The organism is Mesorhizobium sp. WSM4983, from assembly GCF_029625765.1.
Taxonomy (GTDB): Bacteria; Pseudomonadota; Alphaproteobacteria; order Rhizobiales; family Rhizobiaceae; genus Mesorhizobium.
In genome coordinates this window covers 511494-565306 of the sequence record NZ_JARTVM010000002.1, presented here as the reverse complement: position 1 = coordinate 565306, position 53813 = coordinate 511494, and the positions used below count along the sequence as shown (strand labels likewise).

The 53813-nt window shown below is 63.2% G+C and carries 60 protein-coding genes and 1 tRNA gene (1 of these 61 only partly in view); 35 read left to right on the top strand and 26 right to left on the bottom strand.

Features of this window, described 5'->3' with window-relative positions; genetic code table 11:
* Together P9254_RS10015 and P9254_RS10010 are read right to left on the bottom strand one after the other, a co-directional pair.
* Window positions 1-223 carry the 5' portion of an MFS transporter gene (locus tag P9254_RS10015; RefSeq protein WP_067002026.1) on the bottom strand. Its footprint begins 1025 nt before the window's first position, so only the first 223 of its 1248 coding nucleotides appear in the window; it begins with the start codon at window positions 221-223; the stop codon falls past the left edge of the window.
* A 102-nt stretch (window positions 224-325) separates the two neighbouring features.
* A complete protein-coding gene (locus tag P9254_RS10010; protein ID WP_067002029.1) occupies window positions 326-520 on the bottom strand; it encodes a DUF1192 domain-containing protein in 195 nt (64 codons plus the stop codon).
* A gap of 109 nt (window positions 521-629) precedes the next feature.
* Between P9254_RS10010 and P9254_RS10005 the strand changes: the two genes are divergently transcribed.
* From P9254_RS10005 to P9254_RS09995, 3 genes are all read left to right on the top strand, one after another.
* Window positions 630-1640 (top strand): NAD(P)H-quinone oxidoreductase, encoded by a 1011-nt coding sequence (locus P9254_RS10005; protein ID WP_278053410.1) that lies wholly within the window; start codon window positions 630-632, stop codon window positions 1638-1640.
* A gap of 296 nt (window positions 1641-1936) precedes the next feature.
* Entirely contained in the window at window positions 1937-2077 is a 141-nt protein-coding gene (locus P9254_RS10000; RefSeq protein ID WP_095778147.1) for a DUF1127 domain-containing protein, read from the top strand.
* Window positions 2078-2332: 255 nt separating this feature from the next.
* Window positions 2333-3034, top strand: coding sequence for a DUF1013 domain-containing protein (locus P9254_RS09995; RefSeq protein WP_067319324.1), 702 nt, complete (start codon window positions 2333-2335; stop codon window positions 3032-3034).
* Between the two features lie 65 nt (window positions 3035-3099).
* On the opposite strand, the gene P9254_RS09990 is transcribed toward P9254_RS09995, so the two are convergent.
* Entirely contained in the window at window positions 3100-3819 is a 720-nt protein-coding gene (locus P9254_RS09990; RefSeq protein ID WP_059189944.1) for a helix-turn-helix transcriptional regulator, read from the bottom strand.
* Between the two features lie 222 nt (window positions 3820-4041).
* A complete protein-coding gene (locus tag P9254_RS09985) occupies window positions 4042-4206 on the bottom strand; it encodes a hypothetical protein (RefSeq protein WP_082953649.1) in 165 nt (54 codons plus the stop codon).
* Between the two features lie 185 nt (window positions 4207-4391).
* Between P9254_RS09985 and P9254_RS09980 the strand changes: the two genes are divergently transcribed.
* Window positions 4392-4571, top strand: a complete 180-nt coding sequence (locus P9254_RS09980) for a hypothetical protein (protein WP_278103880.1) — start codon at window positions 4392-4394, stop codon at window positions 4569-4571.
* A 226-nt stretch (window positions 4572-4797) separates the two neighbouring features.
* On the opposite strand, the gene P9254_RS09975 is transcribed toward P9254_RS09980, so the two are convergent.
* The 5 genes from P9254_RS09975 to tkt form a co-directional block, all read right to left on the bottom strand.
* Window positions 4798-5823, bottom strand: coding sequence for a class I fructose-bisphosphate aldolase (locus P9254_RS09975; RefSeq protein ID WP_095782513.1), 1026 nt, complete (start codon window positions 5821-5823; stop codon window positions 4798-4800).
* A 126-nt stretch (window positions 5824-5949) separates the two neighbouring features.
* On the bottom strand, window positions 5950-7146 hold the full coding sequence (locus P9254_RS09970) for a phosphoglycerate kinase (protein ID WP_278053400.1): 1197 nt from the start codon (window positions 7144-7146) through the stop codon (window positions 5950-5952).
* 104 nt (window positions 7147-7250) lie between these two features.
* On the bottom strand, window positions 7251-9140 hold the full coding sequence (locus tag P9254_RS09965; protein ID WP_278053398.1) for a potassium/proton antiporter: 1890 nt from the start codon (window positions 9138-9140) through the stop codon (window positions 7251-7253).
* Between the two features lie 168 nt (window positions 9141-9308).
* Complete coding sequence (gap, locus tag P9254_RS09960) at window positions 9309-10319, bottom strand: type I glyceraldehyde-3-phosphate dehydrogenase (RefSeq protein ID WP_067002042.1); 1011 nt, start codon at window positions 10317-10319, stop codon at window positions 9309-9311.
* 207 nt (window positions 10320-10526) lie between these two features.
* Window positions 10527-12518, bottom strand: coding sequence for a transketolase (gene tkt, locus P9254_RS09955; protein ID WP_278053397.1), 1992 nt, complete (start codon window positions 12516-12518; stop codon window positions 10527-10529).
* 260 nt (window positions 12519-12778) lie between these two features.
* Here tkt and P9254_RS09950 point away from each other — a divergent pair, with 260 nt between their 5' ends.
* The 3 genes from P9254_RS09950 to P9254_RS09940 all read left to right on the top strand — a co-directional run bounded on the left by P9254_RS09950 (window position 12779) and on the right by P9254_RS09940 (window position 14271).
* A complete protein-coding gene (locus tag P9254_RS09950; RefSeq protein ID WP_040973690.1) occupies window positions 12779-13051 on the top strand; it encodes a DUF4164 domain-containing protein in 273 nt (90 codons plus the stop codon).
* Between the two features lie 4 nt (window positions 13052-13055).
* Window positions 13056-13421, top strand: a complete 366-nt coding sequence (locus P9254_RS09945) for a cell division protein ZapA (protein WP_067002048.1) — start codon at window positions 13056-13058, stop codon at window positions 13419-13421.
* 190 nt (window positions 13422-13611) lie between these two features.
* On the top strand, window positions 13612-14271 hold the full coding sequence (locus P9254_RS09940; protein WP_095778154.1) for a peroxiredoxin: 660 nt from the start codon (window positions 13612-13614) through the stop codon (window positions 14269-14271).
* 280 nt (window positions 14272-14551) lie between these two features.
* Here P9254_RS09940 and rpoH read toward each other — a convergent pair whose 3' ends face one another.
* Entirely contained in the window at window positions 14552-15463 is a 912-nt protein-coding gene (gene rpoH / locus P9254_RS09935) for an RNA polymerase sigma factor RpoH (RefSeq protein WP_067002056.1), read from the bottom strand.
* A 209-nt stretch (window positions 15464-15672) separates the two neighbouring features.
* Window positions 15673-16665, bottom strand: coding sequence for an RluA family pseudouridine synthase (locus P9254_RS09930; protein WP_278053394.1), 993 nt, complete (start codon window positions 16663-16665; stop codon window positions 15673-15675).
* Window positions 16666-16779: 114 nt separating this feature from the next.
* On the opposite strand from P9254_RS09930, the gene P9254_RS09925 reads away from it, so the two are divergent.
* The 4 genes from P9254_RS09925 (at window position 16780) to P9254_RS09910 (ending at window position 18348) form a co-directional block, all read left to right on the top strand.
* Window positions 16780-17163, top strand: a complete 384-nt coding sequence (locus P9254_RS09925) for a fimbrial protein (RefSeq protein WP_067002059.1) — start codon at window positions 16780-16782, stop codon at window positions 17161-17163.
* Window positions 17160-17573: a VOC family protein gene (locus tag P9254_RS09920; protein WP_278053392.1), complete on the top strand. Its 414-nt coding sequence runs from the start codon at window positions 17160-17162 to the stop codon at window positions 17571-17573. Before P9254_RS09925 ends, P9254_RS09920 begins: the two co-directional genes overlap by 4 nt.
* Window positions 17574-17658: 85 nt before the next feature.
* Window positions 17659-17733, top strand: a tRNA-Glu gene (locus P9254_RS09915).
* 132 nt (window positions 17734-17865) lie between these two features.
* Window positions 17866-18348, top strand: a complete 483-nt coding sequence (locus P9254_RS09910; RefSeq protein ID WP_278053391.1) for a pyridoxamine 5'-phosphate oxidase family protein — start codon at window positions 17866-17868, stop codon at window positions 18346-18348.
* A 360-nt stretch (window positions 18349-18708) separates the two neighbouring features.
* On the opposite strand, the gene P9254_RS09905 is transcribed toward P9254_RS09910, so the two are convergent.
* Together P9254_RS09905 and P9254_RS09900 are read right to left on the bottom strand one after the other, a co-directional pair.
* Window positions 18709-18996: a hypothetical protein gene (locus P9254_RS09905; RefSeq protein ID WP_245307357.1), complete on the bottom strand. Its 288-nt coding sequence runs from the start codon at window positions 18994-18996 to the stop codon at window positions 18709-18711.
* Between the two features lie 611 nt (window positions 18997-19607).
* Window positions 19608-20060: a YidB family protein gene (locus P9254_RS09900; protein ID WP_278053390.1), complete on the bottom strand. Its 453-nt coding sequence runs from the start codon at window positions 20058-20060 to the stop codon at window positions 19608-19610.
* A 415-nt stretch (window positions 20061-20475) separates the two neighbouring features.
* On the opposite strand from P9254_RS09900, the gene P9254_RS09895 reads away from it, so the two are divergent.
* From P9254_RS09895 to P9254_RS09885, 3 genes are all read left to right on the top strand, one after another.
* Window positions 20476-21234 (top strand): DUF4142 domain-containing protein, encoded by a 759-nt coding sequence (locus tag P9254_RS09895; protein ID WP_127240972.1) that lies wholly within the window; start codon window positions 20476-20478, stop codon window positions 21232-21234.
* 20 nt (window positions 21235-21254) lie between these two features.
* Window positions 21255-21857, top strand: a complete 603-nt coding sequence (locus tag P9254_RS09890) for a hypothetical protein (RefSeq protein ID WP_067002074.1) — start codon at window positions 21255-21257, stop codon at window positions 21855-21857.
* Between the two features lie 207 nt (window positions 21858-22064).
* On the top strand, window positions 22065-22253 hold the full coding sequence (locus P9254_RS09885; RefSeq protein ID WP_245458856.1) for a hypothetical protein: 189 nt from the start codon (window positions 22065-22067) through the stop codon (window positions 22251-22253).
* Between the two features lie 226 nt (window positions 22254-22479).
* Here P9254_RS09885 and P9254_RS09880 read toward each other — a convergent pair whose 3' ends face one another.
* Window positions 22480-22701 carry a hypothetical protein gene (locus P9254_RS09880; RefSeq protein ID WP_278103877.1) on the bottom strand — a complete coding sequence of 74 codons (222 nt, stop codon included), beginning with the start codon at window positions 22699-22701 and terminating at the stop codon, window positions 22480-22482.
* A 319-nt stretch (window positions 22702-23020) separates the two neighbouring features.
* On the opposite strand from P9254_RS09880, the gene P9254_RS09875 reads away from it, so the two are divergent.
* The 3 genes from P9254_RS09875 (at window position 23021) to P9254_RS09865 (ending at window position 25171) form a co-directional block, all read left to right on the top strand.
* Window positions 23021-23602: a VOC family protein gene (locus P9254_RS09875; RefSeq protein ID WP_278053386.1), complete on the top strand. Its 582-nt coding sequence runs from the start codon at window positions 23021-23023 to the stop codon at window positions 23600-23602.
* A gap of 21 nt (window positions 23603-23623) precedes the next feature.
* Window positions 23624-24526: a glutathione S-transferase family protein gene (locus P9254_RS09870; protein WP_067319300.1), complete on the top strand. Its 903-nt coding sequence runs from the start codon at window positions 23624-23626 to the stop codon at window positions 24524-24526.
* Window positions 24527-24781: 255 nt separating this feature from the next.
* Entirely contained in the window at window positions 24782-25171 is a 390-nt protein-coding gene (locus P9254_RS09865) for a hypothetical protein (protein WP_067002225.1), read from the top strand.
* An 87-nt stretch (window positions 25172-25258) separates the two neighbouring features.
* On the opposite strand, the gene P9254_RS09860 is transcribed toward P9254_RS09865, so the two are convergent.
* Both P9254_RS09860 and P9254_RS09855 read right to left on the bottom strand, forming a co-directional pair.
* Window positions 25259-25480, bottom strand: a complete 222-nt coding sequence (locus P9254_RS09860) for a hypothetical protein (protein ID WP_067319298.1) — start codon at window positions 25478-25480, stop codon at window positions 25259-25261.
* Between the two features lie 95 nt (window positions 25481-25575).
* On the bottom strand, window positions 25576-25902 hold the full coding sequence (locus P9254_RS09855; protein ID WP_245456965.1) for a hypothetical protein: 327 nt from the start codon (window positions 25900-25902) through the stop codon (window positions 25576-25578).
* A gap of 218 nt (window positions 25903-26120) precedes the next feature.
* On the opposite strand from P9254_RS09855, the gene P9254_RS09850 reads away from it, so the two are divergent.
* The 7 genes from P9254_RS09850 to phoB all read left to right on the top strand — a co-directional run bounded on the left by P9254_RS09850 (window position 26121) and on the right by phoB (window position 35211).
* Window positions 26121-29498 (top strand): response regulator, encoded by a 3378-nt coding sequence (locus tag P9254_RS09850; protein WP_278053382.1) that lies wholly within the window; start codon window positions 26121-26123, stop codon window positions 29496-29498.
* A 515-nt stretch (window positions 29499-30013) separates the two neighbouring features.
* A complete protein-coding gene (pstS, locus tag P9254_RS09845; RefSeq protein ID WP_095824036.1) occupies window positions 30014-31072 on the top strand; it encodes a phosphate ABC transporter substrate-binding protein PstS in 1059 nt (352 codons plus the stop codon).
* Window positions 31073-31135: 63 nt separating this feature from the next.
* Entirely contained in the window at window positions 31136-32122 is a 987-nt protein-coding gene (pstC, locus tag P9254_RS09840) for a phosphate ABC transporter permease subunit PstC (protein ID WP_278053381.1), read from the top strand.
* Window positions 32123-32125: 3 nt separating this feature from the next.
* Window positions 32126-32977 (top strand): phosphate ABC transporter permease PstA, encoded by an 852-nt coding sequence (pstA, locus tag P9254_RS09835; RefSeq protein WP_278053379.1) that lies wholly within the window; start codon window positions 32126-32128, stop codon window positions 32975-32977.
* Entirely contained in the window at window positions 32974-33777 is an 804-nt protein-coding gene (gene pstB, locus P9254_RS09830) for a phosphate ABC transporter ATP-binding protein PstB (protein ID WP_067002093.1), read from the top strand. Before pstA ends, pstB begins: the two co-directional genes overlap by 4 nt.
* 20 nt (window positions 33778-33797) lie before the next feature.
* Window positions 33798-34502 carry a phosphate signaling complex protein PhoU gene (gene phoU / locus P9254_RS09825; protein ID WP_095799839.1) on the top strand — a complete coding sequence of 235 codons (705 nt, stop codon included), beginning with the start codon at window positions 33798-33800 and terminating at the stop codon, window positions 34500-34502.
* 19 nt (window positions 34503-34521) lie between these two features.
* Window positions 34522-35211 (top strand): phosphate regulon transcriptional regulator PhoB, encoded by a 690-nt coding sequence (phoB, locus tag P9254_RS09820; protein ID WP_010911896.1) that lies wholly within the window; start codon window positions 34522-34524, stop codon window positions 35209-35211.
* Between the two features lie 315 nt (window positions 35212-35526).
* Here phoB and P9254_RS09815 read toward each other — a convergent pair whose 3' ends face one another.
* The gene (locus P9254_RS09815) at window positions 35527-36762 is read right to left on the bottom strand and encodes an ROK family transcriptional regulator (RefSeq protein ID WP_278053376.1); all 1236 of its coding nucleotides are present in this window, start codon (window positions 36760-36762) and stop codon (window positions 35527-35529) included.
* A 347-nt stretch (window positions 36763-37109) separates the two neighbouring features.
* Here P9254_RS09815 and xylF point away from each other — a divergent pair, with 347 nt between their 5' ends.
* The 4 genes from xylF to P9254_RS09795 all read left to right on the top strand — a co-directional run bounded on the left by xylF (window position 37110) and on the right by P9254_RS09795 (window position 42322).
* On the top strand, window positions 37110-38150 hold the full coding sequence (gene xylF, locus P9254_RS09810; RefSeq protein ID WP_067319285.1) for a D-xylose ABC transporter substrate-binding protein: 1041 nt from the start codon (window positions 37110-37112) through the stop codon (window positions 38148-38150).
* Between the two features lie 236 nt (window positions 38151-38386).
* A complete protein-coding gene (locus P9254_RS09805) occupies window positions 38387-39751 on the top strand; it encodes a sugar ABC transporter permease (protein WP_278053373.1) in 1365 nt (454 codons plus the stop codon).
* A 13-nt stretch (window positions 39752-39764) separates the two neighbouring features.
* Window positions 39765-40565 (top strand): ATP-binding cassette domain-containing protein, encoded by an 801-nt coding sequence (locus P9254_RS09800; protein ID WP_067002105.1) that lies wholly within the window; start codon window positions 39765-39767, stop codon window positions 40563-40565.
* A gap of 131 nt (window positions 40566-40696) precedes the next feature.
* Window positions 40697-42322: a CHASE domain-containing protein gene (locus P9254_RS09795; protein WP_278053370.1), complete on the top strand. Its 1626-nt coding sequence runs from the start codon at window positions 40697-40699 to the stop codon at window positions 42320-42322.
* An 84-nt stretch (window positions 42323-42406) separates the two neighbouring features.
* On the opposite strand, the gene P9254_RS09790 is transcribed toward P9254_RS09795, so the two are convergent.
* The 6 genes from P9254_RS09790 to P9254_RS09765 form a co-directional block, all read right to left on the bottom strand.
* Complete coding sequence (locus P9254_RS09790) at window positions 42407-42652, bottom strand: YMGG-like glycine zipper-containing protein (protein WP_095824030.1); 246 nt, start codon at window positions 42650-42652, stop codon at window positions 42407-42409.
* A gap of 105 nt (window positions 42653-42757) precedes the next feature.
* Window positions 42758-43060, bottom strand: coding sequence for a hypothetical protein (locus tag P9254_RS09785; protein ID WP_278053369.1), 303 nt, complete (start codon window positions 43058-43060; stop codon window positions 42758-42760).
* Between the two features lie 116 nt (window positions 43061-43176).
* Window positions 43177-43347 (bottom strand): hypothetical protein, encoded by a 171-nt coding sequence (locus P9254_RS09780; RefSeq protein ID WP_164750429.1) that lies wholly within the window; start codon window positions 43345-43347, stop codon window positions 43177-43179.
* Between the two features lie 225 nt (window positions 43348-43572).
* Window positions 43573-44604, bottom strand: coding sequence for a sensor histidine kinase (locus P9254_RS09775; protein WP_278053368.1), 1032 nt, complete (start codon window positions 44602-44604; stop codon window positions 43573-43575).
* A 178-nt stretch (window positions 44605-44782) separates the two neighbouring features.
* Complete coding sequence (locus P9254_RS09770) at window positions 44783-44947, bottom strand: DUF1328 domain-containing protein (protein ID WP_067002119.1); 165 nt, start codon at window positions 44945-44947, stop codon at window positions 44783-44785.
* Window positions 44948-45112: 165 nt separating this feature from the next.
* Entirely contained in the window at window positions 45113-45907 is a 795-nt protein-coding gene (locus tag P9254_RS09765) for a response regulator (RefSeq protein ID WP_067002122.1), read from the bottom strand.
* Window positions 45908-46129: 222 nt separating this feature from the next.
* Here P9254_RS09765 and P9254_RS09760 point away from each other — a divergent pair, with 222 nt between their 5' ends.
* Both P9254_RS09760 and P9254_RS09755 read left to right on the top strand, forming a co-directional pair.
* Complete coding sequence (locus tag P9254_RS09760; RefSeq protein ID WP_067319677.1) at window positions 46130-46333, top strand: NepR family anti-sigma factor; 204 nt, start codon at window positions 46130-46132, stop codon at window positions 46331-46333.
* A 3-nt stretch (window positions 46334-46336) separates the two neighbouring features.
* Complete coding sequence (locus P9254_RS09755) at window positions 46337-46888, top strand: RNA polymerase sigma factor (protein ID WP_040973662.1); 552 nt, start codon at window positions 46337-46339, stop codon at window positions 46886-46888.
* A 31-nt stretch (window positions 46889-46919) separates the two neighbouring features.
* Here P9254_RS09755 and P9254_RS09750 read toward each other — a convergent pair whose 3' ends face one another.
* The gene (locus P9254_RS09750) at window positions 46920-47264 is read right to left on the bottom strand and encodes a response regulator (RefSeq protein ID WP_336619645.1); all 345 of its coding nucleotides are present in this window, start codon (window positions 47262-47264) and stop codon (window positions 46920-46922) included.
* A 198-nt stretch (window positions 47265-47462) separates the two neighbouring features.
* Here P9254_RS09750 and P9254_RS09745 point away from each other — a divergent pair, with 198 nt between their 5' ends.
* The 4 genes from P9254_RS09745 (at window position 47463) to P9254_RS09730 (ending at window position 49439) form a co-directional block, all read left to right on the top strand.
* Window positions 47463-48224 (top strand): Crp/Fnr family transcriptional regulator, encoded by a 762-nt coding sequence (locus P9254_RS09745; RefSeq protein WP_278053575.1) that lies wholly within the window; start codon window positions 47463-47465, stop codon window positions 48222-48224.
* A 77-nt stretch (window positions 48225-48301) separates the two neighbouring features.
* Window positions 48302-48628, top strand: coding sequence for a DUF883 family protein (locus tag P9254_RS09740; protein WP_095778215.1), 327 nt, complete (start codon window positions 48302-48304; stop codon window positions 48626-48628).
* 10 nt (window positions 48629-48638) lie between these two features.
* A complete protein-coding gene (locus P9254_RS09735) occupies window positions 48639-49103 on the top strand; it encodes a phage holin family protein (RefSeq protein WP_095782492.1) in 465 nt (154 codons plus the stop codon).
* 120 nt (window positions 49104-49223) lie between these two features.
* On the top strand, window positions 49224-49439 hold the full coding sequence (locus P9254_RS09730; protein ID WP_067002134.1) for a hypothetical protein: 216 nt from the start codon (window positions 49224-49226) through the stop codon (window positions 49437-49439).
* Window positions 49440-49459: 20 nt separating this feature from the next.
* Here the strand turns inward: P9254_RS09730 and P9254_RS09725 are convergent, their stop codons facing one another.
* The gene (locus P9254_RS09725; RefSeq protein WP_278053363.1) at window positions 49460-50380 is read right to left on the bottom strand and encodes a diacylglycerol/lipid kinase family protein; all 921 of its coding nucleotides are present in this window, start codon (window positions 50378-50380) and stop codon (window positions 49460-49462) included.
* A gap of 238 nt (window positions 50381-50618) precedes the next feature.
* Between P9254_RS09725 and P9254_RS09720 the strand changes: the two genes are divergently transcribed.
* Window positions 50619-52007, top strand: a complete 1389-nt coding sequence (locus tag P9254_RS09720; RefSeq protein ID WP_095824026.1) for a PRC-barrel domain-containing protein — start codon at window positions 50619-50621, stop codon at window positions 52005-52007.
* Window positions 52008-52051: 44 nt separating this feature from the next.
* Here the strand turns inward: P9254_RS09720 and P9254_RS09715 are convergent, their stop codons facing one another.
* Complete coding sequence (locus tag P9254_RS09715; protein WP_278053362.1) at window positions 52052-53614, bottom strand: alkaline phosphatase family protein; 1563 nt, start codon at window positions 53612-53614, stop codon at window positions 52052-52054.
* Window positions 53615-53813: the final 199 nt, after the last annotated feature.

The following is a 53813-nucleotide window of genomic DNA, read 5'->3' as shown; positions in this document are numbered from 1 at the left end:
CGAACGCCCTGACATGACCGGCACGGCGCACCAGCCGCGGCGCGAAGAAACAGCCAGTGACGAAGCCGCCCGCCCATGCCGTGCCCATCAGGCCGAGCGAGGCGGTCGAGAACCCCTCAAGCTGGCCGCGCAGCGGCAAAAGCAGGCCATGCAGGCCGGAGGCCGCCAGCAGGAACGCGGTGCCGCGCAGCAGCGAGAGGATCGGTCGGTAGGTTGCGAACATAGGCTGATCCGGCTGGTAATTTCGAAGCGCAGGTCTGTTTGAGGGTGCAGCTCTGGCAGTCGCTTTCAGGCTTTTCCGGGGCGGCTGGCCATGCAGCCAGGATTATCCGCGGCGAAACAGTGCCTCGGCGGCGGATTTGGTGGCGCCCCTGGCGGCCCGCTCAGCTTCCAGCCTCGCGATCTCTTCGCGCAGCAGGTCAATGCGCTCGGACAAATCATCGACAGACAGCAGCGACAGATCCTGTCCGATCTCGTGTGGGCGGGGCTTCTTCCTGGGTTCGTCGTCGAAGATCGCCATCGTCGCTTCTCCCTGATTTCACCATTTGCCTGATTTGGTAATGAGCATACATAGGGCAGGGATGCCGATGCAAACAGCCGGCCAGCGGCATGAGGAAACGGGACAATTCATGGCAAGCGGACAGCATATTCCGGCAAAGATGACGGCGATCGCAATCTCGCAGCCTGGCGGTCCCAGGGTGCTGAAGCCGGAGACGCGCGACGTGCCCACGCCCGGCCCCGGCGAGGTCCTCATCCGCGTGCACGCGGCCGGCGTGAACAGGCCCGACGTGCAGCAGCGCAAAGGCGCCTATCCGCCGCCGCCCGGCGCCTCGGACCTGCCCGGGCTCGAGGCGGCCGGTGAGATCGCGGCGCTCGGCGACGAGATATCGCGCTGGCGCACCGGCGACCGGGTCTGCGCGCTGACGCCGGGCGGCGGCTATGCCGAATATGTCAAGGTCCACGCCGGCAGCGTGCTGCCGATCCCGGCGGGCTTTACCTATTCCGAGGCCGCGGCCGTGCCGGAGAACTACTTCACCGTCTGGCACAACGTGTTCGAGCGCGGCGGGCTGAAGAAAGGCGAGACGCTGCTTGTCCATGGCGGCTCGTCCGGCATCGGCACGACGGCCATACAGCTCGCCTCGGCATTCGGTGCCTATGTCGTCACCACGGCCGGCAGCAAGGAGAAGTGCGACGCCTGTCTTGGGCTCGGCGCCGACCGGGCGATCAATTATCGCCAGCAGGACTTCGTTGCCGAGGTCAAGGACGCAACCGGCGGCCGGGGCGCCGACGTCATCCTCGACATGGTGGGCGGCGACTATGTGGCGCGCAACTACGACGCCGCGGCCGTCGAAGGACGCATCGTCCAAATCGCCGTACAGGCCGGTGCGGTCGCCAGCACCGACTTCGCAAAGCTCATGGTCAAGCGCCTTGTCCATACCGGCTCGACGCTTCGGCCGCGCACCGTCGAATTCAAGGCAGCCATCGCGGCGGCGCTCGAGGCTCAGGTCTGGCCGCTGCTCGGCACCCGCAAGGTCGCTCCGGTCATGGACATGATCTTCCCGCTGACGGAGGCATGGCGGGCGCATGAGCGGATGGAGGAGGGCGAGCATATCGGCAAGATCGTCCTCGACGTCGGCTAGGATGCGCCCGATATAGGTGAGGCGGGCCTGCAAGCAATTGTGTCCTGCGCTTCCGCTGCTCACGTACTTTAAGTACGTTCCGCTCCGGTTTGCGGACCAACCGTTTTGGGCTTGGCCTGACCTGAATCCGCGACGCATCCTGGGCGTTCTGATCCCTGACGAGAGACTGAACAAAGGCCTAATGCTGCAATGCACAAAATGCATTGCCGCCATGCAAAAGAGTCCGTTCAATTCGTAGGCAAGGGTGCCTATTTACGCGGCATCGAACAACTGATCCAATGGAATGGAGGACTGAAATGAACCCGATCCGCGCTTTCCGCAACTGGCGCCTCTACAATGAGACGGTGCGTGAGCTGAACAAGCTGAACGCCCGCCAGCTGAACGACCTCGGCATCAACCGCGCCGACATCGAGCGTATCGCTCGCCAGGCTCTTTGATTTGAAGCGCGACCCGGCCGCGAGGCTGGGCCGTAGTCTCGAAGCCAGAGCCGTCGCAGACGCTTGCTCGTCTCCGGTTCCGAACCCGCTGGACTCCGTCCGGCGGGTTTTGTCTTTTTGGGTCCCAGCTGCTCCCCTCCCAAAAACATTGCGAAATCGTGACGGAGCGTTTATACAGGCCGCGAATTTCCCATTTTGGTGGCTCTAAAACCACCGCCCGCGCGGGAACGCGGGCGAACGAGAAGGATTTTTGACATGGCCAATACGCTGCTGATGCCCAAGGCCACCGCCGTCTGGCTGGTCGACAACACCGCGCTCTCCTTCGAGCAGATCGCGCAGTTCTGCGGGCTGCATCCGCTGGAGGTCAAGGCGATAGCGGACGGCGAGTCGGCGCAGGGCATCAAGGGCATGGACCCGATCATGACCGGCCAGCTCACCCGCGACGAGATCGCGCGCGGCGAGAAGGATCCGAACCACCGGCTGAAGCTGTCGGACCCCAAGGTGCGGGTGCCGGAATCGAAGCGCAAGGGCCCGCGCTACACGCCGCTGTCGAAGCGCCAGGACCGGCCGAACGCCATCCTCTGGCTGGTACGCAATCATCCCGAGCTCAAGGACGCGCAGATCGCGCGGCTGGTCGGCACGACCAAGTCGACGATCGAGCAGATTCGGGAGCGCCGGCATTGGAACTCGGCCAATCTGCAGCCGATGGATCCGGTGACGCTGGGCCTGACCTCGCAGATCGACCTCGACATGGAAGTCAACCGCGCCTCGCGCGGCCGCGAGCAGGCACAGCCGGTGGCCGGCGACACGCTGCTGCCGGCGGCGCTGACCGAAAGGCTGACGCCGGCTCCGGAGAAGCCGAAGGACGAGGATCAGGAGCTCGACGCCAATGCCGTGTTCGCCAAGCTTTCGGCGCTGAAGTCGAAGGACAAGAAAGAAGACGGGGAAGAGGAGTAAGGTCTCCCAGCCCGACAAAAAAGCCCGCTTCGCGCGGGCTTTTTTGTCGGCCGTGCCTGGGGAGGTCAGGTCCGCGCCGCTCGATCGGGCGCCATGCCGTAATCCTCGCTGCGTTCCACGGCGCGGTAGAAGTCGGCGAGCTGCTTGCCGCGCTCCGGCTTGTAGATACGCCCGGCAATCACCACCGAGGCGATGCGGTCGATGCGGAAGGCGCGAAAATCGTCGCGCATCTCGCACCAGGCGACCAGAGTCCATACCTTGCCCCAGAACCAGAGGCCCAGGGGCCGGATGTCGCGCGCCGTGCCGCGCCCGGCTTCGTCCGAGTAGTCGATGGTGAGCACCTGGCGCTTCTCGATGGCGCGCTCGATGAGGTCGATCGCCTCGCGCGCGGCATCGCTCACCACCCACATCGGCGTGTGGATCTCGGTGCGCGCGATGCGATCCTTTTCCGTGTCGGGCAGCACCGCGCCGATCTTGACCAGCGCCTCGTCGGCGGCCCTTGCCATCGCCGCGCCGCCAAAGGCGCGCACCATGCGGGCGCCGGCAACGAGCGCCACGATCTCGTCACGCGTGAACATCAGCGGCGGAAGGTCGAAACCTTCCCTCATCATGTAGCCGACACCCGCCTCGCCGTCGATCGGCACGCCGGTCGACTGCAAGTCGGCTATATCGCGGTAGATGGTCCGCTCGGACACCTCGAGCCACGTCCCGAGCTTCTGTGCGGTGACCAGTCTGCCTCCGCGCAGATGCTGCACGATCTGGAAAAGCCTGTCGGCGCGGCGCATCGTTTGACCCCTTGCCTTCGGTTCTACGCATGCCGCGGTCCCAAAACCGGTTCCCGCAGGTTCGAGGCTGCTTCAATAACGCAAGCCTCCTGACAACATACTGTCAGGAGGCTGCAGCCACTCCACCACCGGACAACGGCGTCTTTCCTGAAACCCAGCGTTTCAACCGACATTACATCTGGGCGCGGCATGGCCGCTATCCAAGTCATGCGCCGAAAAATTTCAGTTCTCACGCACGCGGCCGTTATAAAGGTCCGGCCAACCGATGTCCTTGCGAATGTCCGCCGGCAAAGTGTTCAGGAAACGCTGGGTCCGGATCTCGTTCCGCACGGTGCGGATCTTGCCGACATAGTGCTGCACGCTACGCAGGATGGTAAAACCGTTCATGACCGAGCTCCTCTTTTTTACGAGAGGAGTATCTCACACCCCTGCTGACAGCAGTCTGTCAGCAGGGGTGCGAGGTAGCCGAAGCCGGCGCCAGAACGATCAGCGCGGTCCCAGGGCGCCCCTTTGTTTGTCAGGAGCGATACGATGGCGAAAGCGCCCAAGAACCGCTTTGACAGCCGCCGAAGATGCTGGTCAAAGGCGGCATGACGAAACTGCTCGCCCTTGTCATCATCGGCATCATGCTCATCCAGATCATCAAGCCGCTCGGCTGGCCGGGGCTGAAGCGCCGCAGCGATTTCTGGAAGCTGGCGCTGCTTGCAATGGCCGCAATCTCGCTGGCGGCCATGCTTGGGCATTGGACTTGAGGCACGTCGATTTGAGGTGAGGACGGCCTGCGAAGGGCGGCGCTGGCCCCCGCTGGTTCGACGCCTCAGCTGGGAGTGCGGCCGGCAAAGATAAACCCGGGCCTTGGCCGCCCGGGTTCTCAGCGCTTTAGGGAAAGCTCAAAGCGCGTCGACGCGCTTCAAGTCGTTGTTGATGCATGTCGTTGCCCCAGAATCGCTGCACACTTCTGGGCGAGATGCATTGGTATCAGGCGGCCTTTTCCAGCGCCGGCTGCCATTGTCCGAGCGCCGCCAGATGATTCATGTGGGCGCGATGGATGAAGGCAGCCTGGCCGGCGGCGACGTTCGACGCCTTGCCGCTCCAGGCCTTCTGCGCGGCCGCCTGCAGGGCGCGGCCGTAGGAGAAGGAGAGCTTCCACGGATGTGGGCCGATGACGTTGATGGCGTTAAGGTTGGCCGTCGCTTCCTCGTCGTCCTGGCCGCCCGACAGGAAGGCAATGCCGGGCACCGCCACGGGCACGGTTTCGCGAAACAGCTTGATCGTCTTCTGGGCGACCGCTTCGGGACTGTCCTTCTTGCCCGATTTCTTGCCGGAGATGACCATGTTCGGCTTGAGGATGGTGCCTTCGAGCACCACGCGTGCGGCATAAAGCTCGCCATAGAGCTTCAGCAGGGTCGCCTTGCTCACCTCGTAGCAGGTGTCGATCGAGTGGGCGCCGTCCATCAGCACTTCCGGCTCGACGATCGGCACGATGCCTGCCTCTTGGCAGAGCGCGGCGTAGCGTGCCAGCGCATGCGCGTTGGAGGCGATCGAGGTGGCTGACGGCACGCCCTTGGCGGTGTCGATGTCGATCACCGCGCGCCATTTGGCGAACCGGGCGCCGAGCTTATAGTAGTCCGCCAGCCGCTCGCGCAGGCCATCGAGACCCTCGGTGATGGTATCGCCGGGAAAGCCGGCGAGAGGCTTGGCGCCGACATCGACCTTGATGCCCGGAATGGCGCCGGCGGCCTTGATGATGTCGACCAGCGGCGTGCCGTCGGCAGCCTTCTGGCGAATGGTCTCGTCATAGAGGATGACGCCGGAAATATACTTGGTCATCGCCTCCTTGGCGCGGAACATCATCTCGCGATAGTCGCGCCGATTGTCGGCGGTCGATTCGACGCCGATGACGTCGAAGCGCTTCTTGATGGTGCCGGAGCTCTCATCGGCGGCCAAAAGGCCCTTGCCATCCGCCACGATCGCGGCGGCAATGTCTTCGAGACGTTCGCTCATGGTGCTCTCCTAAGGTGCGTTTCATTCCGCGCTAGCAGAACACTACCGCCAAAGGAATGACGCCGAAAAGCTCGAATCGATTGAAAGTCTCGATAGCTGCGTCCGCTCGGAGAGTCTTGAATTGACTCAGCGCTTCAGCACCTCGACGCCCGGCAGCGGCTTGCCTTCCATCCATTCGAGGAAGGCGCCGCCGGCGGTGGAGACATAGGTGAAATCGTCGGCGACGCCGGCATGGTTGAGCGCGGCTACCGTGTCGCCGCCGCCGGCGACCGAAACCAGCTTGCCTTCCTTTGTGCGGGCTGCCGCATGCTTTGCCGCAGCCACCGTGGCGCGGTCGAAGGGTTCGATCTCGAATGCACCGAGCGGGCCGTTCCAGACCAGCGTGGCAGCGCGGTCGATCCAATCGGTGACGCTCTTCACGGTTTTCTCGCCGACATCGAGGATCATGCCGTCTGCGGGCACGTCGGAGATGGCGACGGTTTGGCTGGCGGCACCCGCCTTGAATTCCTTCGCCACGACGCCGTCGGCGGGCAGAATGATGGCGCAGCCGGCTTCGGCCGCCTCGATCATGATCTGCTTGGCGGTGGAGGCCAGGTCATGCTCGCAGAGCGATTTGCCGACATCGGTACCGCGCGCGGCGAGGAAGGTGTTGGCCATGCCGCCGCCGATGACCAGCGCGTCGACCTTCTTCACCAGGTTCATCAAAAGATCGATCTTGGTCGAGACCTTGGCGCCGCCGACGATGGCCACGACGGGCCGCACCGGATTGCCGAGACCTTGTTCCAACGCGTCGAGCTCGGCCTGCATGGTGCGGCCGGCATAGGCCGGCAGGCGGTGCGCCAGGCCTTCGGTCGACGCATGCGCGCGGTGCGCGGCGGAAAAGGCGTCGTTGACGTAGATGTCGCCATTGGCGGCGAGCTTTTCGGTGAAGGCCTGATCGTTCTTCTCCTCGGCCTTGTGGAAGCGGGTGTTTTCCAAAAGCAGGACGTCGCCATCCTTCATGGCGGCAACCGCGTCGGCGGCCTTGTCGCCGATGCAGTCGGAGGCGAAGCCGACCGGGCGGCCGAGCACTTCCGCCGTGGCGCGAGCGATCGGCTCCAGCGAGAATTCGGCCGACGGACCGTCCTTCGGGCGACCGAAATGCGCGAGCAGGATCACCCTGGCGCCTTTGCCGGAGAGCTCGGAAATGGTCGGCGCGATGCGCTCGATGCGGGTGGCGTCCGTCACCTTGCCGTCGGCGACGGGAACGTTGAGGTCGACGCGCACCAGGACGCGCTTGCCGCCGACGGCGCCGATATCGTCGAGTGTCTTGAAGCCGGCCATGGTCGTTCCTTTCCGCCAAAAAACGCGGCGACCTTACCCGCCACCGGGCACGATGCAAGGCCTGGGCCGCACAGCGCGTGCAAAAATGATGTCGTTGTGTGACGTCAGCTCTCGCTGGCTGATTTTGGCGCTATGGGCTTGGACGTCGTCATTTCGTCCGGCTCGCTTTGAGGAACCTTGCTTGGCGCTGGTTTGCGCCAGCCGCGGATAAAGGCGGCGATGCGGTCGGCGATCTCGCCGGCGCTCAGGAAAACCGGCACGCGCGCCACCGGCGCGGTCGGCTCGAAGGACAGGCCAAGCCCGGTGATCCGGCCCTTCTCGTCGACATCGCGTACGATCAGCTCGATCGGGCCGATCATCACGCGGTCGGCATATTCGGCCTGGCCGCCGAGCCGCTCGGTGACCAGCGCCGCGACGGTGAGCTTCTGTTCGGCCTCGGTGAGGCCGGGCCCATAGGCGGCTTCGAGCTCGGCGGCGGAGCGGGCCGGATCGACGGCAAAGGCGCCAAAGAAGTCGGCATCCTCGGGGTCGACGACGGCGCGGCTGGCGAAGAGCTTGTCGAGCAGGCGCGGATAGCGGTCCGGCACGAAGATGTAGACCTGATCGCCGGCGGCGAGCCGGCCCATGTCCTGGAACCGCATGGAGCGGCCATCGCGCAGCACCAGCGAAGGCCTCGCCCAGCGCGGGATGCGTTCGCCGCGCGCCACCGGACTACCGGGAGCGACGCGATAGGCGAGCAGCTCGTGGTGAGCCGAGCCCGGCAGCTCGAGCTCGACCTTGTCGAGCGGTCCAAGCCTTGCCGGCACGACGAGGCCGAGACGGCGCGCCAGCGGACCGACGGTCCAGCCCTGCACCACCAGCGAGACCAGCACGATGATGAAGGCGACATTGAAGATGAGGCGACCGTTGGCGAGGCCGCCGAGCAGTGGCGTGATGGCAAGCAGGATCGAAACGGCGCCGCGCAACCCGACCCAGGAGACGAAGGCGACCTCCGGACGTGGCAGGCGGAACGGCATCAGGCAGAGCCAGACGGCCAAGGGCCGCGCCACGAAGATCAGGAACAGGCCGAGCAGGATCGCCGGCAGCAGGATCGCTGGGAATTGCGAGGGCGTGGCAAACAGGCCGAGGATCAAAAACATGATGATCTGCGCCAGCCACGACATACCGTCCTGGAAGCGCTTCAGGATGGTGACGGCGCGAATGTCGGAATTGCCGGCGACGAGGCCGGCGAGATACACCGCAAGGAAGCCCGAGCCGCCGATGGCGCCCGCCGCGGCGAACACCATCAGCGACAGCGTCAGCACGAAGATCGGCAGCAGGCCATGGTCGAGGTTCAGTCGCTCGACGAGGCGCACGATCGCCAAGCCGCCGAGCACGCCGATGATGGCGCCGAGTCCCATGTTGATGACGAAGCCGATCACCAAACTGGTGGCGAGAACGTTTGCCTCGGGGTTGGCATGCGCGGCGATGATTTCGACCAAAGAGATGGTGAGGAAGATGGCGATCGGATCATTGGTGCCGGATTCAACCTCGAGCGTCGAGCGGACGCGCTCGCGCAAATGGATCTCCCCGGCGCGCAGTAGGAAGAACACCGCCGCTGCGTCGGTCGAAGCGACGGCGGCGCCGAGCAGCGAGGATTCCAGCCAGCTGAGATTGAGGAGGTAGTAGGCGGCGACGCCGAAGATGCCGGTGGTCAGGAGGACGCCGACGGTGGCCAGCGACAGCGCTGGCCCGGCCGCCTGGCGCAAGGCGTTGAGCGGCGTGCCGAAACCGGAATCGAACAGGATAATGGCCAAAGCCAACGAGCCGGCGAAATAAGCCAGCCGCGCATTGTCGAATTCGATGCCAAGGCCGTCGACCCCGGTGGCAAGGCCAATGCAGAGGAAGAGGAGCAGCAGGGGTGCGCCGAAGCGAAAGGCGATCAGGCTCGAAAAGGCGGCGGCGACAACAAGCGCTGTGCCGACCAGCGTCACGAGATAGATCGCATGCTCCATCCGGAATTGCCCCTCAAATCCGCGTCCCTCCCGCTTTACGGCAGAGTGGGGCGAAGACATGACCAGTGCAAGGCGGCAGCGTGGCTTTTTTGCCCCATGCCGCTGCGTCGAACGAAAAACGCCCGGCCGAAGCCGGGCGTTTCACACGATCAAAAAGGAAGCCTGAGGTCAGGCGATGGTCTTGCCGAAGGCGACAGCCGTGTCGCCCATGCGGTTCGAGAAGCCCCATTCGTTGTCGTACCAGGAGAGTACCGAGACGAAGTTGCCGTCCATGACCTTGGTCTGGTCGAGCGCCGCGATCGAGGAGTGCGGATCGTGGTTGAAATCGATCGAGACGTTCGGGTGATGGGTGACCGAGAGCACGCCCTTCAGCTTGCCCTTGGAGGCGGCGATTAGCGCTTCGTTGATCTCCTGCGCGGTGGTCGAGCGCTTGGCGATGAATTTGAAATCGACGACCGAGACGTTCGGGGTCGGCACGCGGATGGAGATGCCGTCGAGCTTGCCCTTGAGGTCGGGCAGCACCAGACCGATCGCCTTGGCGGCACCGGTGGAGGTCGGGATCTGCGACAGCGCCGCGGCGCGGGCCCGGTAAAGGTCCTTGTGCATGGTGTCCAGCGTCGGCTGGTCGCCGGTGTAGGAATGGATCGTCGTCATCATGCCCTTCTCGATGCCGACGGTCTCGTGCAGCACGGCGGCAAGCGGGGCCAGGCAGTTGGTGGTGCAGGACGCGTTGGAGATGACGACGTGGTCCTTGGTCAGCTTGTCGTGGTTGATGCCGTAGACGACCGTGAGATCGGCGCCTTCGGCCGGGGCCGAGACGATGACGCGCTTGGCGCCGGCGGTCAGATGCGCGGCAGCCTTGTCGCGCGCAGTGAAGATACCGGTGCATTCGAGCGCGATGTCGATGCCGAGATCTTTCCAGGGCAGCTGGGTCGGATCCTTGATGGCGGTGACCTTGAACTTCTCCTTGCCGACGGAGATCTGGTCGCCGTCGACCGTCACTTCATGCGGGAAGCGGCCATGCACGCTGTCGTAGCGGAGCAGATGCGCGTTGGTCTCTACCGGCCCGAGGTCGTTGACGGCGACGACGTCGATGTCCTTGCGGCCGGATTCATGAATGGCGCGCAGGATGTTGCGGCCGATGCGGCCAAATCCGTTGATGGCAACTCTGACGGTCATGTTTCTCTCCCTGGGGACTGGAAAGTGGATGGGTCCGCTGCTTCATAGCGGCGGGCGTGCAAAGAATCCAGCCGCAGAAGCCGGAATTTAAATCGATTAGGTTGGTCCAGTCCGGCGACATCCTTTGAAGGGCTTCGCCGGACGGGGCGTTGCTTTTTGTGCATGCCGCTCGAGATCGCTGCGCGCTTTTGAGCGACATGCGATGGCTCACTTGCCGTGCAGGCGCGCCTCCACGGCCTTCGCCGCGGCCTCGGCGGTGATGCCGAAATGCGGATAGAGCTGCTCGATCGAGCCGGAGGCGCCGAAGCCGGTCATGCCGACGAAGATGCCGTCGATACCGATCAGGTGGTCCCAGCCCTGGCGGATGCCGGCCTCGATAGCGACCTTCACCTTGGCGTTGCCGATGGTCTTCCTGCGATAGTCCTCGTCCTGCTGGTCGAACAGCTCGAAGCAGGGCACCGATACGACGCGGGTCGGATGGCCGTGTTTTTCGAGCAACTCGCGGGCGCCGAGGGCGACCTCGACCTCCGAGCCCGTGGCGAAGATCGTCACAGCCGCCTCGCCGTTTGCCGCGGCAAGCTCATAAGCGCCCGAGGCGCTGAGGTTCTTCTCGCTGTGTTCGCTGCGCACGGTCGGCAGGTTCTGGCGGGTCAGCGCGAGCGTCGAAGGCGTCTTTTCGGACTCCAACGCCAGCTGCCAACATTCCGCCGTCTCGACCGCGTCGGCCGGGCGGAAGACGTTGTGGTTCGGAATGGCGCGCAGTGCGGCCAGATGCTCGACCGGCTGGTGGGTCGGGCCGTCCTCGCCGAGGCCGATCGAGTCATGGGTCATGACGAAGATCGAGCGGATGCCCATCAGCGAGGCAAGGCGCATCGAGGGCCGGGCATAGTCGGAGAAACACAAGAAGGTGCCGCCATAGGCGATCAGGCCGCCATGCAGCGTCAACCCGTTGATGGCCGCCGCCATGCCGTGCTCGCGGATGCCGTAATGAACATAGCGCTGGCCGTAGTCGTCCGGAGTGATGTTCTTGGTCTGGCTGGTCTTGGTGTTGTTGGAGCCGGTGAGGTCGGCCGAGCCGCCGATGGTTTCGGGAACAGCGCCGTTGATCACTTCCAGCGCCATTTCCGAGGACTTACGGGTGGCCACCTTCGGCTTGTCGGCCGAGAGCTTCTTCTTGTACTCGGCGATGACGGCGTCGAAATTGTCCGGCAGCTTGCCGGCGAGGCGGCGCTCGAATTCGCCCTTCAGCTTGGCGTCGGCCTTGGCAAGGCGGCCTTCCCAATCGGCGCGCGCCTTGGCGCCGGCGGTGCCGACGCCGCGCCAGGCGTCGAGGATGTCGGCCGGAATCTCGAAGGGCGGCGATTCCCAGTTGAAGAATTTGCGGGCGCCGGCGATTTCGTCGGCGCCGAGCGGCGAGCCATGCGCCTTGTTGGTGCCGGCCTTGGTCGGGGCGCCGAAGCCGATGGTCGTCTTGCAGGCGATCATCGTCGGCTTGTCGGAATGGCGGGCGGCTTCGATGGCATAGGCGATGGCTTCCGGATCGGTGCCGTCGATGTGGCTGGCGTTCCAGCCGCTGGCCTGGAAGCGGGCGACCTGGTCGGTGTTGTCGGCGAGCGAGACCGGGCCGTCGATCGAGATGTTGTTGTTGTCCCAGAAGACGATCAGCTTGTTGAGCTTGAGATGGCCGGCGAGCGCGATGGCTTCCTGGGAGACGCCTTCCATCAAGCAGCCGTCACCGGCCAGCACATAGGTGTAGTGGTCGACAAGGTCGTTGCCGAAGGCGGCATTCATGATGCGCTCGCCGAGCGCGAAGCCGACCGAGTTGGCGAGGCCCTGGCCGAGCGGACCGGTGGTGGTCTCGATGCCGGCGGCATGGCCGTATTCGGGATGGCCGGCGGTCCTAGATCCGAGTTGGCGGAAATTCTTGATCTGGTCGATCGTCATGTCCTCGTAGCCGGTGAGGTACAGGAGCGAATAGAGCAGCATCGAGCCGTGGCCGGCCGACAGGATGAAACGGTCGCGGTCTGCCCAGTGCGGGGCCTTGGCGTCGAATTTCAGGAAGCGGGTGAACAGCACCGTAGCGATGTCGGCGCAGCCCATGGGCAGGCCGGGGTGGCCGGAATTGGCCTTCTCGACGGCGTCCATGGAAAGAAAACGGATCGCATTGGCCATCCGATCATGTTGTTCACGCGAGGTCATGCTTCCTCCGGAATAGGGGTTGGAGCTTTGGGAGAGCCCGTGGAAAGGGTGCGCGACACATAGCAGGCGCGGCCTTTGAGTCAACAAATCGGTGCTTTTTTGCCGGCCTTGTGAAGGCGGCGGCGACGCTACATTAGCGTTAGCGGGGGACAGTCGCGAGAGCTTTATTGACGCGCGCTTCACCCGGCGCCTAATCTTTCCGAGATAACGCGTTCTGAACGCGAGCGATTCGGTGACGGGCAGGGCATAGGACGAAGGCCATGACCGGGGAAACGACCCTCAAGGAAGTCATCGCCAGGCTCGGCAAAGCCATGGAGGGACTGGAAAACGCCGTGGCGGCGCGGCTCGAGCATGAGCGCGACTATTCCGAGGCCGAGGCCGAGGTGCAGCGCATGAACGCCGACCGCTCGCGGCTGGCGCAGGAGCTCGACAATTCCGAGGCCCGCGCCGAACGGCTGGAAGATGCCAACAAGGAAGTGTCGCGCCGGCTGGTGACCGCCATGGAAACCATTCGCGCGGTACTGGACAGGTAAGCCAATGGCACAGGTCACCGTTTCCATCGACGGCAAGCAGTACCGGATGGCTTGCGACGAGGGCCAGGAAGAGCATCTGATCGACCTCGCCGAGCGCTTCGACCGGTATGTCATGCATTTGAAGGATTCGTTCGGCGAGATCGGCGACCAGCGGCTGACCGTCATGGCCGGCATCATGGTGATGGATGAGCTTTCGGAGCTCAACAAGCGGGTCAAGGGCATGGAGAGCGAGGTGCTGACGCTGCGCAAGACGCGCGACGAGGCGCTGACCAAGGCCGACAAGAGCGACAGCGTGCTGACGACCGCGCTCGCGGCACTTGCGCAGCGCATGGAAGACCTTGCGACGACGCTGGCGGTGAAGAAGGCATAAGCCGCCAATCCCCTGCGTCTGCTATGGAAATTCTGCTGTCTTTTCCAGGAAAAGCAGAAATTTTTCCATCGTTCCGATCACGCTTGCAGACACAAGCCTTTTGAACCGTTCCTTCCGGCGGTATAGAAGCTGACACGCGCCGATGGGGTTAGCCCATGCCGGCGCCATGTCACAGGGTAGGGAGCACGCGATGAGCCTTCGTATCAACGATATCGCGCCGGATTTCACGGCCGAGACTACGCAAGGGACGATCAATTTCCATCAATGGATCGGTGACGGCTGGGCAGTGCTCTTCAGCCATCCGAAGAACTTCACGCCGGTTTGCACGACCGAGCTCGGCACGATGGCCGGGCTCGAGGGCGAATTCAAAAAGCGAAACGTCAAGATCATCGGCATTTCCGTCGATCCGGTGTCGAGCCACGACAAATGGCAGGCCGACATCAAGACAGCTACCGGCCAGACGGTGAACTATCCGCTGATCGGCGACAAGGATCTCGCCGTCGCCAAGCTTTACGAGATGCTGCCGGCGGGCGCCGGCGAGAGCTCTGAAGGGCGCACGCCGGCCGACAACGCCACAGTGCGCTCGGTCTACGTCATCGGCCCGGACAAGAAGATCAAGCTGGTGCTGACCTATCCGATGACCACCGGCCGCAACTTCGATGAGATCCTGCGCGTCATCGATTCCATCCAGCTGACGGCCAAGCACCAGGTGGCGACGCCGGCAAACTGGAAGCAGGGCGAGGACGTGATCATCACCGCCGCCGTCTCCAACGAGGACGCGATCAAGCGCTTCGGCGCCTACGAGACGGTGTTGCCGTATCTGCGCAAGACCAAGCAGCCGACAGCGTGAGCTTTCCTTCTCCCCGTGCTGCGGGGAGAAGGTGCCCGAAAGGCGGATGAGGGGTGGCGCGGCGTTCGGTGATTACCGCGTCAACGGACGTTGTCCTGACGTGATAAGCTCGTAATCTCGGCGCTGCCCCTTATTGTCCTGGCGGACATTTCTCCCAGTATAGTGACGGGGAGAAAGGGGCACACCAGCTTTCGCCAATCGCGGGCGTTGTAGCGCCAAACAAAAACGGCGGCGCCAGATCCCGGCGCCGCCGTTTTGTCTTTGCGAATGCCTCGAGCTTTTACGCCGCCGGCTGCGCTTCGATGGTGCGCAGCGCCTGGTTTTGACGCTTGGCCGCGGCCTTGACCGCGTCCTGCACCTTCTCGAAGGCGCGCACCTCGATCTGGCGCACGCGCTCGCGGCTGATGTCGAACTCGGCCGATAGCTCTTCCAGCGTCAGCGGCTCTTCGGCCAGACGACGCGCCTCGAAGATGCGCCGCTCGCGGTCGTTGAGCACCGACAGCGCGCCCGACAGCATCGAGCGCCGGTTTTCCAGCTCGTCCTGCTCGATCAGCATCTCTTCCTGGCTTTCGTGATCGTCGACCAGCCAGTCCTGCCATTCACCGGACTCACCTTCGCTCGCCCTGATCGGGGCGTTGAGCGAAGCGTCGCCCGACAGGCGACGGTTCATCGACACCACTTCGGCCTCGGAAACGTTGAGACGCGTGGCGATCTCGGCAATCTGGTCGGGCTTGAGGTCGCCGTCGTCGAGCGCCTGGATCCGGCCCTTCACCTTGCGCAGGTTGAAGAACAGGCGCTTCTGGTTGGCGGTGGTGCCCATCTTGACCAGGCTCCACGAGCGCAGGATGTATTCCTGGATCGAGGCCTTGATCCACCACATGGCGTAGGTGGCGAGCCGGAAGCCGCGCTCCGGTTCGAATTTCTTGACAGCCTGCATGAGGCCGACATTGCCTTCCGAGATCACCTCGCCGATCGGCAGGCCGTAGCCGCGATAGCCCATGGCGATCTTGGCGACGAGCCGCAAATGGCTGGTGACGAGCTTGTGCGCGGCGGAAGTGTCCTGATGCTCGGCATAACGCTTGGCGAGCATGTACTCTTCCTGGGGCTGAAGCATCGGAAAGCGACGGATTTCTTCCAGGTAGCGGGCGAGACCGCCTTCACCGGAAACGATACTGGGTAGTGACTGGGCCATGATAGCGCCCCCTCTCTATTGGAGTGATGCCCCCGTAACGCGGCGGGCATGTGACGCGAATGCCAATCGGCTCACTCGCGGCAACTGCTGTATATAGGAACAAAACCAGAAAGGACAGGCATTTGTTCAACACGAAACAGTGTGTCACGCTGAAGTGAACAACGCCAGTCAGGTTTTTTGATGGCTGTTTGAAGCGTCTTGATGGCAGTTCAGAGCATTCGAAAGCCGCCGACAAGTTCCTCCATGTCCCTCGGCATCGGCGCCTCGAACCGCATCGGTAGATGGGAAGTCGGGTGTCGGAATTCAAGGAGCCAGGCATGGAGCGCCTGTCTGGAAAATGCCTTGACCTCGCCTTTCAGCGGTTCCGGCAGCCGGTTGGCCTTCGTGCGGAAGGCCTGGCCGTACTCCGGATCGCCGACCACCGGATGACCGATATGCGCCATATGCACCCTGATCTGGTGCGTCCGGCCGGTCTCGAGGCGGCATTCGATCAGGCTTGCGGTGGTGAATTCCTTCTGCCGCCCGCCGAAACGCTCGACGACGGTGAATTGGGTAACGGCATGCCGGGCGTCGTCCCGGTCTTCGGGAACCACCGCGCGCCGTACCCGATCGGCGGCGCGGCCGAGCGCGGCCTCGACGGTGCCGGTCGGCCGCTGCGGAATGCCCCAGACCAGCGCCAGATAGGCGCGTTCGAGGTCGCCCGTCCGGCCATGATCGGCGAAGGCCTCAGACAGTGCCTTGTGGGCGCGGTCGGTCTTGGCCACCACCATGACGCCGCTGGTTTCCTTGTCCAGCCGGTGGACGATGCCCGGTCGCCTGACGCCGCCGATGCCGGAAAGACTGTCGCCGCAATGATGGATCAGCGCGTTGACCAGTGTGCCGGTCCAGTTGCCGGCGCCGGGATGCACAACCAGCCCCGCCGGCTTGTTGACGACGATCAGCTCGTCGTCCTCGTAAAGGATGTCGAGAGGAATGGCCTCGCCTTGTGGCTCGGCAGGCTCCGGCTCCGGCATGATGACCGCGACACGCTCGCCCGGCGCCATCTTGCGCTTTGCCTCCTCGACCGGCTTGCCGGCGATCGTAACCGCACCCTGCTTGATGAGGGCCTGCACGCGGCTGCGTGAGATCTCCGGGCCGAGCTGGGCGGTGAGCCACTGGTCGAGGCGCTTGCCTGCGGCATCGGCGCCGGCTTCCAGCTCCACCGCTCCATCCAACTCATCGCCCGGCAATTCATCCTGTCTCAAAATCGGGGCCCTATCAAAATCGAGGTCTCTTCGCTATGAGCGCTCATCGAAACCGTTGCGGATTGTTTAGTCATGGCCCGGCCGATCGCCGAAGAAGATGAGGAGAAGCCGCTCGACCCTGCGGCCGAAAAAGTGCGCCGGAAGCTCATCCGCTTCATGATCGTCAATCTCGGTCTTCTGTTCCTCGCCCTTATGGTGGTGATCGGAGCCCTTGTCTACAAAGCCCGCAATGCGCCCGGCGCCGGATCGGTGCATGCCGGCGATGTCCAGGCTCCGGCCGGCGCGCCCCTCTCCGGCGATATCGTGCTGCCGGTCGGCGCCAAGGTCGTCAGCCAGGCACTGTCCGGCAACCGCCTGTCGATCGATGCCGAGCTCGCGGACGGCAGCCGTTCCATCTTTCTCTACGACATTGCCGAGCGCCGCGTGATCGGCCAGTTCGCGATTCGCAACAAATGAGCGGCTTTGCCGATAACCGCAGCATTGCGACCGTGGCGCTCGTCGTCGAAAACTATGACGAGGCGATAGCCTGGTATGTCGAGCGGCTTGGCTTCGTGCTGAACGAGGACGTCGACCTCGGCGGCGGCAAGCGCTGGGTGACGGTCACGCCGGCAAACAGGCAGGGCGCGCGGCTGCTCTCGGCGGCAGCTTCCGGCGAGAGGCAGGCAAGCCGCATCGGTGACCAGACCGGCGGCCGGGTGTTTCTTTTTCTCGAAACGGACGACTTCGCCCGCGACCATCAGGCGATGCTTGGCAGGGGCGTCGAATTCCGCGAGGCGCCGCGCTTCGAGCCCTATGGCACGGTGGCGGTGTTTGCCGATCTCTACGGCAATCTCTGGGATCTGATCGAGCCGAAACGGCAGGGTTGACGAGGGCAGTCCGCAAAGTCCGCGAACAGTCCGAAACCCCAGTTGCTTTTTTCCGGCCTTCATCCTATGTAGCCGGTTCTTGAGCGCGCCCATCGTCTAGCGGTCAGGACACCGCCCTCTCACGGCGGGAACAGGGGTTCGATTCCCCTTGGGCGTACCATTGATTCCAATAATTTAGCTGCTTTGAACGACGACGCGTCGAATAGCGATCGAGAAGCCTTAGCCAGGCAATGCGCGAAGGAACACACAGCACCGTCGGCCGTTTGCCTTTCTTTCAGTGAAAGGATGAGACATGCCGACACCCGCTGAGCTCGAAGCGAAATTCTGGAAAGCACTGAAATCGGACATGACGATGATGATCGGCCTCGACGGCTCCAACATCATCCCTCGGCCCATGACGGCACAACTGGAGAAGGACGATACCGGTCCGATCTGGTTTTTCACGGCGAAAGACACGGAGCTTCCGATGGGCCTTTCCGGCGGCGACCAGGCAACGGCCACGTTCGTCTCCAAGGGACATGACCTCTTCGCAACGGTGCAGGGCAAGCTTTGCGTCGACAATGATCGGGCTGTGATCGATCGGCTCTGGAACCCCTATGTCGAAGCATGGTTCGAGGGCGGCAAAGACGATCCGAAACTCACGCTGTTGCGCTTCGATCCGGACCGAGCCGAAATCTGGCTCGATGCGTCGAACGTGGTTTCGGGCATCAAGATGCTGCTCGGATATGACCCGAAGCAGGAATACAAGGATAATGTCGCCAAGGTCGACCTTTAGGGGCCGGTCGCGACAGGCTGTCGGCCGCGTAATTTCTGCTTGATTCTCGGTTGATGCGGCAAAGGCCGCCAGCCTGGAATGCAACCACGCATCCACTCTATGGGCTCGCGACCAGAATGAACCGCGCCAGTTTGCGGCGGCAATGCGTTACGCGCCGGGATGGAAGATAGGCGCACGAATCCGCCACTGGCGCGCGCCTGGCGTTATACTCGACGTTATCGGAGCGGCGCTTTTTTGCCCCTGGGCTTTGAAGCCCCTGTTTCCCCGCTGTCCCATGAGAGGAAGGCGCTGCGCTATTTCCCGGTAAGAAACGGCGTGGCTCAGTCATGCGATAGCGTCTAGGCACCGATTCGGCCTTGGCTACCATCCCAATTGGATTATCTGGGAAAGATCGGCGATGTCCCCATAGATCATCGAGCCTTTGACGAGAAAACACTTGCCATGCAAGACCTCGGACAGTGAGCTCGACGCGGTGCAAACCGGCAAAACTTTATGGCCATTGGCTTCGGTCGGGCCGATGCTGATGACGAGGAAAGCAATCGCAACGAGAGTCGTTCTGCTCATATCCAACCCCTCAAGCCTACTAGCTGCCAGGGCTGCAAAACCGGTTGCCTCCTCAAAGTAGCATCGGGCAATGATGGGATTCATCGTATCGATTGGAGAAGCGGCTCATCTATCTGCCGTAGGCGCAAAGACGGATTAGCCCCCGCCTGTTCAGTGGCCTCCACCATGCAGGCTAACGCTTCTTTGTTTCCCAGCCGAAATACAACGCCTCGAATTGCCCACCATCAAGGCGCTTGAATTCCGAACTTCTTCAAAGCGTTCAGGAGCTTCACGACGTGCATCTATCGCGCTTGCTGAAAAAGGCGGCGCGGAACAGTGCAGCCTAAAGATGGGGGCGCCCGGCCTGTGGCATATCGGGGGACCTAGGGCAGACAGGCCGGGCCTTTTACCCCATGTGGGCAAGGGGCAAGTCTGTACTATGCGCCACCTTTCGACGGCTGACATCAGAACTTTAGGCGTAGCTAATAAACGCCGTCGCGATTAATGAGCGCAAGCGAGGGACCTTTGGTTGCCTCTGCGGCTACACCCCTGATGGGATTGACCGCTCATAGTCAGCACGCTCCCAAACGGAAGCGGCAAACCGCTCACCTGCGAAAGCGGGATGAGTTGCGCCATGACCGTTGCAAGTCCTCGCGCTTCTCAAGACAGGCTTTTCGCAAACGCTGACGGACTTGGAGTGTGACCTTGCCGCGCCATCAACGCTGTGGTGGCACCGGATCGAGCAGGGTGACATCGTCGGGCCCCGCGGGTGGCAGTTCGCCATTGGGCGTCAGCTTGTTGACCGCCTCGGGCAAGTCCCTGGTTATCCTGGCTATCAGCTCATCGCGGGACAAGCCGGTCTGCATTGAAAGAGAAGCCAGTGTTTCGTCGTCTATTGCCGCCTCGACATCTTTCGGCTCGATCGGCTGGTTGGGTCCGCTACTAACCCAAGAATCCACCTTGGAACCGGCTCCCGCATTTCTGAAGCGGTCGACAATATCCCCAAGCGCCGTCCCCGATACGCCTTTGGACAGCTGATCCAAGATCCCTCCCTGCAGATTGTTTGGATCGCGATTTCCCGCGCCACGGAGCAGCTCTCCGATCTTGTCGCGATTTTGGTAGGCGAGAATGCCCAATATGCCGACAGCCAGTCTTCCCAGGTTTGCCATTGATTGCCTCCCAGCAATTACAAGGGAAGAGCCGGTGATCACAAAGGTTCCGTCTAACGTGAAAAGTTAGCCGAGAGGCCAGCAAGCGAGGTCACCTTGCAATCAACAGGCTGGATCACGAGACGCTTGATTTAGACGCATAAACTCCTGGACGAAGGCCGCTCGGAAAGCTGCAAAAATCTCCGGTGGCACCCCCTTCAACCTGCTTGCCACTGGCGACAAGCCATACTGAAAGAATCCTGCTGGCCGCGATCCCTATTGGCTTTTGTTCAGGAGCGTGGCGGGACCGAAAACCGGCAGCCGGGTCCTAGGGAAAAGAATGCCGGTACTCCTCGCTAAATCAAACCGCGCTCGGAACAAAGGTGTGGGTCGCTTGTTGGGTTCGCAGCACATCTGCCCAACTAGGAACTTCTCCATGAAAAATCGCCATCTACTGGTTGCGCTGACCACAGCCGCCGCCATCACATTTGCAGTGCCTGTCCTTGCCGCCGACGATGCCCAGGGGTTCGTCGACAAGGCTGCCAATGGGGGCATGTTCGAGGTCGAGTCGAGTAAGATCGCCCAAGCCAAAGCCCAGGATCAGGCGGTCAAAGACTTCGCCCAAAAGATGATCGACGATCATGGGGCGGCCAATGCAAAACTCGAAACGATTGCCGGCGAGCAGAAGCTCAAAGTGCCCGCCGAGACGGATGCCAAGCACAAGAGCGACCTCGACGCCCTTCAGAACGGCAAGGATCCGGTCGAAAAGACCTATGTGCAGATGCAGCGTGATGCGCACGCGGATGCCGTGGAGCTGTTCGTGAACTACGCCAAGGATGGCGACAATCCCCAGCTCAAGGCGTTCGCTTCGGAGACCTTGCCCACACTCAAAATGCATAAGGAAATGATCGAGAAGATCGCTTCCACCATGGACGATGAGACCGGCACGACGACGAGTTCGACAACTCCCGCCGTCACCACGACCGACACAAAAAATCCGGCTGCTCCGGTGCCAGGCGCCAATAGCTTCACCGAAGACCAGGCCAAGAGCCGGATCCAGGATGCCGGCTTCTCGGATGTCTCAGCGCTAACCAAGGACGATCAAGGCATCTGGCGCGGTCAGGCCACCAAGGACGGAAAGAAGACAACCGTGGCGCTCGATTATCAAGGCAACGTCGTTGCCGGCAGCAACTGAGAACGGATTGGAGTTCAACCATGAGAACCGTGACCGGACTATTTGACAATTATGACGACGCTTCCGATGCCGTCGGTGAACTCGAAGCAATCGGCGTTCCGCATTCCGACATCAGCATCGTCGCCAATAATTCGACCGGCTGGTACCAAGATGATCGCTCGAATGCCGCCGAAGATGCGGCTGGCGGTGCCGGTGTGGGTGCCCTCATTGGCGGCGCCGGCGGGTTGCTGACGGGGCTAGGGATCATGGCTATCCCAGGCGTGGGCCCTGTTGTCGCCGCAGGGTGGCTCGCCGCTACCGCTGCAGGCGCATTGGGAGGCGCAGTTGTCGGCGGGGCTGCCGGTGGCATCGTCGGAGCCCTTACCGACTCCGGGGTTCCGGAAAGGGATGCTCATGTCTACGCCGAAGGTGTGCGCCGCGGCGGGACGTTGGTCACGGCCAAGGTTAGCGACGCGTTGGCCGGCGAAGCCGAGAGCATCCTCGGTCAATCAAGATCGGTGAACTTGGAAGATCGCCGCAGTGCCTACGAAGCCGACGGTTGGACGAGCTTTGACGCTGGCGCCGAAAACTACACCGCCGACGAGATCGAACGCGATCGGGCGCGCTACGCAAATCGCGTTTGACCATATCGCCCCCACGCGAAGGGCTTGGGGGCTTCACGCTCTGGCGCGTAGACAGCGCCTCCATGCCCGGAGCAACGCAGCTCGGTCCATCCGCTCAATAAAGTTCTCTGCGGCCTCGACGCGCGAGCCAGCTGTGATGCGGGGAGTGAAAAGTGATTTTGCGGCGCGCAACGCGCGGGTTACGCTATGTCACTTGCCAAAAGGAGGATGATGATGAAAGCCTTCCTCGGAACGATCTTAGCGCTGGGCCTGTCCGTCTCTGCAGCGTCAGCCAATTGCCCGGCACACGCGAAGGATCAAGCCTCAGTCGACGCGCAGCAGACGGCGAGTGTTGACAAGTCCGACACGTCAACATCGACGGAAATCAAGAAAGAAACCCCGGCGAAGTCGGAGTAGTGCTTCTTCTTCGAAGGTAGATTGAGAGAGTGTCCGCGCTGCGGGCCCCCGAAAGCCGGCTACCATGAAGAGCCATGCGGCGCGAGGACGGCGTGAGCGTCGCCGCTATCGCTGAGAAGCTTCGCTGATCGGCGACATGAAAGCGTAGCGGTGTCGCCAGTTCGGGCGTCTTCAAGGACGGTCTACAAATAGGGCTTCCGTCGGCTGCCGACGCTGAACCAAAAGTCTAAATGCCGGCTCGGGTCCGTTCACGAGACGCTCTCTCCAATAACAGCGACAGATGATGCAGGTGCATCAATTGGGCGTCTTCAAGCAACTGCAAAAAGCTGGACGCCTTGCATCGCGGCAACCGGCGGCGCTTTAGCGCAGCGATGCGCGCGCGCTGGCGCTTGATGTGCTGCTCGGCCTGCAGAACATGGCGTTCCGCCATTTGGATGTCGTCGGCCAAGGCCATGGTTGTAAAGAGGGGTGTCGGGCAGGCGGTTCCGCTGACCCGGCCGGCCATCGAGCATGGTGCAAAGAGAGCCTTGTGCATCCTCCTTGCGGCCGGCGATGACCTGCTGGTGCGATGCCGTGTCGCCGCTTCTGGCGCAACGCCTCGGATTGAATTAGCATCCGATAATCAAAGTTTCGGCCGCGATCCAGCAGGACGCGAAAATGCGGAACCCAGCGGAGCGGAGCCGTGCGGCGGTCGCCTGCCGGGCGCCGATCTGAGGCTGCCTGGCCGTGTCGTCCGGCGGCAGGCGCGGCGGGGCCGGGAGGAGCCAATGCAAAAACTGCAGTCGCAAGGCGTCCATCACATCACGCTGGTCGGCGCCGATCGCCAGACCTCCATCGATTTCTGGGAAGGCGTGCTCGGCATGCCATTCATCTTCGAGCAGCCCAATCTCGACAAGGCGAGCGAAAGCCACCTCTATTTCGACCCGGGCGATGGCCGGCTGATCACCGTCTTCACCGACGAGAGCCGCAGCGCGGTCAAGCGGCGCACGCCGACCGATACCGGCTGTGTCCACCACATCGCGTTCTCGGTGTCGCGCGTGACGTTCCTGCAGGCAGTCGGCCGGCTCGACGAGCGCGCCATCAAGCACAGCGGCGTCAAGGATCGCGGATTCATGGATTCGATCTATTTCGAGGATCCGCTTGGGCTGCTGATCGAGCTTGCCTCCTACCGGTTCGAGCCGCCCGCGGGCTTCAGCCATGCCGACGTGCTGATGGCGGCGCACAAGATCCGCGTTGCGCGCGGCGACTACAATATCGCCGAGGCGCACCTTGCCGACGCCATCCAGGCGCTGGTCGAGCGATCGCGCGAAACATTGTCCGAGAACCGGGCGGCGAAAAATCCATGCTGAACAGGTCAGAGGGAGGACCAGATGGCAAAGGCTGCAACGAAGGGAACGAAGAAGGCCGCCGCCAAGCCGGCAGCGAAGATGGCAAAGCCGGCGGCAAAGGTGACTGCCGCCAAGATGTCGGCCAACGCAGTCAAGCCGGGCGCAAAAGCCGCGCCTAAAGCGACGGCAAAAGCCGCGTCTAAAGCAACGGCAAAGGCAGCGTTTAAAGCCAAGGCGAAGCCGGCGAAGAAGCCCGCGGTCAAGCTCAGCATGCTAAGGCCCAGCGTCAACAACATGACGGTCCGGGTGTTCACGCGAGCGGCCGGGCTCGACCATGCCGAGACCGACGCCTGGGGCCTGACGCGCACGCCGGAATTCCTGGCGCGGAACCCGGCGCATCTGACTCCGATGATCGAGGACAAAGGACTTCCCAGAGGCGTGCTTTGGGAAAGCTGCGCAATTATGCAGTACCTCGCCAACAAGCACGGGCTGGACAAGTTCTATCCGAAGGCGCCGGCCAAGCGGGCGATGGTCGACAGCGCCATGTTCTACCTGGTCGGAACGCTCTATCCCTATGTGGCCAGGGCCACTTATCCGGCACTTGGCTTTCCGCAATATGCCGGCGAGGTCGGCCACAGCGATGCCCATCCCGACAAGAAATCGGAGGCGCAAAAGGCTGCCATCGCCGCAATCGCCGAGCCGCTGGAGGTCTTTCATAGCTTCTTCAGGGACGGCAAGCCTTTCATCGGCGGCAACAACCCCTCGATCGCCGACATCCGTCTGGCGGCGACACTGGAGTTTCTGGCGGTCATCGACTATGCGCTGCCCAGCTGGGCGAAGGACTATATGGCTGCGATCGAGAAGAAGCTCGGCAAGGCCTATGCTGAGCCGGCCGGCGACGTGCGCGGCTACATCGCCCATGTGAAGGCCCAGGCCACGGCTTAAGAAATGCGCGAGGTTTAGGGTTTCGTTAACCAAACCCTTGTCTAGTGTCTCGGTCCTCGCTGCGACCACGGATGTACTGGCGCGATTGCCGAGGAGAAGGAAAGGTCGGCTCAGCGCCGGCCTTTTTGCTTTTCCGCCGGCGCGCCAGCGTCACGGCAGCATGATTTTATCGGGTGCCGGCGCGGTTGAAATTCTATTGTCATCCGCGTCGTTGATCGTACCATGCGAACGGGCGAAAGCGGCGAGGACAAAGCCATGAGAAGCACGGCTAGACTTTCAGCGATCGCAGGCGCGCTGCTGGCGATGCCTTTTCCGGCAGATGCCGCATCGCTCAACACGATGAACGAGGTCGGCGCCGCGCTGCAGGCGTGCTGGACGCCGCCGGCCGAAGCCGGAACTGCCTCGGTCACCTTGAGCTTCAGCTTCAAGCGCGACGGCACGCTGATCGGCCCGCCGAAGCCAACGGCCATCAAGGTCAACGGGGATGACAAGGCGCGTCAGGCCTATGTCGACGCGGCGACCGCCGCCCTGCGAAATTGCCTGCCGCTCAGCTTTTCGCCGGACCTCGCAAAAGGAATTCCCGGGAAGATCTTTACGCTTCAATTCAATTCGCCGAAGGACAACGCCAAAGCAATACAGCAGTAGAACTGCCAAGTTGCTCAGTTTCGCCTTCGCCGATTTCCAACAGAAAACGGCTATGCTTTCTAGGTGGCGCTTTGTTGCTGGACAGCGCTACGCCGGATTGCGCCTGCGGCGGGCATTGGCGTGTTTTTCCAGTTGCGGCATTTCGAAGACGTAGTCGCTCCAGGCCGATTCCGGAATTTGGCCGGCCAGATAGCATTCCAACAATAGATTTTGCTCGGGTGTCAGACGCCTCGGAGCCCGCTCGTGATCCAGTCCAAGCGAATGGATCAGGTTTCTGGTCAGGCCTGAGACGGTGAAATGAACAGACATCTTTGCTCCCCTTCGTGCTGCGCCGATAACGCCAGACGCCACACAAAGGTTTCACGCGCAGTGAGGAAACATGCGATCTTATCGTAGCCGCGACGCTACTCGCAGACCACGCGATAGCGCTTGCCGGGTTCGCTGACATTCCGGCAGGCGAGCGCCTTCTGTGGCTGGGAGGACGCATCAGCCAAATCCGGCTGAAAGGAAGGGGCCGTCGAAACACGTCTTCGACTGGGGGAACTCACCGGGGCGCTCGGCGGCTGAGGAAATACGTCCGTCGCGATCTGCCGCGAAGCTGTTGTTCCTGGCGGGGCCTTGTCCCAAATGCGCCTGACGTCCATCCGGCTTGGAATGATGACGGTTCCGTCGTCGCTGCGCGTGCAGCCGCTCGCCGCGAGCAGCGCCGGACAGAGAACAAAAGTCAGCATTCGACCAAGCATCAGCTATACCCCCACCGATTTTATAGCCCGGCAGCGGTGGGTTCGCCAACGGACGGATTACCGCAGCGAGATCGGACCGGCGTCCGACTAAAACCCGTTAACGGCATCGGGCGTGTTCGGTTGCGAATCGTTAAGGTTAGCCGATCGTTAATGCTTGTCGGGCACATTCCGCCGACGAACCGGGAGGGTTCGGCCTGGGGGTAGGGATGGCGGATAGCGACGGTACTTTCGAGATGGGCGCCGCCCGTTCTTTCGAAGGCGCGGTCGAGCGCGGCGAGGCGGCGGTCCCCCGCGCCCCCGATCAGCATGCGGCCGCGACCTCGGAAGCGCTTGCCAATCTTCGCCTGATGGTCGATTCGATGCCGATCGGCGTCATTATCCTCGATGCCGACCTCAGGGCGGAGATCATCAACCGCGCCTTCTACGACTTCTGGAAGATCGATCCGCTTCGCGCCACTGCCGGCTGCGGCTTCCGCGAGCTGATGGAGGCCAGCCGCGACGCCGACCCCTATGGTGCCGACGAGGTGGGCTGGCAACGCCACATCGCCGAGCGCGAGGCCGAAATCCGGGCAGGCGTTGCCGGTTCCAGGCAGTTGCCGCGCAATGACGGCCGCGTGCTGATCGCCTCGCTGGCACCGCTTGCCGGCGGCAAGCGTCTGATCTCCTATGTCGACATCACCGACATGAAGCATCGCGAGACCGAGGCAGAGGATGCGCGCAAGAATCTCGCCACGGTGCTGGAGTCGCTGCCGGCCGGCGTCATCATCTATGACCGCCACGATGAATTCGTCTTCGCCAACCGCAAGCTGCATGACAGTTTGCCGGCGCTGAAGCCGGCCTGGCAGCCGGGCCGCACCTTACGCGAGGCGCTCGCTCTCGGTCATTCCGCCGGCTATTTCCGGTCGAGCGGCGACGTCGAGATCGACAATCTCTATGGTGTCGACAAACAACGCTGGCTCGACGCCATGCTGAAGCGTTACCACCTGCCCAATTCGTCCTATGAACGGCTCAATCCCGACGGTCGTTGGTTCCAGGTCTACGACATGAGAGCGGACGACGGCACGTTCATAGGGGTGCGCGTCGACATTTCCGACATCAAGGCCCGCGAGAAGGCGCTGCGCGACTCGATGCGGCAGATCGACCTTTACCGGCATGTCATGGACGAATTGCCGGTGGCGGCGTTCATCAAGGCCGAGGATCTTACAATCGAGTTCGTCAACAAGGCCTGGTGCGCGCTGACCGGCATTGCCAAGGAAGACGTCATCGGCAAGACGGACCGGCAGCTTTTCGGCGCCGAGGACGCCGAAAGCTACAGCCATGACGATGCCGAGGTCATCGCGACCGGCAAGGGGCGCGAAGTCGAGGAGCCTGTCACCCATCGCGACGGCACGGTGCGGCAGCTGATGACGCGCAAGAGCCGCCTCATCGCGACCGACGGATCGGTGCATCTGGTCGGTTCCAGCACCGACATCACCGAGGTCAAGGCGCGCGAGCGGGCGCTCAAGGAAAGCATGAGCGAGAACGAGGTGTTCCGCAACCTGATCGACAACGTGCCGGTGTCGATCTACGCGAAGCGTTCGGATCTAAGGCAATTCTACGTCAACAAGGGCTGGTGCGATCTCACCGGCTTCAGCAAGGAAGAGGCGATCGGCAAGACCGACGTCGAGATCTTCGGCGCGGACGGCGAAGCTTTCGTCGCCGGCGACCTGGCGGTGCTGCGCACCGGCGAGACGCAGGAGATCGAAGAACAGGTGACGCTGCCGGACGGCAGCGTGCGTCACCAGTTCGCGCGCAAGGGCGCGATGATCGCGTCCGACGGTTCGCTCTATCTGATCGGGTCGACCACGGACATTACGGAACTGAAACAGCGCGAGGCCGAGCTCAGCGAGGCGCGCCGGCGTGCCGTGCTTGCCGACCGCGCCAAGTCGGAGTTCCTCGCCAATATGAGCCACGAGATCCGTACGCCGATGAACGGCGTGCTCGGCATGGCCGAGTTGCTCGCAAAGTCGGACCTCGACCCAAAGCAGAGGACGTTCACCGACATCATCGTCAAATCGGGCAACGCGTTGCTCACCATCATCAACGACATCCTCGACTTCTCCAAGATCGACGCCGGCCAGCTCGTGCTCGACCCGGCGCCCTTCAACCTTGCCGAGGCGATCGAGGATGTGGCGACGCTGGTGTCGACCCGCGCCAAGGAAAAGGACCTCGAGCTCATCGTTCGCGTCCAGCCCGGGCTCGACGGGCAGTTCGTCGGCGACGTCGGCCGGATCCGACAGATCGTCACCAACCTGCTCGGCAATGCGGTGAAGTTCACCGACAAGGGCCATGTGCTGGTCGACGTGACCGGCGAGCGCGTTTCGTCGGGGACGAAGCTCGCCATCTCGGTCACCGATACCGGCATCGGCATTCCCGAAGACAAGCTGAAGCTGGTGTTCGAGAAATTCAGCCAGGTCGACACCTCCTCGACAAGACGGCACGAGGGCACCGGGCTCGGCCTTGCCATCACCTCGCGGCTGGTCGAGCTGATGGGCGGCGAGATCGGCGTCGACAGCGCCGAGGGCAAGGGCTCGACCTTCTGGTTCACCGTCACGCTGCCGCGGGCCGAGCGAGGCGGGCAGCGGATCATGCCGGTCGACGTGACCGGCGCGCGCGTGCTGATCGTCGACGACAATGCCGTCAACCGCGCGATCCTCAGCGAGCAGATGGCTTCGTGGACCTTCGATTCCTGCGCGGCCGAAAGCGGCGCCGAGGGACTGAAGGTGCTGATTGCGGCTGCCGCCTACGGCGTGCCTGTCGACTGCGTCGTGCTCGACTACCAGATGCCGGGCATGACCGGCGCCGAAATGGCGCGCATCGTGCGCAACACCGCCGGCCTCGCGCACACGCCGATCATCATGCTGACCTCGGTCGACCAGTCGCTCGCCAGCGCCGCCTACCGCGATCTCGGCATCGATGCGCAGCTGATCAAGCCGGCGCGTTCCTCGATCTTGCTGGAGACGCTGGTCGCCACCATCCAGCGTCATCGCCACAGCACGGCGGCCATCCATCCGGCCTTGACCGGCGACGTCGAGACCGGGGCCGGCGCGCCGCAGGCGTCCACGGCGCAGGCGACCGCGGCGGATCGCGTCCTGCTGCAGCCGCCGCCGGCGCGTGCCCGTCCACGTCTGGCCGGCGCGGAGGCCGGGCTCGACATTCTCGTCGCCGAGGACAACGAGGTGAACCAGATGGTGTTCACGCAAATCGTGGGCGAGACTGGATACCAGTTCGAAATCGTCGGCAACGGCCGCAAGGCGCTGGACGCCTTCGGCAGGCTGAACCCGCGCATGATCCTGATGGATGTGTCGATGCCCGAGATGAGCGGCCTGGAGGCGACCGCGGCCATCCGCCGGCTCGAAGCCGAGATGGGCACGCATGTGCCGATCGTCGGCGTCACCGCGCATGCACTGAAGGGTGACCGCGAGCGCTGCCTGGAAGCCGGCATGGATGATTACCTGCCGAAGCCGATCAGCCCGAAGGCGCTGCTCGAGAAGCTTGAAAGATGGCTCGGGTCGGACGCGGAAGTCCGCCGCAGCGCCGGATAACAGCCTTTCTGCGCGGCCGTTCACGGCGTCATCGACGAGGTCCGTCATCTGCGTCCAACGCAGACGTATGGTGTGATCGCACCATACAAAATGAAGGCCAGGTCAGGACAATGGCTGCTGTCGATTCCGCCCTTCGGTTACGGGCGGGAGCAGCGACCGCCGGCAAGGAACAGCGTCGACTCTACCCCAACGGACCTGTTTTCGGCGATGGCCAGGCCATGATCCGCTCTGGCGCACAGGCAACGCGCTCTCGTCCGGATTTTATTTCCCGGCGGCCGGAGATCCGGCCGCCGGGATAATTTTTGATTCAAAAGTCGGACAAGCTACTGATTCCCGCGGCAAACTTCGGCTGGGTCCGCAAATGGCAGCCGCAGGCCCCCCAAGGCATCCCCGTTCAGGCGTTACCGGGCTGACACGAAACTGTCATGCGACTGTAATAATCGAAGTCTATTGCGCTCGTCAGGCGCCGATAGGAAGGGTGCCGAAAGACCACATTCCGAACAGGAGCAGGCCACATGAGATATTTCATCCGCTCGGCGGCCGTTGCGATTGCAATGGCTGCGGCATCCACGCTTTCCCTCTCCGCCGCTATGGCGGCCGACATCTCCGGTGCCGGCGCTACCTTCCCCTATCCGATCTATGCCAAGTGGGCCGACGCGTACAAAAAGGAGACCGGCATCGGTCTCAACTATCAGTCGATCGGCTCCGGCGGCGGCATCAAGCAGATCAAGGCCAAGACCGTGACCTTCGGCGCCTCGGACGCGCCGCTCAAGGGCGAGGATCTCAAGTCGACCGGGCTCGCGCAGTTCCCGATGGTGATGGGCGGCATCGTTCCGGTTGTCAACCTCGAAGGTGTCAAGCCGGGCGAACTGGTGCTCGACGGCCCGACGCTGGCCGACATCTTCGTCGGCAAGATCACCAACTGGAACGACGAGGCGATCAAGAAGCTCAACCCCGACGTCAAGCTGCCCGACCAGGCGATCGCGGTCGTCCACCGTTCGGACGGCTCGGGCACCACGTTCAACTTCAGCTACTATCTGGCCGAAGTCAGCGCCGACTGGAAGTCGAAGGTCGGCGTCAATACCGCGCTCGAGTGGCCGGTGGGCATCGGCGCCAAGGGCAACGAAGGCGTCGCCAACAACGTAGCGCAGACCGGTGGCGCGATCGGCTATGTCGAGTATGCCTATGCCAAGCAGAACAAGCTCACCTATACCGACCTAATCAATAAGGACGGCAAGAAGGTAGAGCCGACCGCTGCCGCGTTCTCGGCCGCTGCGGCCAATGCCGACTGGAGCTCCAAGCCTGGCTACGGCGTCATCCTGGCCAACCAGGCTGGTGCTGAAAGCTGGCCGATGACCTCCGCGACCTGGATCCTCGTCTACCAGAAGCCCGACGATGCTGCGGCCACCACCGAAGCGCTCAAGTTCTTCGCCTGGTCCTACGCCAAGGGTGACGACATGGCCGCCGAGCTGGACTATGTTCCGATGCCCGACGCGGTCGTGAAGAGCGTCGAGGAAATGTGGAGCAAGGACATCGTCGACAGCAACGGCAAGCCGCTCTACTCCGGCATGTAATTCCTCCGGAATAAGGAGGGCGCCTCGGGCGCCCTCCTGTCTCTTTCGAAATGCGAGGGGCAAATGACAGCCGTTTCCGAAGCCGTGACATCGTCCGCCATACGGACCAGGGAAGCGACGGTGCGCCGCTTCGCCCTGACCGACACGATCTTCCGAACGGTCACGCGCCTCTCCGCTATACTCGTGCTGCTTCTTCTCGGCGGCGTCGCGGTCTCGCTGATCGCCGGCTCGTGGGAGGCGCTGTCGAAGTTCGGCTTCTCCTTCCTCACCACTGAATCCTGGAATCCGGTCACCGAGAATTTCGGCGCGCTCGCGCCCATCTACGGCACCGTCGTCACCTCGGCCATCGCCATCCTCATTGCCGTGCCGATCGGCATCGGCATCGCCGTCTTCCTGACCGAGCTCTGCCCGCGCCCGCTCAGGCGCCCGATCGGCATCGCGGTCGAGCTGCTCGCCGGCATTCCCTCGATCATTTACGGCATCTGGGGCCTGTTCGTCTTCGCGCCATTCCTGCAGACGACGGTACAGCCATTCATCATCAATCTTTTCCACGGCATACCGGGTCTCGCCAGCCTGTTTGCCGGTCCGCCCTACGGCATCGGCCTGCTGACGTCGTCGCTGATCCTCGCCATCATGGTGCTGCCCTTCATCACCTCGATCACCAAGGACGTGTTCGCCACGGTGCCAGCGGTGCTGAAGGAATCGGCCTACGGCATCGGCTGCACGACCTGGGAAGTGACCCGGCGTGTGGTCATTCCCTATACGCGGGTCGGCATCATGGGCGGCGTCATGCTCGGTCTTGGCCGCGCGCTCGGCGAGACGATGGCCGTCACCTTCGTCATCGGCAATGCGCACCGCATCAGCGCCTCGCTTTTTGCGCCCGGCACGACGATCTCGGCGACCATCGCCAACGAATTCACCGAAGCCGACGGCGAGCTTTACACGTCCTCACTGGTGGCGCTCGGACTGATCCTGTTCATCATCACCTTCATCATCCTCGCGCTCGCACGCTACATGCTGTTGCGCATCGATAGCCGCACGGGAGCCTGACCGATGTCGACAGCCGCATCGCTCCACCGAAGCCGGAAGCGCAAGAACGCCGTGATGATGGCGCTCTGCACCATAGCGGCGGGCATCGGCCTCGTCTGGCTGGCGCTGATCCTCGGCGCCCTTCTCTATAAGGGGCTCTCGGGTGTCTCGCTTTCGGTGTTCACGGAAATGACGCCGCCGCCCGGCGACGCCGGCGGCCTGCTCAACGCCATTTACGGCAGCATCGTGATGACCGTGATCGGCATCGTCGTCGGCACGCCGATCGGCGTGCTCGCCGGAACCTATATGGCCGAGTACGGGCGCTTCTCGCGCCTCACGACGGTGGTGCGCTTCATCAACGACATCCTGTTGTCGGCGCCATCGATCATTGTCGGCCTGTTCGTCTACGAGCTGATAGTGCGGCCGATGGGTCATTTCTCGGCGATCGCCGGCGCGGTGGCGCTGTCGATCCTGGTGATCCCCGTCGTCGTGCGCACCACCGAGGACATGCTGAACCTTGTGCCCAACGCGCTGCGCGAGGCCGGCACCGCCATCGGCGCGCCGCGCTGGGTGGTGATCCGCTCGGTCGCCTATCGCGCCGCACTGTCCGGCATCGTCACCGGTATATTGCTGGCGATCGCCCGGATTTCGGGCGAGACGGCGCCGCTGCTCTTCACCGCGCTCAACAACCAGTTCTGGTCGAGCAATCTCAACGCGCCGATGGCCAGCCTGCCGGTGACCATCTTCCAGTTTGCGCTGAGCCCTTATGAGGAATGGCAGCAACTGGCCTGGACGGGCGCACTGATAATCACCCTGACGGTTCTCGGGCTGAGCATCTTCGCCCGCAGCCTTACCGGACGCAGAGAGGACAGATGAAACCGATGTTGTCCACCGACCTGAACGTAGCCGAGACGACCGCCGAGAAGGCCAAGATCGAAGTCAAGAACCTCAACTTCTACTATGGCCAGTCGAAGGCGTTGAAGGACATCAACCTGTCGCTGCCCGAGCGCAGCGTCACCGCCTTCATCGGACCTTCGGGCTGCGGAAAGTCGACGCTGCTGCGCGTGCTCAACCGCATCTACGAGCTCTACCCGAAGCAGAGCGCCGAAGGCCAGGTGCTGCTCGACGGCAAGAACATCCTCGACCGTTCGCAGGACCTCAACCTGCTCAGGACCAAGATCGGCATGGTGTTCCAGAAGCCGACGCCGTTCCCGATGTCGATCTACGAGAACATCGCCTTCGGCGTCAGGCTGTATGAGAAGATAAGCAAGGCCGAGATGGACAATCGCGTCGAACAGGCGCTGAAGCGCGCCGCGCTGTGGAACGAGGTCAAGGACAAGCTCAACGCCAGTGGCCAGAGCCTTTCGGGCGGCCAGCAGCAGCGGCTCTGCATCGCCCGCACCGTGGCGGTGAAGCCGGAGGTCATCCTGCTCGACGAGCCGGCATCGGCACTCGATCCGCTCTCGACCGCCAAGATCGAGGAGCTGATCGACGAGCTGCAGGCCGACTACACGATCGTGATCGTCACCCACAACATGCAGCAGGCGGCGCGCGTGTCGCGGCAGACGGCGTTCATGTATCTCGGCGAGCTGATCGAATTCGACCGGACCGAGAAGATCTTCACCTCGCCCCGCGAGAAGCGCACGCAGGACTACATCACCGGCCGCTTCGGCTGAGTTCATACGAGGACATAACCATGGCCCATACGGTCGCTTCCTTCGACGAGGATCTGAGGCAGATCAGCCAGCTTATCCGCGACATGGGCGATCTTGCCGGCTCGATGGTCGGCGCGTCGACCAAGGCTCTGCTGAATTCCGACAACGCGCTGGCGCAGCGCGTGGTCTCCGACGATGCCATCATGGACGCGCGCCAACGCGAGCTCGACGATCGCGCCATCACGCTGATTGCCAAACGCCAGCCGATGGCCGACGACCTGCGCAGCGTCGTTGGCGCCATCCGCATGGCCGGCGATCTCGAGCGCATTGGCGACCTTGCCAAGAACATCGCTAAGCGCGTCGGCTCGGTCGGCGTCAGCGCCGCGCCGCGCGACCTTTCGCACTCCATCGATTCGATGGCGCAGCTGGTGCTGATCCAGGTGCAGGGCGTGATCGAGGAATACGCGGCCGGCGACGCCACGGCGCTCGCCAAGCTCCGCAACGACGACGAGCGCATCGACGTCAAATACACCGCCGTCTTCCGCGAGCTCCTGACCTACATGATGGAGGATCCGCGCAACATCACGGCTTGCACGCATCTGTTGTTCTGCGCCAAGAATCTGGAGCGCATCGGCGACCACGTCACCAACATCGCCGAGAACGCCTACTATGTGCTGACCGGCACGCAATTGCCCGCGAATCGTCCTAAGCAGGACGAGACGACGATGTCGGCGCCGGCGGCCTGACAGCGAAGGTGCCTGCTATATGATCGCGCCACGCATCATGGTGGTGGAGGACGAGGAACCGCTGGGGGTGCTGCTCCGCTACAACCTCGAATCCGAGGGCTATCAGGTCGAGGTGGTGACCCGCGGCGACGAGGCCGAGATCCGCCTGCAGGAGAATGTACCCGACCTTCTGGTGCTCGACTGGATGGTGCCGGCGGTGTCCGGCATCGAGCTTTGCCGGCGCCTCAGGATGCGGCCCGAGACCGAACGCCTGCCGATCATCATGCTGACCGCGCGCGGCGAGGAAAGCGACAGGGTGCGCGGCCTCTCGACCGGCGCCGACGACTATCTGGTCAAGCCGTTCTCGACGCCGGAATTCATGGCCAGGGTCAAGGCGCTGCTGCGCCGCGCCAAGCCGGAGGTGCTGTCCAGCGTGCTCAAGGTCGGCGACATCGTGCTCGATCGCGAATCGCATCGCGTCTACCGCAAGAAGAGCGAGATCCGGCTCGGCCCGACCGAGTTCAGGCTGCTGGAATTCATGATGCGGCATCCCGGCCGGGTGTTCTCGCGCAGCCAGCTGCTCGACAATGTATGGGGCGAGACGATCTATATCGACGAGCGCACCGTGGACGTGCATGTCGGACGCCTGCGCAAGGCGGTCAACAACGGCCGGATGCCGGACGTCATACGTACCATCCGTGGGGCGGGCTACGCGATCAGGGAAGATTAGATCCAGGGCACCGAAGGTCTGACGGGTTCTATCTGCGCTGGCGGGTTATCGAGACGCTGGTGCTTCGCCGTCCACGGGCGGAGCACGAAGCGTCGCGACGCGCGCAGACCCGACGATCCACGCGACTTCCACGCGCCGCGGCGGTGCAGAAATTCTGCTCCGCTCATCCGACGATTGAGGTAATGGCATGGATTCCAGGGTCTCCGCGACGGAGCTTCGCTCCTGCTCCGCCCTGGAATGACGAAGCTGCGGGGCCTTCGCTAATCTCCGGCGTCTGCAGGACGCACAGAAGACAACGATCGCTATCGAAGCTGCTCAGGCCACGTTCTTGCCCGCTCTTGCCTGCACGCCCGGGGCGAAAATCTCCTGGTCGACGAAGGTCAGCGCGCGCACGGCGCAGCCTTCGCGGATCAGCGGCAATTCGTTCGGCTCGGTATCGAAGGAGATCGAATTTGAATGCTGGCCGCCGGCGGTCTGGGCGATCGCCTCGCGCAGCGCCGGCTCGATCAGGTCGAAGGCGGCGGCGCTGACGCCGACCATGGCGACCGGCGCCGGGTCGATCAGCGCGAACAGGCTGCCGAGGCCGAAGCCCAGCGCCTCCCCGGCCCGGCGATAGGCCTCGCGCTCCGGGCCATCTGTCTCGCGCGCCTTGGCGGCGAGCGCCCGCATGTCGGCGTCGCCGACATCGATCGGCTCGGCGTCCTCGCTCATCTTCATGGCGCTGCGCCAGATGGCGTAGTTGCCGGCATAGGCCTCGACGCAGCCGCGGCGTCCGCAACGGCAAAGCGCGCCGCTCGGACGATGGATCATGTGGCCGAACTCGCCGCCGGACGAATGTGTGCCGGTGAACAGCTCGCCCTTCAGCACCAGGCCCATGCCGATGCCGTGCGAGAGCAGAATGGCGATGAAATTGTCGCGATAGCGGTGGGGATCGCGCCACTGCAGCGCCACAGCCATCATGTTGCAGTCGTTTTCCATGGTGGCCGGAATGCCGAATTCCTTTTCCAGGATGTCGGCGAAGGGAATGTCGGTCAGCGGCGTGATCGGCGACCATAGCATGGCGCGGGCATGGGAATCGGTGATGCCCTGGATGCCCATGGCGATGCGGGCGACGCTGCCGACGTCGAGGTCCGGATCGTCCAGCCGGCGCCGCACGATCGCCAAGCATTCGCCGATCAGCTCGTTGCGCGGTATGGTGAGCGTATCGAGGCGGCGCTGCTCCTCGGCGATGACCTGACCCGCATAATCAATAACGGCGACCGAGAGGAAATTGAGCGACAGCACCACCGTTACCACCGCCGCCGCCTCCGGCTTGAGCGCGAGGCCCACCTGTGGCCGGCCGCGCTTCAGAGACGCGGTCTCGCTCGGCTTGCTCTCGGCCAAGACGCCTTCCTGGATCAGGTCGGAAGAGATCGCCGAAATGGTCGAATGGCTGAGCCCGGTGGTCGCGGCGATTTCCGTGCGCGACGGCTGGCCGGCCCGGCGCACGGCCGAGAGCACCATGGCGCGGTTGCGCCGGCGCAGATCGTCGTGGCGGATTCCGACCGACATTTTTGTCTCCTCCCAGTCAGCGCGGCCTCTCGATCATGCACAGGACTCGGCGACGCGCCAGATCGGTTCAGTCCCGCACGCCGGCACCCGAACCGTCCTGGTCTTACAAGTTTCGGTGGACCGGGCTGCGCCTCCTCCCGAACTGTTCCGCGATAGTGGCAGAAGCGGTCGGCACTGTCATTATTTATTGCGGGTCTCGAAAAAAGTACGTGACCACCTCAAAAACCGTCAGAATTGCAGTTGACAGCGCTTTAGCGTTAGATCAGTATTTTTTCGAGGCTCGAAAAAAAGCCTCATCGCCTTCGGGCCAGTCTGGGTCGCGCCGCGAGGGGCGCAGGGAGGATATCATGAAGAGATTCGCAGCCGCCATTCTGGCGGGCGTCGCCATGTCGTTGACGTTGGTGTCGGTCGCGCAGGCGAAGGACAAGGTGATCGGCGTTTCGTGGTCCAATTTCCAGGAAGAGCGCTGGAAGACCGACGAAGCGGCGATGAAGAAGGCGATCGAGGCCGCCGGCGACAAGTACATATCCGCCGACGCACAGTCCAATCCAGGCAAGCAGCTGACCGACGTCGAAAGCCTGATCTCGCAGGGCGCGAATGCGTTGATAATCCTGGCGCAGGACGCCTCCGCCATCGGGCCGGCGGTGCAGAAGGCACTCGACGAAGGCATTCCGGTCGTCGGCTACGACCGCCTGATCGAGAACAAGGACGTGTTTTATCTGACCTTCGACAACAAGGAAGTCGGCCGCATGCAGGCCCGCGAGGTGTTCAAGGCCAAGCCCGAGGGCAATTACGTCTTCATCAAGGGCTCGGGCGCCGACCCGAACGCCGATTTCCTGTTCTCCGGCTCGATGGAAGTGCTGAAGGAAGCCATCGACAGCGGCAAGATCAAGAATGTCGGCGAGGCCTATACCGATGGCTGGCTTCCCGCCAATGCGCAGAAGAACATGGAGCAGTTCCTGACCGCCAACGACAACAAGGTCGACGCGGTGGTGGCGGCCAATGACGGCACCGCCGGCGGCGTCGTCGCGGCTCTGACGGCGCAAGGGCTGGCCGGCACCGTTCCGGTCTCGGGCCAGGACGGCGACCATGCCGCGCTCAACCGCATCGCGCTCGGCACCCAGACGGTGTCGGTGTGGAAGGACGCGCGCGAGCTCGGCAAGCACGCCGCCGAGATCGCCTCGCAGCTCGCCGACGGCAAGAAGATGACCGACATCGCGGGCGCCAAGGACTTCACGACGCCTGGCGGCAACACCGTCAAGTCGCTGTTCCTGACCCCGGTCGCGATCACCAAGGATAATCTCAACCTCGTCATCGACGCGGGTTGGATCAAGAAGGATGAAGTCTGCGCGGGCGTTGCCGCCGGCAGCGTCGCGGTCTGCAACTAAGCTGGCCGTCAGGTTCAAACGCAGCGCCGCGGCCCGACAGCCGCGGCGTTTCTCCAAAGGCTTTCGGGCGTACTGAAGCCGGAGACCATTGGGGCAGTTCACTGTCCGGCAGGATCGCCGAACTGCTCCAGCCGTTTGTTTCCGCGCAATTCCAGGCGGCCACGCACTTTTCCTGGAATTGCTCTAGCATCGTGGTCCGGCATCCGCGCCAGACGGCAAGCCGGTGGGAGGAGATCATGACCGATACGACCTCTGATACGCCGGCCAACCCGCCGGCGGATCGCGCGCGGGCTTCCGAACTGAGCACCGTCGGGCGCTTCCTCAAGGCGACCGAGCTCGACACCCGCATGCTCGGCATGGTCGGCGCGCTGCTGATCATCTGGATCGGCCTGCATGTCATCTCGAGCCTGCGGCTCGGCGTCAATCCGCTCGATTTCGACAGCCGAACGTTCCTGACGCCGCGCAACCTGTGGAACCTGTCGGTGCAGACCTCGGCCGTGGCCATCATGGCTTCCGGCATGGTGCTGGTCATCGTCATGCGCAACATCGACCTCTCCGTCGGATCCGCCGAGGGTTTGATCGGCATGGTGATGGGCTTTGCCCAAGTGCATTTCCTGGTACGAATGGTTGGGCTCGAGCTTGGCAATCCCTGGATCTGGGTGCTGGCACTGTTGATCGGCCTGGCGCTCGGCCTGCTGATCGGCGCCTTCCAGGGCTTCGTCATCGCCTATCTCGAAGTGCCAGCCTTCATCGTGACGCTTGGCGGGCTGCTGGTCTGGCGCGGTGCTGCCTGGTGGGTCACCAGCGGCCAGACGGTGGCGCCGCTCGATGCCACCTTCCAGCTGATGGGCGGCGGACCAGCCGGCTCGATCGGCGCCAGGTGGAGCTGGATCGTCGGCGCCGTCGCCTGTGTTGCCGTGGTGTTTGCGCTGTTCAACGGCAGGGTGCAGCGCAAGCGCTTCCGTTTTCCGCTGCGTCCGATCTGGGCCGAGACGCTGCTCGGCGCGGTCACCTGCGGCGTGATCATGGGCGCGGTGTGGCTGGCCAATTCCTATCCGTGGCCGGTCGGCATCGTGAACCGCTATGCCGCCGCCAAAAACCTCACCGTCCCCGAAGGCGGCCTGTTCATTGCCCACGGCATCGCTATTCCGGTGCTGATGGCCATCGCCGTCGGCCTCGTCATGACTTTCATCACCAAGCGTACTCGCTTCGGCCGCTATGTCTTTGCCATCGGCGGCAATCCGGAAGCGGCCAACCTTGCCGGCATCAACACGCGCTGGATCACCATGAAGGTGTTCATGATCATGGGTGTGCTGGCGACGATCGCCGCGGCGATCTCGTCGGCGCGGCAGAATTCGTCGACCAATGCGCTCGGCACGCTGGACGAGCTCCTGGTCATCGCCGCGGCGGTCATCGGCGGCACCTCGCTCGCCGGCGGCTCGGGAACCGTGCTCGGCGCTATGCTTGGCGCGCTGCTGATGCAGTCGCTGCAGTCCGGCATGGTGCTCCTCGGAGTCGATTCGCCGCTGCAAAGCATCGTCGTCGGCGCCGTGCTGGTCGTCGCGGTCTGGCTCGACACCATCTACCGAAAGCGGGTGTGAAGGAGGCAGCATCATGGCAGACAAGAACGCTCCCGCCGGCGCCCCGCTGGTCGACATGCGCAACATCTCGATAGCCTTCGGCGGCATTCGCGCCGTCGACGACGCCTCCATCGATCTCTTCCCCGGCGAAGTGGTGGCGCTGCTCGGCCATAACGGCGCCGGCAAGTCGACGCTGATCAAGATACTGTCCGGCGCCTACAAGCGCGATGCCGGGCAGATCTTCGTCAACGGAGAGGAGGCAGCAATCTCCAACCCGCGCGACGCCAAGAAATACGGCATCGAGACGATCTATCAAACGCTGGCGCTTGCCGACAATGTCGACGCCGCCGCCAATCTGTTCCTCGGCCGCGAGTTGATGACCGCCTGGGGCACCCTCGACGACGTCGCCATGGAGGCCGAAGCACGCAAGGTGATGGGCCGGCTCAATCCGCGCTTCCAGCGCTTCAAGGAGCCGGTGATCAAGCTGTCCGGCGGACAGAGGCAGTCGGTGGCAATCGCGCGCGCGATCCTGTTCAACGCGCGAATCCTGATCATGGACGAGCCGACGGCAGCGCTCGGCCCCCAGGAGACGGCCCAGGTCGGCGAATTGGTGCGGCAGCTCAAGGCCGACGGCATTGGCATCTTCCTGATCAGCCACGATATCCATGACGTGTTCGAGCTGGCGGACAGGGTCTGCGTCATGAAGAACGGCCAGGTCGTCGGTACGGCGCGCACCAGCGACGTGACTCAAGACGAGGTGCTCGGCATGATCATTCTGGGCAAGTGCCCGCCGGGCGCCATGCCAGGCCCGGGAGCGCTGAAAATCGCGGCCTAAGACCATAAATTGGTTGGCTAATTTGCGACTTGTTTGATGAGCCAATCGCGGCGTTGGGTTGGCCTTGCCATTGTATTGGCGCGGAGACTTGCCCATAAAGGTGGCCAACCGTCCATGGGCCGCACCCTGCATTGAAAAAGCTTTTCCCGATCGTCGCCTTCATCGCCGTCGCGCTGATCAGCCTGACGATGGCGGGGTTCGCCTATTTCGCGACCCAGGAGGCGGCACGCATCAAGTTCGAGGGAACCGCCGACGATGCGCTCAACCGCATCGAGAGCCGCATCGACCTGCATCTGTCGCTGCTGCGCTCGACCCAGGCGCTGTTCGATGCTCGTAACGGCGATATTACGCGCGGCGAGTTCAAGGCCTTCCTCACCGCGCTCGACATCGACGACAATTTCGCCGGACTGCGCGGCATCGGCTTCCTGAGGCTGGCCAAGGCCGGCGACGAGGCCAAGCTTGAGCGCGACATCCTGCGCGCTCGCGGTTCGGCCCACCCGGTCTATCCGGCAATCACGCAGCAGCAATGGCGCACGCCCATCGTGCTTTTCGAGCCGCTCGATACCTCCAACCAGTCGATCATCGGCTTCGACATGTTCAGCGACCCGGCACGGCGGGCTGCAATCGAGAAGGCCATGGCCGACGACCAGCAGCATGCCAGCGGGCTCGTTCAACTTGGCCAGGGACAAGGGCTGGAGCAGACCTTCCCCGGATTTCTGGTCTTCGTGCGGCTGAACGTGGAAACGGCCCCGGACGTCATCGATGCCAGCCGCTCCTCGACCGCCGGCTTCCTCTACGCCTCCTTCCGCGCACGCGATCTGTTCCAGGTGGCGCTCAGCAAGGCTCCGCTGCTGCCGGTCAACGTCGAAATCTTCGACGGCCAGCCGGGTGCCGGCAATCTCCTGTTCCGGTCGGAGGCGCCGCCGGCCGAATCGCTCGGCGGAAAGCTGCTGGCGCGCCGGGATATCGTCGTGGCCGGCCGACCCTGGACTGTCCTGTTTCGGCCGACGAGCGCTTTCGCGCTGCCGTCCTCGCGCGCTATTCCCGTGATGCTCGGTCTGTTCGGCCTGCTGCTCGCCGGGGCGATCGCCTTGGTGGCCCGCTATCAGGAGCGCGCCTACGAGGCGAAGTCGCTGCTGCATGAGGCCACGGAGAAGAGCCTGCTGGAAAAGGAGCTGATCCTGCAGGAGATGAAGCACCGCATCAAGAACTCGATCACCAGGGTGCTGGCGATCGCACGGCAGACTGCTTCGCAGGCCACCGACGTCAAGGAGTTCTCGGCATCATTCTCGGCGCGGCTGCAGGCGATGGCCGCGTCGCAGGACATGCTGACACGCTCGCGCTGGCAGAAGGCGGACCTCGGCGACCTGCTGCGCACGGAGCTTGGGCAGGTGTTCGGCAAAGAGCTTTCCGAAGGCATATTGTCGGGGCCGGAAGTGCTGCTTGACGAGACGACGACGCAGGCGCTCGGCCTGACCTTCCACGAGCTTGCCACCAACGCGCTGAAATATGGCGAGGCCGGCAACTCGGTGGGCGCCCTGAAGGTCGAGTGGCGGGTCGAAGGACGTGGCCGGGAGCGGACGCTGGTGCTCGATTGGCGCGAGGCCGGGCAGAAGAAACTGGAGCCGCCGGCAAAGACCGGTTTCGGCACCAAGCTGATCGATCTCAATGTCACGCGAGAATTGCGCGGTACGATCAAGCGCGACTACCGGGCCGACGGGCTTAAGGTGGAAATAAGGATCCCGCTCACCGGATGAGCAGCGCCGGTGCGGCGGCGGGCCGTTCAGGCAAAGAAATGGAGGCCGGCAGGCCGGCCTTCATTGGATCGCTCTGTCGCGAGATCAGTTGCAGCGCGCAGTGTAGGTCGTGCCGTTACGGTAGCGATATACGCACTGGCCATTGCGCAGGTTGCGGACCAGGAGGCCGGACCCGGCGCCCACAGCCGCGCCGATCAGCGCGCCCCTGCCTCCGCCGACCAGGCCGCCGACGCCGGCGCCGATCAGGCCGCCCCCGACGACATCCTGCTCGGTCGTGGTGCAGCCGCTGACGGCGACCACGGCAACCATGGCAATGATCATTTTCCGCATAAATAGCTCCTCGCTTTTGTCCTCACTTTTGGCAGTGCCAACCGCCGTTTAGCACGAAAAAACGGGCTTTGCCTGCCCGATCTTGTTATTGCTGAAGAGAGTGTCTTACGGGCGTGCGCCGTTTGACGCGACAAGCGCGCCGGAAGCTTCCAGCGACGCGACGAGCCTGCCGTCGGGACGCACGGTCCACAGCAGTTGATCGTAGTCGTCTTCAAGTGCCGGATCGACGGCAAGGCACTCGCCCATGACACGCGGCGTGCGCCCCTGCAGGTCGCCCAGCGCAAACGGCCGTTCGGCGATGCAGGCCTCGAAAGTCTCGAAGACGCTGACCGGCACCGACAATTCGCGGCAATCGGTCATGGTGTCCGAGCAGCCAATGACGAGGAGCAAGGCGGCGATGTGTTCCACGGGTCGAATCCTCCCGCCGCAAAGAACGATTGTTGCCGCTCAAAAGTTCCTGCTCGGCGGCGTCGGCGCGCAATGGCGCGTGCCCTTGGCGCCGGCCGGCTGCTCGATTGGAAAGATCAGGCCAGTTGCCAGGCCGCCGCCAGCACGAGAGCAGCAACAAGCGCGACGGCGCCGAGGCGAAGCGATGGATGGGAGGAACGGGGCGAGGGCCGTGCTTCGGTGTCCTGGAAGCCGCTCATCGAGACGCGGGCGGCCTGCTCCAGCCTGTTCATATCGGCAATCATCATTCGGTTCCTCCCAAATCGCGGTGTGATTGCGCGGCTGGGTTTGCTGTGTCGCGAGCTGGTTCAGCGCCTGACGGGATCGCCGATCCGCTCCAAGGTTTTACGCAACTCGGAAGGGCATTGCGCGCTATCCTGGAGTTGCTTCTGCCGGGGAACACAATCGGATTTTATGGTGAATGGCAGGTTAACGCCTCTCCGGCGGCTGTCTGTTGCCCAAGACGTGGTTGTTCATTCTATCTCGAAATTGCCGCGCGGGATGGTCAGGCGATATTCGAGACGATCGTCGTCGATATCGAGACTGGCGGAGCCGTTCAGCGACGTCGGCACGACGCGTTCGAGGGCGACGCTGCCAAAACGATTTTCGGTGCGCCGACCGGCGCCGATCCTTTCTGTCCAAATCAGCAAAAGGCCAGGCGAAGTCTCGCTGCCGGCCGCGATCCTGGCGCTTACCCTGATCCGTCCGTCAGGCTGCGACAGGGCGCCGTAGCTTACCGAATTCACGGCCAGCTCGTGCATGGCCAGTCCGATATGAAGGGCAGCGTTCGGATTGAGGTAAGGGTTCTCCCCATCGAAACACAGGCTGCGACTTGGATCGGCGCTATAGCGGCCGACCTGGCCGGACACGAGCTCACGAAGCGCCGCTCCCCGCCAGTTGGAGGATGTCACCAGATCCTGAGACGAGGCGAGCGACTGGATACGGCCGCGAAAGTGCGTCAGAAAATCGCCGAGCGTCTCCGAGTAGCGTCCGGTCTGGGTGGCTATGCTCTGGATGATGGCCAGAAGATTCTTCGAGCGATGGCTGACCTCTCGCAGCAGCGTTTTCAGCGTCTGCTCGCGGCGCTTCTGCTCCGTCGTCTCGACCATGGTGGTGACGACGCCCTGAACCTCGCCGGAATCGCTGCGATCGGCATCGATCCAGACATGGAACCAGCGCACGCCGTCACTGTCGGAAATGCCGAGCTCGAGGCGATCCGGGTTGCCGGTTTCAATCACCTTGCGCTTGGCTGCGCCTATGCGCTCGGACTGCGCGGGGGAAAGCGCATCCTTGCCCTCGGCCGTCTCGCAGGCCCACGGGGCGCGCATGTTGCGCGCCCAGACGGTCTTCATTTCACGATCCTGGTAAAGGACCGAAATTCCAGCATTGTGGAGCGCGTGGAGTAGCGCGCGACCCACCTGCATCCCGCTTTCCGCCGGATGCATCGCGATCACTTCGTCGCTGCGCTCTTGCGTATAGTCCTTCTCTGAGGCCTTGGAACCCATTCGATACTTCCCGCATCCAGGCGAGCGGCTTACGAGGATTGCTGCCCCGGTCTTGACCTACTGATGCTTATGCTGCCCAAAAGCGGTCCGCCGGACGACATCCTTTTGGGGACATCGCCCGGCGGTGGCTGGAAACCGTTTGAGGGGTGCGGCTTCCAGTGTTCGGCACTCCCCCTGGTCAGGTTCTCCTGACGAGGCCGGCGATGAGTGAGATCACCAGGAAAGCAAGGAAGACGAAGAACAATATCTGCGCGATGCCAGCCGACGTGCCGGCGATGCCGCCGAACCCAAGCGCGCCGGCGATGATCGCGACCACAAGAAAAACGAGCGCCCAGTACAGCATGATATCTCTCCTTCTAACGTCCTGGAAAAAACGTGGCTGGATGGCGTTTGTTCCACCATTTGCGGAAAAAGACGATCCCCTGAAAACGCTTCACGGATGGGACTCCGCGCCGCATCGTGCGAGGTGCGGGCGCCTCGCATGAGACCTCAATGATCGGACATGCGGTCAGGCCGCGGCTTTCGCCTGGCGGTCGAAGAACAGCGCCTGACTGATCAGGGCCTTCACCATGTCTGGATTGAAGGGCTTGGTCACCAGAAACGCCGGTTCGGGACGCTCGCCGGTCAACAGGCGCTCAGGGAAAGCGGTGATGAAGATCACCGGCACCGGCGTCGAGGACAAGATCTCGTTGACCGCCTCTATGCCCGAACTGCCATCGGCGAGCTGGATGTCGGCCAGCACCATTTTCGGACGCGTCTTGCCGAAAACGGCGACCGCCTCGGCGTGCGTGCGGGCGGTGCCGACAACGCGATGGCCGAGGCTTTCGACCATCTCCTCGATGTCCATGGCGATCAGCGGCTCGTCCTCGATGATCAGCACGTCGGTGGCGACCTGGCGGGAAATCTCGCTGCTTGCCTGGGCAAGCAATTCGGAGAACTCCTGTTCGTCGGCATCGAGGATTTCCGCCGCTTCATCCTCGCTGAAACCCTCTACGGCGACCAGCAGGAAAGCTTGCCTCGGCCGCGGCGCGATTGCGTTCAGATTGGCGGCCGCCCGCTGCTCCCAAGCTGTCTGCGCATGCTCTTGCGGCACGCGGATCGCAATCGAAGTGAAAAGCCTGGCAAAGACCTTGTACAGCGCAATGCGATCGCTCGATGCCTTAGGGAAAACTTCGGTGTCGGCGATGATGGCCTCCAGCATCGCAGCAACCAGGGCGTCACCGCTTTCCTGCGATCCCGACACGGCGCGCGAGAAACGGCGGAGGAAAGGCAGGTGAGGAGCGATGGTTGCGGACAGGCTCATATTTGACGTCTCCCTCAGATGACGTTGTTGCATTGCAAAGGCTAGACTCACTGGAAGTCCCGGCAAAACCAACGTCGGCTTTCTGAAAAAGTTCCGCCGGGCAGGGAACTAAATTAGGAAGCGGGCGTTTCCGGCTTTGGGATGGGCAACCAGACAAGGGTGCCGCTTGCGTCGTGATCTATGGTTTTAAAGCGGTTTCAGGTGCTGGGACTTAGGGCAAACATGAAAGAAATGTCAAAGAATGCAGTAACTGGCGCCCCGAGCAGGCACCGGAACGGGGGTAGCAGTCCGCTCGGACCGAACTCCGAAATCGCCCGCAAACTCAAGCAATATTACGACGAGCTGGTCTCCGATCAGGTGCCGGATCGATTCGCTCAGTTGCTCAGCCAGCTGGAAAAGGCCGAACCCGCCGAGAAAAAGGACTGAGACATGGCGGCGGTCTCCCAGAGCTTCAAGACCGAGCTGCTCGGCGCGATCCCAAGCCTGCGCGCCTTTGCGGTGTCGCTGACGCAGAATGCCGACAAGGCGGACGACCTCGTCCAGGAAACCCTGGTGAAGGCGTGGGACAAACATGAGAGTTTCCAGCCGGGCACCAACCTCAAGGCCTGGCTGTTCACCATCCTGCGCAATGAATTCTATTCGCAGATGCGCAAGCGCGGCCGCGAGGTGCAGGACAGCGACGGCATCATGACCGCCAGGCTCGCCGTCCACCCGGCCCAGCATGGCCAGCTCGACCTCAAGGATTTCCGCGGCGCGCTGGAGCAGCTGCCGGAGGATCAGCGCGAAGCGATCATCCTGATCGGCGCGTCCGGCTTTTCCTACGAAGAGGCGGCGGAGATCTGCGGCTGCGCGGTGGGCACGATCAAGAGCCGGGTCAGCCGCGCGCGCGCCCGGCTGCAGGACATCCTGAAGATTTCTGGCGAGGACGAATACGGCCCCGACGCGATCTCGGCGCAGGTGACAGGATCAAACGCGGCCTGACACCGACCTCCGGCTCTTCGACGCTACGTCGTCACGCCGCGTTCGCGCGCCTGCAGGCGCGCGCCAGGGCCTGGATCAGATCGTCGCCCGAGTAGGGCTTGGTGACCAGCTTAATCTCGGGAAAAGAGCCCTCGAGATCCTCGGCGTCGGAGTAGCCCGACGCGAAGACGAATGGAATGCCGGCGCTGCGCAGCCGCTCGGCGAAGTCGAGTGTCGAGGTGCCGCCGAGCATCAGGTCGACGATAGCGGCGTCGAACAACGAAAACCCATCCCGCAGGTCGATTTCAGCCAGGTCCCCAACAATCGTGACCTCGGCTGCCCCTTGGTCGCGGCATAGTTGCTCGACATCCATCGCTATCAGGAATTCGTCTTCCAAGACCAGGATGCGCAATCCGTCTAGCAATGGGGGCACGTGGCGGCGACTCCTATAAGGCTGCAGTCATGCGCGGTATTCGGCGCTCTGTCATTTAAAAAAGACATGACCGGCGATGCATTGCGTGAGCGGCGGAACCTCGGTCCGGGTGAAGCGTTTGTATTCGCCCGATCGGGGCAGGGGTTTCGAAGAGGGGTCGAAATGTCCGGCCAGAGCGCATATTCCCTTGCCACCCGCCAATATCCTTGCGGCAAATGCCCGCTGCGGCCGCTGCCAGTCTTTCGCGAATTCGAGAGCCAGGAGCTGTTGTTCGTCAGCGGGTTCAAGAAAGGAGAGCTTGCGGTCGACAAGGGGGCGACCGTGCTGGTCGAAGGCAGCCACAGCGCGCATCTCTACACCATACTTTCAGGCTGGGCATTCCGCTACAAGCTGTTGCGCGACGGGCGGCGGCAAATCCTCAACTATTCCATGCCCGGCGATCTCATCGGCCTGCAAGGCAGCCTGATGGGCGAGATGCAGCATTCCGTCGAGGCCTTGTCGCCGATGCTGCTGTGCGTCTTCGAGCGCGACCAATTGCACGAGCTTTACCGTAACTACCCGGGCCTGGCCTATGACATCACCTGGATGGCGTCGCGCGAGGAGCGCATGCTCGATGAAAACCTGCTGAGCATCGGTCGCCGTTCCGCGCTGGAGCGCACCGCCTATCTTGTCGCCTTCATCTCCAGCCGTGCCCGGGGCGCAGGCCTGAACGGCAAGCGGCCGGTGCAGATCCCGATCACGCAGCAGCATATCGCCGATACGCTCGGCCTTTCGCTGGTGCATACCAACAAGACGATCCGCAAGCTGATGGACCGTAAGCTGATCGTTTGGCGTGACGGTGGTTGCGAGGTTCTCAGCCATGAGGGGCTGACGGAGCTGGCCGGCTGGCAAGGTTTGGGTGAGGAGCGCAGACCGCTGATCTGACGACGAGCCGGACCGGCAGAACGGAACCCCGGTCTCGGCCAAGCGTTGAAATGGAAGCAAACATAAGGAGTTACGCAATGGCGACCGCCGCAGGCAGATCCGCAACAGACACTCCCCCCAGCGCCGACCTCGAAGCCGACATCCGGCAGTTGAAGGCCGATATCGAAGAGCTCACCAGGCAATTGGCCAAGACCCGGGACGACAGTTACGGGGCAGCGCGCCGCGCGGCCGCCGAAGGCGTCGAGCAGCTGCGCGCGCACGGCGAGGCAGCGTTCGAAAGCATGCGCGGAAGCGCTCAGGATTTGGAAGCGCAGTTGATAGCCAGCGTTCGCGAAAAGCCGGTGACGTCGCTGGCGATTGCGGCGGGAGTAGGTTTCCTGTTCGCGCTGCTGTCGCGCCGCTAGCAGCCCTCATATGGGGACGCTGGTTTCGCTTATTTCCGGCCTTGCTTCCGGCGAGGCGGTGGCGGCCTTGCAAAGAGCGCGGCTGACCGCAATCCTCTACGGACTTGCCGGTGTTTTTGCCCTGTGCGGCGTCGGTTTCCTCATCGGCGCGGCCTATATCTGGCTGGCGGCGCGCTACGGGCCGCTAGCGACCAGCCTCGGCTTCGGCATCGGCTTCCTGGTGATCGCCGGGCTGATTGTCGTGATCCACAAGTTGACAACCAGCATGCGGGCGCGGCGGCGCGCGCGAAGGCGAAAGGCCGACATGACGGCGGTTGGCGTAACCGCGGCGCTCGCGTTGCTCCCGGCGCTCGCGAAAAGCAAGGGCGGCCTGGGCACGCTTCTCGCGCCCGCGATCGCGCTCGCCGCCTACGCCATCTACCGCGAGAACGTGAAGGCTGGGCCTCGAGAAAAGGATCGCAGCGAAACGCCATAGGCGCGGCAAGCCGGTCGAGGCGGCCGACCGTTGCCGGATGATTGGGAACTTTCGCGGAAAGGGTCCGTTACCCGACCATGCCGTGCTCGGCGTGCCCGCCCCCACACCTGGAGACCGACCATGCCCAAGACCGTTCCTGAAAACGAAGCCCGCCAGGGGCATTGGGGCTGGCATGCGCTCAGGATTCTCGTCGCCGGGCTGCTGCTGGTATTCATCGCCTGGGGCGTAGCCGAGATTTATGGCGTGCTGATCAAAGAGCCGAGCACCGAGCAGCAGCACGTCCCACAACCTCCAGGGACCGAGCAGGCGCCTGCTCCCAGCGGTCAAACGCAGTAGTTTTGGAGTCTTGGCTCCATTCAGGCTGCCTTTGCCTGCGCGCTGCTTCTAGGGACCAGCACGTTAAGGGTCGCTGGATGGATTTCGACCGTGGTTTCGCGTTCCAGCTTGACCAACTCTCCGTCCATCACCGCCTTGAACTTTGTCGGCGAGGAATGAATTTTCAGCACGGCCTTGTCAGCCTGGTGGATCTCGACATGTCCGCTTTGGCGCCACCGGCCGCGCAGCATGGCAAGCAGCAATTTTACCAAGTCACGGCGCCGGCGCGCAACGCTGACATAGATGCCAAGCACGCCGCCGGCCGGATTGTCCGCATAAGGCAGATGACCCTCGCCGAACAGGTTGTTGCTGATGCCAATTCCGGTCGCGCGGGTGATGATGTCGGTCTTGCCGATGGTCAAGGTCACCTTGAGGGTGCGCGGGTTCTTGATCGTTGCCCATGCGGCGCGAACCGACGCCCGCATCTTTCCCAGCCGCGAGCCAAAATCCATCTTCTCGCGGAGCTGGACCATTCTGGCATGCATGCCGATTGAAAATTGATGCACGAAGGGACGGCCATTCGCGGTCGCCATATCGACCGCCTTGACCTCGCCGTCGGTAAAGGCCTTCAAGGCGGCTTCCAGTGTCTGGGGGATGCCAAGGCTGCGCGCGAAAAGGTTCATCGTACCAGCCGGCAATATGGCCAACGCCTTCTTCTTGTTCATCAGAAGCGAGGCGGCGGTGGACACCGTTCCGTCGCCGCCTCCGGCGAGCACGACATCGACGTTGCGCCTGGCTATGGCCTTTTCCAAAGCCGCAGCGATTTCGCCGCCCGCAACGATGTCGATCTGAACCGAATGGCCAGCCGCTTCCAGAAGCTCGCGGACCCGGTCGGCAAAGGCTGCAACATCGGTCGTGCGCAGGGTGCCCCCGTCCTTGTTCAGCACCGCAGCAAACCGCATGCCCCTCTCCGTCCTGCTATTGTGGGCCAAAAACGAGCTCTCAGCCGGAGGCTGAAACGGAAAGGGGCCGCCGAAGGTTCCGCGTCAGGGAGCAAGTCAAGCGCCGTGGACCGGCGCCGTTTGGAACAAGGCTCCCCTCACGACGTTGTGAAATCGTGGAATATTGCCGCGCTCGCCCTTGCCCTGTGCGAGGCCGCTAACGCGGCGCGTAGGAAATCAGGCACGAGGAGAGACGATCATGATCCGCACTCTTTTTGCAACGACCGCGCTTGCAACCCTCCTAGCAACCGGGGCCTTTGCGCAGAACACAACGCCTGCACCGGCGCAGGCGCCCGCCACCGAAACCCCCGCGCCCGCCGCCGAGACCCAAGCTCCAGTAGTACGTGCAGACGGGGCGCTGATGACCAATATCATCGGTGAATCCGTCTATAATGGGACCGGCGACGATGCCGAAGACATCGGCAAGGTCGACGACGTCGTGTTCGATGCAAGCGGCAACGTAAAATCCGTCATCATCGGCGTCGGCGGATTTCTTGGCGTCGGCACCAAGGATGTCGCCTTCGATTACAACAAGCTGGAATGGGCCGAGAAGAACGGCGACCGCTGGCTCGTAGCGAAGACGACCAAAGACGAGCTGAACGCACAGGCGGCCTTCGATCGCAAGGCCTATGATCCGGCCCCGGCGCAAACGACCGATGCCACGCAGCCTGCGACCACCGACACCGGAACGGCGCAAGCGCCCGCGCAGCCGGCCCAGCCGGTAGAGAAGGCTGAAGGCAATCTCGCCACCAACATCATGGGCGAGTCGGTCTATAACGGAACCGCCGACGACGCCCAAAAGATCGGTGACGTCAACGACATCGTTCTTGCCAAGGACGGCAAGGCCGAATCCCTCGTGATCGGCGTCGGCGGCTTCCTGGGCATTGGCGAGAAGAACGTTACCTTCGACTTCGCCAAGGCCAAATGGGCAGAGAAGAATGGCGATCGCTGGTTGATCGCCGAGACGACGAAGGAAGAGCTGGAGGCTCAGCCGGACTTCAACCGCAAGGCCTATGATCCGGCGCCGGCCGCAGCCACCACGGCTTCGAACACTGCTCCGGCAACGACCACCCCTGCCGTGACCTCGTCCGACACCACGGCCGACAAGGAGGCCAAACCGGCTCAGCCGGCCCAGACGACGGCTGAGACCAAGCCCGCGGCGCCGGCTGCGAATACGACGGCTGAGAACAAGCCAGCCGATACCGGCACAGCCGCCACCGACACGACCAAGACAGCCTCGATCGACAAATCGACGTTGAACGAAATGCCGATGGGCAACATCAGAGTCGACGATCTGAAGGGCACCACGGTATACGGCGCCAACGATGTCGAGATCGGCGAGATTGGCGACGTCGTGCTGACGCCCGACAACAAGCCGGATGCGGTGGTTATCGATGTCGGCGGTTTCCTCGGCATCGGCGAGAAGGAAGTCGCCCTCGGCATGGATAAGCTGAAGTTCATGACCGACAAGGACGGCAACAAGTATCTCTACACCAACTTCACCAAGGAGCAGTTGGAGGCGCAGGCAGCCTACGACAAGAGCTCCTATGCCGCAAACCGCGACAAGCAGAGGATGGTCCTGCAGTAAGGGACCAGGCAGCGGGCAGCAGGCAGCAGGGAATACGCGTTTCGCTATTCCCTGCTGCCTGCTGTCTTGCTCACGTGGCCGGCCACTCCGTCCTTTGTCAGCTCCGCCAGCGCGAGTGATTGGTCGAGATGGTTGGCGCGCCAGGTGAGCATCTTCTCGGCGAGTTCCACGCGCACCGGCAGATAGGCGGGGTCGTGCGCGACGTTGCTCAACTCGTCCGGATCGCTAGCCAGGTCGAAGAGAAGCGGCGGCAGGCCGCCGCCGAAATGGACATATTTGAAAGCCTCGGTGCGAAGGACGGCAAGGTTGCAGTCGCGTGATCCGATGCCGAAATGCCGCTCGGCTTCGCCGTCGGCGACCGAGCGGAAATCGAATTCCCAGTGCGCCGCGTCGCGCCAGTCGGCCGGCTCCTCGCCGTCGAGCCAGGACGCCAGCGACCTGCCGTCGAGGTGCGGTTCGGGTGCTGCGCCGATCAGGTCGAGCAAGGTCGGGAAGACGTCCACCGCCTCGGTGAAACGATCGATGGAAGCGCCGGCCGCTTCTGTCCGGCGCGGATCGCGCACGATCAGCGGAATGTGGTAGCTGGCGTCGAAGAAGCCGCCTTTGCCAAGCATGAAGTGGTCGCCCATCATCTCGGCATGGTCGGAGGTGAGCACAACCACAGTGTCATCCCAACTGCCGGCCGCCTTCAGCGCTTCCCAGATGCGGCCGAGCTGCGCGTCGAGCTCGGAGATCATGCCGTAGTAAAGCGCACGGATCCGGCGGAAATTCTCCTCGCTCCAATCCCGCACCTTGCCCTCGGCGCCGGGAACGAACTTCGTCCGCTTCTGCAGGCCAAGATCGTATGCGAGGTAGGGGTGGCTTTGCGCCTCGGCCTGCCAGTTCGCCGCGCGCCGGAAAGCGGGGCCGTCGGCCGGGTCGTACATGGTGTTGTAGGGCTGCGGCACGATGAAAGGCGGGTGCGGGCTGATGAAGGAGATGTGCCCGAACCACGGCGCCGCCTGCTCCTGTTCGCCAAGCCAGCGGATGAATTCGCCGGCCAGGAAAGCCGCCGGCGTCTGGTCCTTCGAATAGACCGACGGCGCGTTGCTTACATCATCGCCGACCTTGCCCTGCTTGCCAGCCGGACGATGGATGCCCGGTATCCCGGTGCTCGTGTCGATGCCTTGCGTCCGCAGCCAGGACAGCCACTGCTTCTGATGTTCGGGCAGCAACTGCCGGACGCTGAAGCCGGGCAGCACGCCTTCATAACTCCTCAGCCGCGGATCGCCGGCCGCAAGCCGGCGCGGATCCGGCGCAACATCGGTATAACCGAACAGCGTGGGGTCATAACCCACCGCGCGTGCGGAAAGCGCGATGTTACCGTGGCGGGCGTCGAGCGGCGAGCCGTTGCGGCAGACCCGGTTGTTCATCTGATAGAGGCCGGTGTAGAGGCAGGCGCGCGCCGGCGAGCAGGGCGCCGCTCCACCGTAGTGGCGCCGGAACAGCACGCCCTCGGCCGCGAGCGCATCCACATGCGGCGTTTTCACCACCGGATGTCCCGCCGCCGACAGACAATCGCCGCGCCACTGGTCGCAGGTGATGAGAAGAACATTCGGGCGACTCACTCGGTTGTCCAAACTCTTCTCCTCAAGACGGTGCGGCCGCTCATGGAGCCGAATTTCCCGATCGGCGCAAGGAGGCAGCTTCATCAATTGGTGAACATCGGTCTTCTGGCCGTTCACTTTTGTGATACAGTCCATTCTGAGTTTGGTCGCTTTGCCGGGCCAGGCGCTATCCTCATATTGCGGTGGACAGCGGCAAGGG

What these genes read in the sequence shown, in the direction of transcription:
- P9254_RS10010 (WP_067002029.1), bottom strand. Translation starts at nt 520, where the DNA reads ATGGCGATCTTCGACGACGAACCCAGGAAGAAGCCCCGCCCACACGAG.
- P9254_RS10005 (WP_278053410.1), top strand. Translation starts at nt 630, where the DNA reads ATGGCAAGCGGACAGCATATTCCGGCAAAGATGACGGCGATCGCAATC.
- P9254_RS10000 (WP_095778147.1), top strand. Translation starts at nt 1,937, where the DNA reads ATGAACCCGATCCGCGCTTTCCGCAACTGGCGCCTCTACAATGAGACG.
- P9254_RS09995 (WP_067319324.1), top strand. Translation starts at nt 2,333, where the DNA reads ATGGCCAATACGCTGCTGATGCCCAAGGCCACCGCCGTCTGGCTGGTC.
- P9254_RS09990 (WP_059189944.1), bottom strand. Translation starts at nt 3,819, where the DNA reads ATGCGCCGCGCCGACAGGCTTTTCCAGATCGTGCAGCATCTGCGCGGA.
- P9254_RS09985 (WP_082953649.1), bottom strand. Translation starts at nt 4,206, where the DNA reads ATGAACGGTTTTACCATCCTGCGTAGCGTGCAGCACTATGTCGGCAAG.
- P9254_RS09980 (WP_278103880.1), top strand. Translation starts at nt 4,392, where the DNA reads ATGCTGGTCAAAGGCGGCATGACGAAACTGCTCGCCCTTGTCATCATC.
- P9254_RS09975 (WP_095782513.1), bottom strand. Translation starts at nt 5,823, where the DNA reads ATGAGCGAACGTCTCGAAGACATTGCCGCCGCGATCGTGGCGGATGGC.
- P9254_RS09970 (WP_278053400.1), bottom strand. Translation starts at nt 7,146, where the DNA reads ATGGCCGGCTTCAAGACACTCGACGATATCGGCGCCGTCGGCGGCAAG.
- P9254_RS09965 (WP_278053398.1), bottom strand. Translation starts at nt 9,140, where the DNA reads ATGGAGCATGCGATCTATCTCGTGACGCTGGTCGGCACAGCGCTTGTT.
- gap (WP_067002042.1), bottom strand. Translation starts at nt 10,319, where the DNA reads ATGACCGTCAGAGTTGCCATCAACGGATTTGGCCGCATCGGCCGCAAC.
- tkt (WP_278053397.1), bottom strand. Translation starts at nt 12,518, where the DNA reads ATGACCTCGCGTGAACAACATGATCGGATGGCCAATGCGATCCGTTTT.
- P9254_RS09950 (WP_040973690.1), top strand. Translation starts at nt 12,779, where the DNA reads ATGACCGGGGAAACGACCCTCAAGGAAGTCATCGCCAGGCTCGGCAAA.
- P9254_RS09945 (WP_067002048.1), top strand. Translation starts at nt 13,056, where the DNA reads ATGGCACAGGTCACCGTTTCCATCGACGGCAAGCAGTACCGGATGGCT.
- P9254_RS09940 (WP_095778154.1), top strand. Translation starts at nt 13,612, where the DNA reads ATGAGCCTTCGTATCAACGATATCGCGCCGGATTTCACGGCCGAGACT.
- rpoH (WP_067002056.1), bottom strand. Translation starts at nt 15,463, where the DNA reads ATGGCCCAGTCACTACCCAGTATCGTTTCCGGTGAAGGCGGTCTCGCC.
- P9254_RS09925 (WP_067002059.1), top strand. Translation starts at nt 16,780, where the DNA reads ATGGCCCGGCCGATCGCCGAAGAAGATGAGGAGAAGCCGCTCGACCCT.
- P9254_RS09920 (WP_278053392.1), top strand. Translation starts at nt 17,160, where the DNA reads ATGAGCGGCTTTGCCGATAACCGCAGCATTGCGACCGTGGCGCTCGTC.
- P9254_RS09910 (WP_278053391.1), top strand. Translation starts at nt 17,866, where the DNA reads ATGCCGACACCCGCTGAGCTCGAAGCGAAATTCTGGAAAGCACTGAAA.
- P9254_RS09905 (WP_245307357.1), bottom strand. Translation starts at nt 18,996, where the DNA reads ATGAATCCCATCATTGCCCGATGCTACTTTGAGGAGGCAACCGGTTTT.
- P9254_RS09900 (WP_278053390.1), bottom strand. Translation starts at nt 20,060, where the DNA reads ATGGCAAACCTGGGAAGACTGGCTGTCGGCATATTGGGCATTCTCGCC.
- P9254_RS09895 (WP_127240972.1), top strand. Translation starts at nt 20,476, where the DNA reads ATGAAAAATCGCCATCTACTGGTTGCGCTGACCACAGCCGCCGCCATC.
- P9254_RS09890 (WP_067002074.1), top strand. Translation starts at nt 21,255, where the DNA reads ATGAGAACCGTGACCGGACTATTTGACAATTATGACGACGCTTCCGAT.
- P9254_RS09885 (WP_245458856.1), top strand. Translation starts at nt 22,065, where the DNA reads ATGATGATGAAAGCCTTCCTCGGAACGATCTTAGCGCTGGGCCTGTCC.
- P9254_RS09875 (WP_278053386.1), top strand. Translation starts at nt 23,021, where the DNA reads ATGCAAAAACTGCAGTCGCAAGGCGTCCATCACATCACGCTGGTCGGC.
- P9254_RS09870 (WP_067319300.1), top strand. Translation starts at nt 23,624, where the DNA reads ATGGCAAAGGCTGCAACGAAGGGAACGAAGAAGGCCGCCGCCAAGCCG.
- P9254_RS09865 (WP_067002225.1), top strand. Translation starts at nt 24,782, where the DNA reads ATGAGAAGCACGGCTAGACTTTCAGCGATCGCAGGCGCGCTGCTGGCG.
- P9254_RS09860 (WP_067319298.1), bottom strand. Translation starts at nt 25,480, where the DNA reads ATGTCTGTTCATTTCACCGTCTCAGGCCTGACCAGAAACCTGATCCAT.
- P9254_RS09855 (WP_245456965.1), bottom strand. Translation starts at nt 25,902, where the DNA reads ATGCTGACTTTTGTTCTCTGTCCGGCGCTGCTCGCGGCGAGCGGCTGC.
- P9254_RS09850 (WP_278053382.1), top strand. Translation starts at nt 26,121, where the DNA reads ATGGCGGATAGCGACGGTACTTTCGAGATGGGCGCCGCCCGTTCTTTC.
- pstS (WP_095824036.1), top strand. Translation starts at nt 30,014, where the DNA reads ATGAGATATTTCATCCGCTCGGCGGCCGTTGCGATTGCAATGGCTGCG.
- pstC (WP_278053381.1), top strand. Translation starts at nt 31,136, where the DNA reads ATGACAGCCGTTTCCGAAGCCGTGACATCGTCCGCCATACGGACCAGG.
- pstA (WP_278053379.1), top strand. Translation starts at nt 32,126, where the DNA reads ATGTCGACAGCCGCATCGCTCCACCGAAGCCGGAAGCGCAAGAACGCC.
- pstB (WP_067002093.1), top strand. Translation starts at nt 32,974, where the DNA reads ATGAAACCGATGTTGTCCACCGACCTGAACGTAGCCGAGACGACCGCC.
- phoU (WP_095799839.1), top strand. Translation starts at nt 33,798, where the DNA reads ATGGCCCATACGGTCGCTTCCTTCGACGAGGATCTGAGGCAGATCAGC.
- phoB (WP_010911896.1), top strand. Translation starts at nt 34,522, where the DNA reads ATGATCGCGCCACGCATCATGGTGGTGGAGGACGAGGAACCGCTGGGG.
- P9254_RS09815 (WP_278053376.1), bottom strand. Translation starts at nt 36,762, where the DNA reads ATGTCGGTCGGAATCCGCCACGACGATCTGCGCCGGCGCAACCGCGCC.
- xylF (WP_067319285.1), top strand. Translation starts at nt 37,110, where the DNA reads ATGAAGAGATTCGCAGCCGCCATTCTGGCGGGCGTCGCCATGTCGTTG.
- P9254_RS09805 (WP_278053373.1), top strand. Translation starts at nt 38,387, where the DNA reads ATGACCGATACGACCTCTGATACGCCGGCCAACCCGCCGGCGGATCGC.
- P9254_RS09800 (WP_067002105.1), top strand. Translation starts at nt 39,765, where the DNA reads ATGGCAGACAAGAACGCTCCCGCCGGCGCCCCGCTGGTCGACATGCGC.
- P9254_RS09790 (WP_095824030.1), bottom strand. Translation starts at nt 42,652, where the DNA reads ATGCGGAAAATGATCATTGCCATGGTTGCCGTGGTCGCCGTCAGCGGC.
- P9254_RS09780 (WP_164750429.1), bottom strand. Translation starts at nt 43,347, where the DNA reads ATGATGATTGCCGATATGAACAGGCTGGAGCAGGCCGCCCGCGTCTCG.
- P9254_RS09775 (WP_278053368.1), bottom strand. Translation starts at nt 44,604, where the DNA reads ATGGGTTCCAAGGCCTCAGAGAAGGACTATACGCAAGAGCGCAGCGAC.
- P9254_RS09770 (WP_067002119.1), bottom strand. Translation starts at nt 44,947, where the DNA reads ATGCTGTACTGGGCGCTCGTTTTTCTTGTGGTCGCGATCATCGCCGGC.
- P9254_RS09765 (WP_067002122.1), bottom strand. Translation starts at nt 45,907, where the DNA reads ATGAGCCTGTCCGCAACCATCGCTCCTCACCTGCCTTTCCTCCGCCGT.
- P9254_RS09760 (WP_067319677.1), top strand. Translation starts at nt 46,130, where the DNA reads ATGAAAGAAATGTCAAAGAATGCAGTAACTGGCGCCCCGAGCAGGCAC.
- P9254_RS09755 (WP_040973662.1), top strand. Translation starts at nt 46,337, where the DNA reads ATGGCGGCGGTCTCCCAGAGCTTCAAGACCGAGCTGCTCGGCGCGATC.
- P9254_RS09745 (WP_278053575.1), top strand. Translation starts at nt 47,463, where the DNA reads ATGTCCGGCCAGAGCGCATATTCCCTTGCCACCCGCCAATATCCTTGC.
- P9254_RS09740 (WP_095778215.1), top strand. Translation starts at nt 48,302, where the DNA reads ATGGCGACCGCCGCAGGCAGATCCGCAACAGACACTCCCCCCAGCGCC.
- P9254_RS09735 (WP_095782492.1), top strand. Translation starts at nt 48,639, where the DNA reads ATGGGGACGCTGGTTTCGCTTATTTCCGGCCTTGCTTCCGGCGAGGCG.
- P9254_RS09730 (WP_067002134.1), top strand. Translation starts at nt 49,224, where the DNA reads ATGCCCAAGACCGTTCCTGAAAACGAAGCCCGCCAGGGGCATTGGGGC.
- P9254_RS09725 (WP_278053363.1), bottom strand. Translation starts at nt 50,380, where the DNA reads ATGCGGTTTGCTGCGGTGCTGAACAAGGACGGGGGCACCCTGCGCACG.
- P9254_RS09720 (WP_095824026.1), top strand. Translation starts at nt 50,619, where the DNA reads ATGATCCGCACTCTTTTTGCAACGACCGCGCTTGCAACCCTCCTAGCA.